37 protein-coding genes are annotated in these 46,586 nt (G+C 49.5%); 27 read left to right on the plus strand and 10 right to left on the minus strand.

Features of this window, described 5'->3' with window-relative positions:
* The 11 genes from AC4GL5_RS10995 to lpxC form a co-directional block, all read left to right on the plus strand.
* On the plus strand, nt 1–1,297 hold a 1,297-nt coding region (locus AC4GL5_RS10995; protein ID WP_490382833.1), incomplete at its 5' end, for a UDP-N-acetylmuramoyl-tripeptide--D-alanyl-D-alanine ligase.
* Between the two features lie 128 nt (nt 1,298–1,425).
* Nucleotides 1,426–2,508 carry a phospho-N-acetylmuramoyl-pentapeptide-transferase gene (mraY, locus tag AC4GL5_RS11000; RefSeq protein WP_490382834.1) on the plus strand — a complete coding sequence of 361 codons (1,083 nt, stop codon included), beginning with the start codon at nt 1,426–1,428 and terminating at the stop codon, nt 2,506–2,508.
* A gap of 99 nt (nt 2,509–2,607) precedes the next feature.
* Complete coding sequence (gene murD / locus AC4GL5_RS11005) at nt 2,608–3,942, plus strand: UDP-N-acetylmuramoyl-L-alanine--D-glutamate ligase (protein WP_490382835.1); 1,335 nt, start codon at nt 2,608–2,610, stop codon at nt 3,940–3,942.
* Nucleotides 3,932–5,224, plus strand: coding sequence for a putative lipid II flippase FtsW (ftsW, locus tag AC4GL5_RS11010; RefSeq protein ID WP_490382836.1), 1,293 nt, complete (start codon nt 3,932–3,934; stop codon nt 5,222–5,224). Before murD ends, ftsW begins: the two co-directional genes overlap by 11 nt.
* The gene (murG, locus tag AC4GL5_RS11015; RefSeq protein ID WP_490382837.1) at nt 5,202–6,365 is read left to right on the plus strand and encodes an undecaprenyldiphospho-muramoylpentapeptide beta-N-acetylglucosaminyltransferase; all 1,164 of its coding nucleotides are present in this window, start codon (nt 5,202–5,204) and stop codon (nt 6,363–6,365) included. The genes ftsW and murG overlap by 23 nt, the downstream gene beginning before the upstream one ends.
* A gap of 28 nt (nt 6,366–6,393) precedes the next feature.
* Nucleotides 6,394–7,797 (plus strand): UDP-N-acetylmuramate--L-alanine ligase, encoded by a 1,404-nt coding sequence (gene murC, locus AC4GL5_RS11020; RefSeq protein WP_490382838.1) that lies wholly within the window; start codon nt 6,394–6,396, stop codon nt 7,795–7,797.
* A complete protein-coding gene (locus AC4GL5_RS11025; RefSeq protein ID WP_490382839.1) occupies nt 7,790–8,737 on the plus strand; it encodes a D-alanine--D-alanine ligase in 948 nt (315 codons plus the stop codon). Before murC ends, AC4GL5_RS11025 begins: the two co-directional genes overlap by 8 nt.
* A 30-nt stretch (nt 8,738–8,767) precedes the next feature.
* Nucleotides 8,768–9,463 (plus strand): cell division protein FtsQ/DivIB, encoded by a 696-nt coding sequence (locus AC4GL5_RS11030; protein WP_490382840.1) that lies wholly within the window; start codon nt 8,768–8,770, stop codon nt 9,461–9,463.
* Nucleotides 9,464–9,547: 84 nt separating this feature from the next.
* Nucleotides 9,548–10,816 (plus strand): cell division protein FtsA, encoded by a 1,269-nt coding sequence (gene ftsA, locus AC4GL5_RS11035; protein WP_490382841.1) that lies wholly within the window; start codon nt 9,548–9,550, stop codon nt 10,814–10,816.
* Nucleotides 10,817–10,851: 35 nt separating this feature from the next.
* On the plus strand, nt 10,852–12,030 hold the full coding sequence (gene ftsZ / locus AC4GL5_RS11040) for a cell division protein FtsZ (protein ID WP_490382842.1): 1,179 nt from the start codon (nt 10,852–10,854) through the stop codon (nt 12,028–12,030).
* 105 nt (nt 12,031–12,135) lie between these two features.
* Nucleotides 12,136–13,047, plus strand: a complete 912-nt coding sequence (gene lpxC / locus AC4GL5_RS11045; protein WP_490382843.1) for a UDP-3-O-acyl-N-acetylglucosamine deacetylase — start codon at nt 12,136–12,138, stop codon at nt 13,045–13,047.
* A gap of 99 nt (nt 13,048–13,146) precedes the next feature.
* On the opposite strand, the gene AC4GL5_RS11050 is transcribed toward lpxC, so the two are convergent.
* Complete coding sequence (locus tag AC4GL5_RS11050; RefSeq protein WP_490382844.1) at nt 13,147–13,611, minus strand: DciA family protein; 465 nt, start codon at nt 13,609–13,611, stop codon at nt 13,147–13,149.
* A gap of 68 nt (nt 13,612–13,679) precedes the next feature.
* Between AC4GL5_RS11050 and AC4GL5_RS11055 the strand changes: the two genes are divergently transcribed.
* The 4 genes from AC4GL5_RS11055 (at nt 13,680) to AC4GL5_RS11070 (ending at nt 19,837) form a co-directional block, all read left to right on the plus strand.
* Nucleotides 13,680–14,609: a peptidoglycan DD-metalloendopeptidase family protein gene (locus AC4GL5_RS11055; protein ID WP_490382845.1), complete on the plus strand. Its 930-nt coding sequence runs from the start codon at nt 13,680–13,682 to the stop codon at nt 14,607–14,609.
* 113 nt (nt 14,610–14,722) lie between these two features.
* Entirely contained in the window at nt 14,723–17,437 is a 2,715-nt protein-coding gene (gene secA / locus AC4GL5_RS11060; RefSeq protein WP_490382846.1) for a preprotein translocase subunit SecA, read from the plus strand.
* Nucleotides 17,438–17,511: 74 nt separating this feature from the next.
* Nucleotides 17,512–18,726 (plus strand): bifunctional glutamate N-acetyltransferase/amino-acid acetyltransferase ArgJ, encoded by a 1,215-nt coding sequence (gene argJ / locus AC4GL5_RS11065; protein WP_490382847.1) that lies wholly within the window; start codon nt 17,512–17,514, stop codon nt 18,724–18,726.
* Between the two features lie 157 nt (nt 18,727–18,883).
* Complete coding sequence (locus AC4GL5_RS11070) at nt 18,884–19,837, plus strand: Nudix family hydrolase (RefSeq protein WP_490382848.1); 954 nt, start codon at nt 18,884–18,886, stop codon at nt 19,835–19,837.
* 94 nt (nt 19,838–19,931) lie between these two features.
* Here the strand turns inward: AC4GL5_RS11070 and yacG are convergent, their stop codons facing one another.
* The 5 genes from yacG to pilB form a co-directional block, all read right to left on the minus strand.
* Nucleotides 19,932–20,138 (minus strand): DNA gyrase inhibitor YacG, encoded by a 207-nt coding sequence (gene yacG, locus AC4GL5_RS11075; RefSeq protein ID WP_490382849.1) that lies wholly within the window; start codon nt 20,136–20,138, stop codon nt 19,932–19,934.
* Between the two features lie 121 nt (nt 20,139–20,259).
* On the minus strand, nt 20,260–20,886 hold the full coding sequence (gene coaE, locus AC4GL5_RS11080; protein WP_490382850.1) for a dephospho-CoA kinase: 627 nt from the start codon (nt 20,884–20,886) through the stop codon (nt 20,260–20,262).
* Nucleotides 20,887–20,926: 40 nt separating this feature from the next.
* Nucleotides 20,927–21,811 (minus strand): prepilin peptidase, encoded by an 885-nt coding sequence (locus AC4GL5_RS11085; RefSeq protein ID WP_490382851.1) that lies wholly within the window; start codon nt 21,809–21,811, stop codon nt 20,927–20,929.
* Nucleotides 21,811–23,046 carry a type II secretion system F family protein gene (locus AC4GL5_RS11090; RefSeq protein ID WP_490382852.1) on the minus strand — a complete coding sequence of 412 codons (1,236 nt, stop codon included), beginning with the start codon at nt 23,044–23,046 and terminating at the stop codon, nt 21,811–21,813. The genes AC4GL5_RS11085 and AC4GL5_RS11090 overlap by 1 nt, the downstream gene beginning before the upstream one ends.
* A gap of 27 nt (nt 23,047–23,073) precedes the next feature.
* Complete coding sequence (gene pilB, locus AC4GL5_RS11095) at nt 23,074–24,765, minus strand: type IV-A pilus assembly ATPase PilB (RefSeq protein WP_490382853.1); 1,692 nt, start codon at nt 24,763–24,765, stop codon at nt 23,074–23,076.
* A gap of 239 nt (nt 24,766–25,004) precedes the next feature.
* Here pilB and AC4GL5_RS11100 point away from each other — a divergent pair, with 239 nt between their 5' ends.
* Together AC4GL5_RS11100 and AC4GL5_RS11105 are read left to right on the plus strand one after the other, a co-directional pair.
* Entirely contained in the window at nt 25,005–25,427 is a 423-nt protein-coding gene (locus AC4GL5_RS11100; RefSeq protein WP_490382854.1) for a pilin, read from the plus strand.
* A gap of 8 nt (nt 25,428–25,435) precedes the next feature.
* Nucleotides 25,436–25,924 carry a DinB family protein gene (locus AC4GL5_RS11105; protein WP_490382855.1) on the plus strand — a complete coding sequence of 163 codons (489 nt, stop codon included), beginning with the start codon at nt 25,436–25,438 and terminating at the stop codon, nt 25,922–25,924.
* Nucleotides 25,925–26,023: 99 nt separating this feature from the next.
* Here the strand turns inward: AC4GL5_RS11105 and AC4GL5_RS11110 are convergent, their stop codons facing one another.
* The 4 genes from AC4GL5_RS11110 to rdgC all read right to left on the minus strand — a co-directional run bounded on the left by AC4GL5_RS11110 (nt 26,024) and on the right by rdgC (nt 30,000).
* Nucleotides 26,024–26,299 (minus strand): hypothetical protein, encoded by a 276-nt coding sequence (locus tag AC4GL5_RS11110; RefSeq protein WP_490382856.1) that lies wholly within the window; start codon nt 26,297–26,299, stop codon nt 26,024–26,026.
* A gap of 191 nt (nt 26,300–26,490) precedes the next feature.
* Nucleotides 26,491–27,621, minus strand: coding sequence for a cation diffusion facilitator family transporter (locus tag AC4GL5_RS11115; RefSeq protein ID WP_490382857.1), 1,131 nt, complete (start codon nt 27,619–27,621; stop codon nt 26,491–26,493).
* A 114-nt stretch (nt 27,622–27,735) separates the two neighbouring features.
* Entirely contained in the window at nt 27,736–28,893 is a 1,158-nt protein-coding gene (locus AC4GL5_RS11120; RefSeq protein WP_490382858.1) for a 1-acyl-sn-glycerol-3-phosphate acyltransferase, read from the minus strand.
* A gap of 186 nt (nt 28,894–29,079) precedes the next feature.
* Nucleotides 29,080–30,000, minus strand: a complete 921-nt coding sequence (gene rdgC / locus AC4GL5_RS11125; RefSeq protein ID WP_490382859.1) for a recombination-associated protein RdgC — start codon at nt 29,998–30,000, stop codon at nt 29,080–29,082.
* A 300-nt stretch (nt 30,001–30,300) separates the two neighbouring features.
* Between rdgC and AC4GL5_RS11130 the strand changes: the two genes are divergently transcribed.
* From AC4GL5_RS11130 to AC4GL5_RS11175, 10 genes are all read left to right on the plus strand, one after another.
* The gene (locus tag AC4GL5_RS11130) at nt 30,301–32,286 is read left to right on the plus strand and encodes a methyl-accepting chemotaxis protein (RefSeq protein WP_490382860.1); all 1,986 of its coding nucleotides are present in this window, start codon (nt 30,301–30,303) and stop codon (nt 32,284–32,286) included.
* Between the two features lie 262 nt (nt 32,287–32,548).
* Nucleotides 32,549–35,326, plus strand: coding sequence for a DNA gyrase subunit A (gene gyrA, locus AC4GL5_RS11135; protein WP_490382861.1), 2,778 nt, complete (start codon nt 32,549–32,551; stop codon nt 35,324–35,326).
* A gap of 174 nt (nt 35,327–35,500) precedes the next feature.
* Complete coding sequence (gene serC, locus AC4GL5_RS11140) at nt 35,501–36,586, plus strand: 3-phosphoserine/phosphohydroxythreonine transaminase (protein ID WP_490382862.1); 1,086 nt, start codon at nt 35,501–35,503, stop codon at nt 36,584–36,586.
* A 6-nt stretch (nt 36,587–36,592) separates the two neighbouring features.
* Nucleotides 36,593–37,699, plus strand: a complete 1,107-nt coding sequence (gene pheA, locus AC4GL5_RS11145; RefSeq protein WP_490382863.1) for a prephenate dehydratase — start codon at nt 36,593–36,595, stop codon at nt 37,697–37,699.
* Between the two features lie 184 nt (nt 37,700–37,883).
* Nucleotides 37,884–39,014, plus strand: a complete 1,131-nt coding sequence (hisC, locus tag AC4GL5_RS11150; protein WP_490382864.1) for a histidinol-phosphate transaminase — start codon at nt 37,884–37,886, stop codon at nt 39,012–39,014.
* 6 nt (nt 39,015–39,020) lie between these two features.
* Nucleotides 39,021–41,228 (plus strand): bifunctional prephenate dehydrogenase/3-phosphoshikimate 1-carboxyvinyltransferase, encoded by a 2,208-nt coding sequence (locus tag AC4GL5_RS11155; protein ID WP_490382865.1) that lies wholly within the window; start codon nt 39,021–39,023, stop codon nt 41,226–41,228.
* 23 nt (nt 41,229–41,251) lie between these two features.
* Nucleotides 41,252–41,938 (plus strand): (d)CMP kinase, encoded by a 687-nt coding sequence (cmk, locus tag AC4GL5_RS11160; protein ID WP_490382866.1) that lies wholly within the window; start codon nt 41,252–41,254, stop codon nt 41,936–41,938.
* 224 nt (nt 41,939–42,162) lie between these two features.
* The gene (gene rpsA, locus AC4GL5_RS11165) at nt 42,163–43,842 is read left to right on the plus strand and encodes a 30S ribosomal protein S1 (RefSeq protein ID WP_490382867.1); all 1,680 of its coding nucleotides are present in this window, start codon (nt 42,163–42,165) and stop codon (nt 43,840–43,842) included.
* Between the two features lie 289 nt (nt 43,843–44,131).
* A complete protein-coding gene (locus AC4GL5_RS11170) occupies nt 44,132–46,210 on the plus strand; it encodes an NHL repeat-containing protein (protein WP_490382868.1) in 2,079 nt (692 codons plus the stop codon).
* Nucleotides 46,207–46,452 carry a hypothetical protein gene (locus AC4GL5_RS11175; RefSeq protein WP_490382869.1) on the plus strand — a complete coding sequence of 82 codons (246 nt, stop codon included), beginning with the start codon at nt 46,207–46,209 and terminating at the stop codon, nt 46,450–46,452. Before AC4GL5_RS11170 ends, AC4GL5_RS11175 begins: the two co-directional genes overlap by 4 nt.
* Nucleotides 46,453–46,586 lie beyond the last annotated feature (134 nt).

The following is a 46,586-nucleotide window of genomic DNA, read 5'->3' on the forward strand; positions in this document are numbered from 1 at the left end:
TAACTTTTCGCAGCTGGAGACAGACTCCCGCGCCGATCTGAGCGGTAAAGTATTCCTCGCGCTGAAGGGCGAACGCTTTGATGGCCATCGCTTCTGCGCTCAGGCTGCAGAACAGGGCGCAGCAGGACTGGTGGTGAGTGAATATCAGCCTGAGGTCGATCTGCCGAAATGGTGTGTAGATGATACCCGTATTGCTCTGGGGCAGGTTGCGTTATACAACCGTGAGTTGTTTCAGGGGCCTGTCGTCGGTATTACAGGCAACAGTGGTAAAACTACTGTTAAAGAGATGCTGGGTTCTGTTCTGGCGCAGGTTTCCGGTGCTGAATCTGTTTTGATCACGGCCGGTAATTTTAATAACGATATCGGTGTACCACTGACACTGTTAAGGCTTTCGCCTGAGCATAAGTTTGCCGTTATTGAGTTGGGTGCGAATCATCTTGGCGAAATTGACTACTGTACCCGTCTGGCAAAACCGGATGTGGGGGTTGTGCTGAATGTGACCGGCGCGCATCTCGGTGAGTTCGGCTCTATGGATAATATTGCTCAGGCTAAAGGCGAGCTGATCTCTGCTCTTGGCCGCGAAGGTCGCGTGGTAATCAATCAGGATGATCATTTTGCACCCTACTGGCGGAAACTGGCCGGTGAACGTGTATTGATGGGGTATGGGCTGGAATCTGCGGATCTGACAGCCCAAAATGTTCGGCCCGGAAATAATAGCGGCAGCTATAGCTTTGATCTCTGTTATGACGAAGCCTTGTTCCCGGTTCATCTTAAGGTTCCGGCCAAGCATAATGTGAGTAACGCGGCCGCGGCTGCGGCAGCCGCCTGTCAGCTTGGTTTGTCATTGGAGGCTATAGCCGACGGCCTGCAGGCTTTTTCAGGTGTGAGTGGGCGTTTGCAAACCGTTACTGGCTTTAAACAGTCACGGATTATTAATGACAGTTACAATGCGAATCCCGGATCGGTTATGGCGGCCATCGATACGTTGATGGATTTTTCCGGGGTACATATTCTGGTACTTGGGGATATTGGTGAGCTGGGGGGTGAATCGGTTTCAGCCCATGCAGCCTTGGGTCATTATGCCCGTGAAAAGCAGGTAGATTACCTGTTTACCATAGGAATTTTGACTGAGCATACGGCGGAAGCCTTTGGGGATGGGGCCCGGCATTTTTCCGATAAGCAAAAGCTGGCTGAAGCCGTTACCGCCTTGCTGACATCGGAAACGACTGTGCTAGTTAAGGGTTCCCGGAGTGCACGGATGGAAGAGGTGGTTCACACCCTCTGCCTGTCTGAGTAAAGGCTGATGTAAACTGATTATTCCGAATTTAACCATGGAACAGCCGGGTTAGGTTACTTTGATTCGGCGAACATAAAACCTATAACGAAAAGCCCCGCAGAGGGCGCAACCAGGGAACTAACCTACAGATGCTTCTGATTCTTGCCGATTGGCTGTCTCACTACTACAGCGCTTTTTCTGTTTTTAACTATCTGACTTTACGGGCTATTTTAGGCGTTCTTACTGCGCTTGCTCTTTCCCTCTTTTTAGGTCCTTGGATGATCCGCAAACTGGTTTCTGCTCAGATCGGTCAGGCGGTACGTGATGACGGTCCTCAAAGTCATCTGAGTAAGAATGGTACACCAACCATGGGTGGAGCTCTGATCATCAGCGCTATCGCGATCAGTACTCTGTTATGGGGAGATCTGATGAACCGATATGTCTGGGTTGTACTGATTGTGACCCTGATATTTGGTGCCGTTGGTTGGGTTGATGATTATCGTAAGGTCGTTGAGAAAAGCTCGCGGGGGTTGCCTGCTAAGTGGAAATATTTCTGGCAGTCGGTTGCTGGTTTGGGGGCTGCGATCTTTTTGTTCCAGACCGCTCCTACAGCGGCTGAGACCTCTCTGATTCTGCCTTTCCTGAAAGACTTTAGCTGGGAGATGGGAATCTTTTTTGTCGTGCTGACGTACTTTGTGATTGTTGGTACGAGTAATGCGGTAAACCTGACTGATGGTCTGGATGGCCTGGCTATTTTGCCGACGGTGATGGTGGCTTCTGCGCTGGGGGTTTTTGCTTATGCCTCGGGTAATATCGAATTTTCGACTTATCTGAAGATTCCCTACATTGCGGGCTCCGGTGAGCTGCTGGTGTTCTGCGCGACAATCGCAGGGGCTGGCCTTGGCTTCCTTTGGTTTAATACCTATCCGGCCCAGGTTTTTATGGGCGATGTTGGTGCTCTGGCGTTAGGAGCTGCTCTGGGTGTTGTTGCTGTTATCGTTCGTCAGGAAATAGTGCTCTTTATCATGGGCGGTGTCTTTGTGATGGAGACGATCTCCGTTATCCTGCAGGTGGCTTCTTTTAAATTGACCGGACGGCGAATTTTCCGGATGGCTCCTATCCATCATCATTTTGAGTTAAAGGGCTGGCCGGAGCCGCGTGTCATTGTCCGTTTCTGGATTATTACTGTGGTTCTGGTGTTAATTGGTCTGGCGACACTTAAGTTGCGTTGACCGTAAAACAGCTGAAAGAGTTCATGTGTATTAACAGGATGTTGATACACCAAGATTAAAACGGCAGTGCCGTAACTAGAGTACTGAGAGGATTGCATTGTGTCCCATAGCGTAGTGATAGGTTTAGGTCAGACTGGCGTTTCCTGCGCCCGTTATCTGGCAAGCAAGGGAGAGCGTTTTGCTATTGCGGATACTCGTTTTAATCCGCCGGGTTTGGCAGAAATCGAACAGGAGTTCCCTGATGTGGAGCTCTGGCTTGGTCCTCTGGATGCGGGGCTTTTACGCGAAGCTTCCCAATTAGTGGTAAGTCCGGGGGTTGCCGTCAGTGAGCCTGCAATTGCTAAAGCGATGGATGCCGGTGTTCCTGTGATTGGTGATGTTGAGCTTTTTGCCCGTGAGGTTTCTGCCCCGGTTATTGCGATCACGGGCTCTAATGCAAAGAGTACGGTAACCAGTCTTGTGGGACATATGGCTGCTAAAGCCGGTATCAATGTAGGTGTGGGCGGTAATATCGGTCTGCCGGTACTGGATCTTCTGGCAGAAGGGGAGAAAGATCTTTATGTGCTTGAGCTTTCCTCTTTTCAGCTGGAAACGACCCAGAATCTGAGAGCTCAGGCGGCAACCATTCTTAATTTATGTGCTGATCATCTGGATCGGTACCCGGATATGTTGGAATACGGCCTGGCGAAGCAGCGCATCTACACCGGTTGCAAACTGGCGGTCGTTAACCGTGATGATGAAGCGACTCAACCGGTGCATGAATTTAAAAGCGACCTGGTGAGCTTTGGTCTGGATCAGCCAGAATCGGGTCAGTTTGGCTTGCAGACCCATGGTGGACGTCAATGGCTGGCTCAGGGCGATGAGTTGTTAATTGCTGCCGATGAGATTGCGTTAACTGGTCGCCATGGTCAGATTAATGCGTTGTCTGCCCTTGCTCTGGGACAGGGCGGCGGTATACCGATGGATGCGATGCTGGAAGCCCTGAAAGATTTTCAGGGGCTGGATCATCGCTGCCAGTTGGTGCTTGAACATGATGGTATTAAGTATATTGATGATTCTAAAGGTACCAATGTGGGCGCTACGGTTGCGGCCCTGAAGGGTTTGGCTTCCGATGGAGCATTGATTCTGATTGCCGGTGGCGATGGAAAAGGGGCTGCCTTTGATGAGTTGGCTGAACCTGTAGCCGAACACTGCAAAGCCGTGGTATTGATCGGACGTGATGCGAATCTTATCGCTGGAGCTCTAAAACCGGAGACGGTCATTTATCGTGCTTCATCCATGGATGATGCTGTTGCTCAGGCGGTTAGACTGGCTGAAAGCGGTGATCAGGTGTTGTTGTCACCGGCGTGTGCAAGCTGGGATATGTTTAAAGGCTACATTGAACGCGGAAGAGTGTACGCTGCCGCAGTAAAGGACCTTTGCCGTGCCGGTTGATCGTAAACAGCAGCTTCGGGATTGGTGGGAGAGAACCAGCGACAGACTTCAGCTGTTTTCGCAAGCCGCTTATCAGTTTCTGAAGCCGCTTTTAGCACTGCTCAATCTGGTTCATGTTAATAAGGAGATGACCCGCCGGATTGATGGTTGGCTGTTGTTTTCTGCACTGTTTCTGCTGTTTCTTGGCTGGCTGATGGTGACCTCTGCTTCTATGGAAATTGCCGGTAGTCGCTACGGAAATCCTTTCTTTTTCAGTATTCGCCATGGGATCTATTTGCTCATGGGGCTGGGCCTTGGTTTATTCATTGCTCTGGTGCCGATTCGCTGGTGGTATGACAATAGTTTTGCTCTGCTTCTGGTCGCTTTTCTATTGCTGATTGCCGTGCTTTTGCCGGGGATTGGCCGGGAAGTTAACGGCAGCTCCCGCTGGATTTCTCTCGGGCTGGTTAACCTGCAGGCTTCTGAGCTGGCTAAACTCTTTATGGTCGTTTACCTGTCGGGCTATCTGGTACGTCGTCTTGATGAGGTCCGTGAGCACTGGTCTGGTTTTATGAAGCCTCTGGCGGTCATGGGGTTTATGGGGCTGCTGCTGATTATGGAGCCGGATTACGGTGCAACCGTGGTGATTCTTGGCAGTATGCTGGGGATGCTGTTCCTGTCCGGTGTTGGCATGAAGCGGTTTATTATCCTGATGACCAGTACCATCGCCATGGCGGGTTTTATTGCCTTGATGCAACCTTACCGAATGAAGCGTCTGACTACCTATTTTGATCCTTGGGCTGCCCAATTTGATTCCGGTTATCAGTTGACTCAGGCATTGATCGCTTTTGGACGCGGAGGCTGGGATGGCCTGGGTCTGGGGAACAGTGTCCAAAAGCTCTTTTATTTACCGGAAGCTCACACAGACTTTGTTTTCGCGATTCTGGCTGAAGAGTTGGGTCTTTTAGGTGCATTGCTGACGCTTTTCATCTATGCCCTTCTGGTTTACCGGATGTTTGTGATCGCCCGGAAAGCGGGTGAACACAAACTGCTGTTCCATTGTTATGTTGCCTTTGGCCTGGCATTGGTCATTGCTGCGCAAACCTTTATCAATATTGGCGTGAATACTGGCCTGCTGCCGACCAAAGGGCTGACTCTGCCCTTTATGAGTTATGGAGGCAGTAGTCTTCTGATCAGCTGTGTGATGGTTGCGATCTGTCTACGGATTGATCAGGAAACACGTCATAAAGCCGAGTTTTATGAGAAAGAAAGAGTGAAGCATGTCCAACGTTATAGCCGGTAAACCAACGTCAAGTGTTGATATGGCTGCGGGCCATAATGCTGAGGGCAAGCCTGAGTTATCTATGGGGCGTTACACCGGAAAAAAAGTGATGCTGATGGCTGGTGGTACCGGTGGTCATGTAATTCCGGCTCTTTCTCTGGCGGAGCGCTTTGCTGCAGAAGGGTTGTCGGTGGAATGGTTAGGCAGCCCGCAAGGCATTGAAAATCGCTTGGTGCCTGCTGCGGGTATCCGGCTGAATCATATTGATGTGATGGGGCTGCGCGGTAAAGGGCTCATGCGTAAGTTAGCAGCGCCTTTTCTGATACTGAAGGCTGTTAAACAAGCTATTGTCATTTTACGTCGTTTTAAACCGGACTTTGTTGTTGGCTTAGGTGGTTTTGCCAGTGGCCCGGGTGGAATAGCTGCCCGTATGCTGGGTATTCCTGTTTATATCCATGAACAAAATGCTGTTGCAGGTATGACTAACCGTTGGTTATCAAAAGTGGCGCGGCAGACCTTTGCTGCTTTTCCTAAAGCTTTTGCTGAGAAAACCGGTGCTGTAGTAACAGGTAATCCGGTGCGCGAAAGTTTGTTGTCGATACCTGATAAACCAGCGATTAAAGCCCCCGTGAAATTGCTGGTTATTGGAGGCAGTCTTGGCGCTCAAGTTTTTAACGAGCGCCTACCGGAAGCGATTTCAAAACTGCCTGATAATATCCGGCCTGAGATCTGGCATCAGTCAGGTAAAGATAAGCTGGACGTTACACAAGATCACTATAAGCAAATGCAGGTCACAGCGCGCACTCAGGAATTTATCGATGATATGACCGGAGCCTTTGATTGGGCCGACCTGGTGATTTGTCGTGCCGGTGCTTTGACGGTTTCAGAATTGGCTGCGGCTGGCCGAGCATCGGTTCTTGTTCCTTTACCGATAGCGGTAGATGATCATCAGACAGCTAATGCGCGCTTTTTAGTTGAGGCAGATGCAGGTATTCTGCTGCCTCAAAAAGAGATGGATGCTGATAAGCTGGCTAAAATGCTGGAATCTTTATTCGGTGATCCAGAGAAAATTTTAGCGATGGGCAAGAATGCCCGTCGTGTTGTACGACCAATGGCTACTGAAGCGGTCGTTCAAGGGTGTTTGGAGAAGAGTTTTGGCTGAAGAAAGAGTGGGTTTTCAAGTCCCAGAAATGCGCCGCATTCGTCGGATTCATTTTGTTGGTATCGGCGGTGTTGGCATGTGTGGTATCGCTGAGGTTCTTCTCAATCAAGGCTATCTGATTTCTGGTTCTGATCTGAAAAAGTCAGCCAGTGTTCAGCGCCTTCTTGATCTTGGTGCTGAAGTCTTTATTGGTCATGACGAGTCCAATGTTTATGGTGCTGATGTTGTTGTTGTGTCCACTGCGATCAATACTGACAACCCTGAAATTGCCTATGCGGTTCAGCGTCGTACTCCGATTGTTCGTCGTGCTGAGATGTTGGCGGAGCTTATGCGCTTCCGCCACGGCATTGCTGTGGCCGGAACGCACGGAAAGACGACGACAACCAGCCTGATGGCTACCGTTTTGGCTGAAGGGGAGCTGGATCCGACCTTTGTTATTGGTGGTCGTTTGAACAGTGCCGGCAGTAATGCGAGACTGGGCGAAAGTCGCTATCTGGTGGCAGAGGCGGATGAGAGTGATGCCTCGTTTTTGCATCTGCAGCCGATGGTGGCCATTGTCACTAATATTGATGCAGACCATATGTCTACCTATGGCGGTGATTTCAGCAAGTTAAAACAGACGTTTATCGACTTTCTGCACAATCTGCCCTTTTATGGTCTTGCGGTGATCTGTGTCGATGATCCTGTTGTACGAGAGCTTATTTCTCAGATTAGTCGTCCAATTCTGACTTATGGCTTTAGTGATGATGCGGATTACCGAATCGCTGATTTCAGTCAGCAAGGGCAGAAAATTCACTTCACTGCTATACGGCCGGATGGTCACGACGATCTTCAGATCACTTTGAATATGCCTGGTCGTCATAATGCACTGAATGCTTTGGCGACGATTGCCGTCGCCACTGACGAAGGCGTAAGTGATGCAGCAATTATTGCCGGTTTGGCCCGTTTTGATGGTGTTGGCCGTCGTTTTCAGGTTCTGGGACAGTTGGAGCACGACCAGGGGCAAGCGATGTTGGTGGATGATTATGGCCATCATCCAACAGAAGTTGATGCGACGATCAAAGCCGTTCGCAGTGGTTGGCCTGATAAGCGTCTGGTGATGGTATATCAACCGCACCGTTTTAGCAGAACACGCGACCTCTACGAAGATTTTGTCCAGGTGCTTTCAGGTGTGGATAAGCTCCTGTTAATGGAGGTTTATGCTGCAGGTGAAGAAGCGATCCCCGGTGCTGATGGACGAGCGCTTAGCCGAAGTATTCGCGAGCGTGGGCAGGTGGAGCCTGTGTTTTTGCCTGAAAAAACTGAACTGAGATCTGTTCTTAAATCCGTACTTCAGGATGGTGATATTCTCCTGATGCAGGGGGCTGGGGATATAGGTGGTCTGGCGATCAACCTGAGTACTGAGGGGCTGGAGGAATCCGGTGATGAGTAAAGTTGAAAAGCTCAGTTCATCTCTGAGAGTTGCAGTTCTTTATGGAGGAACTTCTGCTGAGCGAGAGGTTTCACTTAAAAGCGGCAGTGCTGTAATTGCAGCACTGAAAAGTGTCGATGTGGATGTTATCGGCATCGATATTGATAAAACGGGTGACTGGTTACCGCAGCTGCAACAGGCTGACTTTGATATCGCATTTCTGGCGTTGCATGGTCGCGGCGGGGAAGACGGTACAATTCAGGGACTGCTTGAATGTCTTGAGATTCCATACACCGGCAGTGGTGTGCTGGGTTCTGCTCTGGCAATGGATAAGCTTAAAACCAAGCAGGTTTGGCAGACATTAGGCCTGCCAACCCCTGGCTACTGCTGGATTGATGCATCGACTGACTTGGCAGACGTCTGGCAGAAGCTTGAGGGTAAGCCGCTGATGGTTAAGCCGGCCCACGAGGGATCCAGTATCGGCATGTCTAAGGTTGATCATCTTGAGCAGTTGCAGTCGGCTGTCGCTAAAGCTGCAGACTTGGATAGCTGTGTTTTTGTTGAGCAATGGGTTACTGGTAAAGAGTACACAGTTGCCATTCTTAATGGCGAAGCTCTTCCGGTTATCGGTCTTGAAACGAATCATCAGTTTTATGATTACGAGGCTAAGTATCTGGTTAATGATACTCGTTACCTACTACCCTGCGGCTTATCTCATGAACAGGAGAAAGCGTTACAGGTAATATCCCTTGAAGCCTTTAATGCGGTAGGCTGTCAGGACTGGGGGCGTGTTGATCTTATGGTGAATGAATCAGGTCAGTTACAACTGCTTGAGGTTAACACTCTACCAGGGATGACAGACCACAGCTTGGTGCCTATGGCAGCTAAGGCGAAAGGCTATAGCTTTCCAGAGTTAGTATTGGCTGTCATTGATGCCGCTAGGAAGCGTTATGGCTTTTAATTAAGTTGCTACTAAGCCGGAGGTTGTGAGTTGAGTTTGCTGGAGCGTATCAATTGGTTAAACCCTCTTGTATTAACGGGGATATTTGTTTTACTGGTCGCAGGATTTAAGTTAATTCATCCATTGTTTTTCTGGCCGGTTGACGGCGTCCGTGTTTTGGGTGCGATAGACCATGTGGAAAAAAAGCGTCTGCAATTTGTTCTGGCAGATACTTTAGCCTCCGGTTTTCTGGCGTCTGACATGAATGAAGTGAAAAACGGTGTGGAGGCCCTACCCTGGGTTGCTGAGGCTAAGGTGAGGAGGGTTTGGCCTGAACAGGTTGAGATTGCGGTAGTAGAGAAAAAGCCGATTGCAAATTGGTTGCAAAATGGACTTCTTGACTCTAATCTAGTTGCCTTTTTTCCGGTCAAACGCCCTGATTATAGTGATCTGCCGAAACTTGCTGGGCCTGGGGGGACAGAAAAAGAGGTTTGGGCGTTTTATCTCAAGCTGCGAAAGAGGTTAGAGGTCTCAGGGTTGAGTGTTGATGTTGTTTCGCTGGCACGACACGGTGCTTGGTCTGTTCATATTAAAGAAGGACCTTGGCTCTTGTTAGGAAAAGAGCAAACTCATGAAAGGCTGGAACGGATTCACACCGTTTTATCCAGTCTTCAAGGACGATGGGAAGAGGCTCGCTTGGTAGATCTGCGATATCCCAACGGTTTTTCTGTTGAATGGTTGCAATAGAATTTATAATCTACGGCAGTGCCTTGGATTTCTTTAGATTTATTTTATGGTTTACGTTGACGCGTTGAGGAGAATGCCCGGCTTATGGCTGCAAATATGACGAACAACAATATGGTTGTCGGGCTTGATATCGGAACATCAAAAATCGTTGCCATTGTTGGCCATCTTACTCCAGATGGCGAGGTGGAAATTGTAGGTATAGGTTCTCACCCTTCTCGTGGACTGAAAAAAGGTGTTGTGATTAATATTGAGTCTACAGTCCTTTCTATCCAACGCGCCATTGAAGAGGCAGAGCTGATGGCGGGGTGCAATATCCATTCTGTATATGTAGGTATTGCCGGTAGTCATATTCGAAGCATGAACTCAGATGGCGTTGCCTCAACGTCTAATCGTGAAGTTACTGAGGACGATATTGATCGGGTCGTCAGTTCTGCCCGTGAAAAAGCAACATCGCGAATTACGACCGATCAGGAAATAATTCATGTTATTCCTCAGGAATATACGATTGATCTCCATGAGGGTATCAAAGAGCCACTAGGTATGTCTGGGCGTGAAATTAAAGTTCAGGTTCATTTAGTGACTGCTGCCGTCAATGCGATCCAGAATATTGTGAAGTGTGTTGGGCGCTGTGGCCTTGAAGTTGATGGGGTTATTCTTGAGCAATTGGCATCCAGTTATGCCGTGCTTAATGAGGATGAACGGGAACTGGGTGTTTGCTTGGTTGATATCGGTGGCGGGACAACAGATATTGCTATCTTCACCGAAGGGGCGATCAAGCATACTTCAGTGATTCCGATCGCGGGTGATCAGGTTACGAATGATATTGCGATGGCGTTGCGTACGCCAACGCAGAATGCGGAAGAGATTAAAATAAAATATGCATGCGCATTAACGCAGCTGGCGAGTGAAGATCACGTCTTTCAGGTGCCCAGCGTTGGTGAACGAGCGCCTCAGGAGTTATCTAGGCAGCGTTTGGCGGAGGTGGTAGAGCCTCGTTACGAAGAATTGTTTAATCTGGTTTTGGATGAGATTCGTCGGAGTGGTTATGAGGACCTTATTCCTGCGGGGATTGTGCTGACCGGTGGGACTTCTAAAATGGAAGGTGTTGTTCAGCTTGCTGAAGAGATCTTTCATATGCAGGTGCGTATTGCCTCGCCAAGCAACATAAAAGGATTATCGGATGTTGTAGGTAATCCTATCTATTCGACAGGGGTTGGGCTGTTGGTGTATGGGTTGGAAAATACAGGAACTACAGCTTCCCGGGCGACCTATGTTGAGGAGCCGTCATCTGTGCAAGCTGATGATACAGGCATCGTTGAGAGAATCAGAGGCTGGTTCAAAGGCAACTTCTGATGAGCTGCGTTAAGTGCGTTTGAGGAGACTGAAACATGTTTGAGATTTTAGATAATGCAGCAAACGCCAATGCTGTCATCAAGGTCGTTGGTGTTGGCGGTGGTGGTGGTAACGCAGTAACGCACATGCTTCGACATAATGTTGAGGGTGTGGATTTTATCGTTGCCAATACGGATGCTCAGGCCCTGAAGAAGGTCGAAGCCAAAAGTATTCTCCAGCTTGGTAGTGAACTCACAAAGGGGCTTGGTGCAGGTGCAAACCCTGAAGTAGGTCGTCAGGCTGCTCTTGAAGATCGTGAGCGTATCGCGGAGCTGCTTAATGGTTCTGATATGGTCTTTATCGCTGCTGGTATGGGTGGTGGTACGGGTACTGGCGGTGCTCCTGTGATCGCGGAGGTCGCTCGGGAATTGGGGATTCTCACCGTTGCTGTTGTGACCAAGCCTTTTCCTTTTGAAGGCCGTAAACGAATGGCAATTGCTGATCAGGGTATCCAGGCTCTGTCCGAGCATGTTGATTCGCTGATTACAATTCCCAATGAAAAATTGCTGACTGCGCTGGGTAAAAATACCAGTTTGCTTCAGGCTTTTAGTGAAGCGAATAACGTTCTTTTGGGTGCTGTTCAGGGTATTGCTGATCTGATCACGCGTCCAGGCATGATTAACGTCGACTTTGCGGACGTCCGTACTGTTATGTCTGAAAAAGGCATGGCAATGATGGGTACTGGTACTTCCAGTGGTGAGAATCGTGCGATTGAAGCCACTGAGAAGGCGATTCGTAGCCCTCTTCTGGAAGATATCGATCTACGTGACGCTCGAGGTATTCTGGTTAATATCTCGGCGGGTTCAGACTTCTCCATTGGAGAATTTACTGCCGTAGGTGATTTGTTGGATGAATTCTCATCTGAGCACTCAACCGTTGTGATTGGTACTTCTATTGATCCTGAAATGGATAACAATGATGAAGTCAAAGTTACGGTAGTAGCTGCCGGTTTAGAACAGGACCGCATCGTCGTAGCTGACGATCCGAAGCCTACGGTGGTGGCTGCATCCTCAAAGCCTCAATCCGCTGCACCTGTTGATTATACTAAACTTGATAGACAGCCTGCGATTAACCGGAAAGGGCAGGATGCAGCAGCAGTAAAAAAACAGGCAGAAAATAAGTCTGATATGGATTATCTGGATATTCCAGCTTTTTTACGTCGTCAGGCTGATTGATCGTCATGTATAGATGAACTCTATTGATAGTTGTAAAGGTTGGATAGAAACTGATTTTTTTCTGTTATAATCCATAGGTGTAATCTACTCTTCAAAGAATTAAACATGATAAAACAGCGGACTCTAAAGAATACGATTCGAGCGACAGGTGTTGGTTTGCACTCTGGAGAAAAGGTGTATCTAAGTATGCGGCCTGCCGCAATTGATACCGGAATCGTATTTCGTCGAACGGATCTTGATCCGGTAGTTGAAATCAAAGCTACAGCTACGAATGTATGTGAAACGACGATGTCCACGACCATTTCGAATGGCGACGTAAAAGTGGGAACTGTAGAGCATTTGCTGTCAGCGCTTGCAGGTTTGGGAATTGATAATTTATACGTTGAGGTCAGTGCTCCGGAAGTGCCTATTATGGACGGAAGTTCTGGTCCTTTTGTTTTTCTTGTTCAGTCTGCAGGTATTCAGGAGCAGGAAGCCGCTAAAAGATTTATAAGAATTAAGAAACCGGTTGTTGTGAGCGACGGTGATAAGAGTGCTTCATTTGTTCCTTATGATGGCTTCAAAGTATCCTTCGCAATTGACTTTGATCATCCTGTATTTACCTCCCAGCGCCAAGATATCTCTATCGATTTTTCCAGTACTTCCTTCGTAAAAGAAGTCAGTCGAGCTCGCACCTTTGGCTTTATGCAAGATATTGAGTTTTTGCGTTCAAAGAACTTAGCATTGGGTGGGAGTATGGATAATGCTATCGTTGTAGATGAGTACAGTATTCTGAATGAAGATGGCTTGCGTTATGAAGATGAGTTTGTTCGCCACAAGGTTTTGGATGCGATTGGTGATCTCTACCTGTTGGGTTATGGTTTGGTTGGTGAGTTTAATGGTGTTAAGTCTGGTCACGGTTTAAATAATAAATTGTTACGTGAGCTGCTGTTAAATAAAGATTGCTATGATGTTGTTACTTTTGAAGAAGCAGAAGAGTCTCCAATTTCTTATATGAAGCCTGCAGCAGCAGGTTGATTTGTTTATGTTCTTAAAACCTCCGTTTTAGGAGGTTTTTTTTGCCTGTTTTTACAGCGGCAATATAGAGTGTTACGGTCAGTATAGCGGCGTTTGGCGTTAGTTGATTTCTGAATTCCTGATGTGTTTGGCTAGCTTGGTGAGGCTGTCTTTCAACGCGCTGTTGATGCAGTTGTCAGCGGCATGATCTACTTCCTTAGCGATCCGTTCAGAGCGATGAGGTTTTTCTTTCATTACCGGTTCCGGCTGCCTTTTTTCAGGTCGGACCTTGATCGTTACCTTTTCAATTCTTGCCCACGAGTAGCGTTGGTTTATTTTTTGCATTACTAGCCGTTGTTGGAGTCTGAGTCGTGTCAATAAAGCTGCCGATGCGATGTGGATAACAACTTCAAAGCGGTTGATGTTTGCCACCTTGGCTTTTCCGGCAAATTGTGACGGCAAAAGTGAAGATATCTCTGTGTCTAACTGTTGCAGAATATCAGCTTTGTGAAACAGCTTGCCCAGCAAGGTATTTTCTTTGTTAATAATCTCATTAAGGCGTTTTGTCGCGCGGTATGATCGCATATACTGTGTCTGTTAATGGGTCAAGTAAAAAAGTATCTAAGATACGGAAATTGTAAAAGGTTGGTTTAATGAATATCGTAATTTTTAATGATAGCCATTCAGCGTCGAAAAACCTACACATACCGGGATGGTTGATGGGGTTGTTACTGACGATATTCATTGTTGCACCTCTGACCTTTGGTGGTGTTGGTCTTTACCTGACGATGAATAATGAGTCTCCGCTGCTTACAGAGGAATCTGCACAAGAGTGGCTGGATGACATTCGTCAGCAGAAAAATGATATTGATATTTTGCGTCGTAACTCTCAGGAACAGTTGGATGCTCTGACAGTACGGATTGCAGAGCTTCAGGCTCGGTTAGTACGCCTTGATGCGTTAGGTAAGCGACTGACTCATATTGCAGATCTGGAAGAAGGGGAGTTTGATTTTGATCGTACACCTCCTGTTGGCGGTCCTGAAGTGATGGAGATGGGTGTCAGTGTAGAAGTTGATGATTTCGTTTCTACCATTGATGATCTAGCACGTACCATTGATGATCGCGAGCAGCAGCTTCAGGTTATTGAATCCCTTTTGGGTAGCCGTAAAATTCAAGATGATGTCTTTATCGCGGGGCGCCCTATTAAAAAGGGTTGGTTGTCTTCCAAATATGGTAAGCGTACCGATCCGTTTACCGGCCGTATCGCATGGCATGAAGGTGTCGACTTCGCTGGTAAAGATGGTTCTGATGTGATTGCTGTAGCTGCTGGCGTGGTAACTTGGGCTGGTCCTCGTTATGGCTACGGACTGTTGGTTGAGATTGATCATGGTGATGGCTACACCACTCGATATGCACACAACAAAAAAGCGTTGGTTAAACCTGGTGATATTGTCAGTAAAGGCCAGGTTCTTTCCCTGATGGGGAGTAGTGGACGCTCAACCGGCCCCCATGTTCATTACGAAGTACGGCACAGGGGGCGTTCAATGGATCCCGCCAAGTTTATTTATCGCGCCAGTCGATAAACCCCGCCTAGAATCATTTCTGCCCGCATAAGTACGTGTTACTATGCGGGCAGAATTTTTTTATTTTTCCGTGCCTTAACGCTCAAATGCGTTCTCAAAGCTGAAGAAAGAACATGGTTGCATCACTATTAAAGAAAATTGTTGGCAGTAAGAATGACCGTGAGCTGAAGCGGTTGAGAAAGACCGTTAACGTTATTAACAGTCTAGAAGATCAGATCAAATCCCTTACGGATGAAGAGCTACAGGCTAAAACCTCAGAATTCCGCCAGCGCCTTGCAAAAGGTGAAACGGTCGACAACCTTCTCCCCGAAGCCTTTGCAGTGTGTCGTGAAGCCAGTTCCCGTGTGATGGGGATGCGGCACTTTGATGTACAGCTCATCGGTGGTATGGCTCTGAACTCCGGAAAAATTGCTGAAATGCGGACCGGTGAAGGTAAAACGCTTGTTGCTACTCTTGCCGTCTATTTGAACGCCCTTCCAGGTAAAGGTGTCCACGTTGTTACCGTGAATGACTATCTTGCCCGGCGTGATGCTGAGTGGATGCGCCCTCTGTATGAATACCTTGGGCTGAGTGTGGGCGTTTCGGTTCCTGGGTTGAACTCTGAACAGAAGCGCGAAGCGTACAGCTGTGACATTACCTACGGAACGAATAACGAATTCGGTTTTGATTACCTACGCGATAACATGGCGTTTAGCCTTGAAGATCGTGTGCAGCGTGAACTCCATTTTGCCGTTGTTGATGAGGTTGACTCGATTCTGATCGATGAGGCCCGTACACCTCTGATCATTTCCGGTGCCGTTGAAGATAGTTCGGAGATGTATCGCACAATCAATGAACTGATTCCTAAACTTCAGGAGTGTGCTGAAGAAGGGGCGGAAGGACATTTTACGAAAGATGAAAAACATCGCTCTGTTGAACTGACGGAGGAAGGTCACCAGTTTGTAGAAGACCTGCTGATTGAGAAAGGACTGCTCCCTGAAGGTGAAAGTCTTTACGCTCCTGCTAACTTGGGGCTACTGCATCACATCAATGCAGGCTTACGGGCCCATACACTGTTCCAGCGTGATGTACATTATATCGTTCAGGATAATGAAATTGTTATCGTTGATGAGCACACTGGCCGTACTATGCCGGGACGCCGTTGGTCAGAAGGCTTGCATCAGGCTGTAGAGGCCCGCGAAGGCGTCACAATCCAGAATGAAAGCCAGACGTTAGCCTCGACTACTTTCCAGAATTACTTCCGTCTGTATGACAAACTGTCCGGTATGACAGGTACTGCGGATACAGAAGCTTTTGAGTTCCGACAGATTTACAGCTTGGATGTGGTTGTTATCCCAACGAACAAACAGGTGCAGCGTCGGGATCTTAATGATTTGATCTTCCTGACTATGGAAGAAAAGTTCAACGCTATCATCAAAGATGTGAAATATGAGGTTGAACGTCAGCGTCCGGTTCTTGTGGGTACGGCCTCAATTGAGGCTTCTGAATATCTGAGTCAACTCCTGACAAAAGCAGGAGTGAAACACAATGTACTTAATGCTAAACAGCATGATAAAGAGGCTCATATTATTGCTCAGGCAGGTCGCCCGGGTGCAGTGACCATTGCTACGAATATGGCCGGTCGCGGTACAGATATTGTGCTGGGGGGCAGCTGGGAAAATGAAGTTGAGCAGCTTGATTCCCCGTCTCAGGAACAGATTGACGAAATCAAGGCAGAGTGGAAAAAACGCCATGATGCCGTTCTGGAAGCTGGTGGTTTGCATGTGATTGGTTCTGAACGTCACGAATCCCGTCGTATTGATAACCAGCTTCGAGGTCGTTCCGGGCGTCAGGGTGACCCTGGGTCAACTCGTTTCTTCCTATCTCTGGAAGATGATCTTATGCGCCTGTTTGCGTCTGAGCGCGTTCGCGGCTTTATGCAGGCTCTGGGCATGGAAAATGGCGAAGCCATTGAGCACCGTATGGTGACTGGTGCTATTGAAAAAGCTCAACGTAAGGTTGAAGGCCGTAACTTTGATATTCGTAAGCAGCTACTTGAATATGATGACGTTGCTAACGATCAGCGTACCGTGGTTTATCAACAGCGTGAAGAAGTGCTGAAAAGTGAATCCATTGCGGAGATTGTTGACTCAATTCGTAGTGATGTCATTAACGATGCTATCAGCACTTTTATTCCACCTCAGAGTATGCCGGAGCAATGGGATATCGCAGGGCTTGAGTCTCATCTGGAAGCTGAGTTTGCGCTTCATCTGCCGATTCAGCAGTGGCTGGATGACGATCAGCAGCTATTTGAAGACAGTCTTCGAGAGAAGATTCTTGCAGAACTGACAGAGGTTTATCGCGCCAAAGAAGCTCATGTTGGTGAGAATACAATCCGCCAGTTTGAGAAACAGGTGCTGCTGCAGGTGCTGGATACTCGCTGGAAAGAACACCTGGCTGCGATGGATCATTTGCGTCAGGGGATTCATTTGCGTGGATATGCCCAGAAGAACCCAAAACAGGAATACAAGCGCGAATCCTTCGAGTTATTCCAGGATATGTTGGGCAATATCAAACATGACGCGGTTCGTATCTTAAGTCATGTTCAGGTTCAGCAAGAATCGGATGTGGAAGAGATGGAGCGCCGCCGCCGCGAAGTTCAGGCTGAGCAGGCTTACGAATACCAGCATGCTGATAGTAATGCACTGGAAGCTGAAGAAATGCCTGCTCCTCAGGATGAAAATGCAGCGCAACCCTTTGTGCGTGAAGGCCGTAAAGTGGGTCGAAACGAACCATGTCCATGTGGTTCAGGAAAAAAATTCAAACAGTGTCACGGTAAGCTGAGCTAGAACTGCTGTTTGGATGGTGGTGTGGTTATTAGTTGTCGGAAATAAGTCGACATTTTAAATTGAGGAGTGTGGTCATGGCTGTTGGCCCATCGGAATTGCCGGTTTTTAATATTATCTCTGGTGTGCGCTTAGGCGTGGCCAGTGCTGGGATTAAAAAACCGGGCCGCAAAGATGTTGTGGTAATTGAATGCCCTGCTGGTTCAACTGTGGCCAGCGTTTTCACGAAGAACGCTTTCTGCGCTGCTCCTGTTCAGGTTGCTAAAAAGCATTTGGAAAAAGCCACGCCACGTTATTTTTTGGTAAATACCGGTAATGCTAATGCGGGGACAGGCCCGTCAGGTGTTGAAAATGCAGCGAAGTGTTGTGCATCTCTGGCTGAGAAAGCTGGCGTTGCGGACTTCGAAGTATTGCCATTTTCCACTGGCGTCATTGGTGAGCCTCTACCGGTTGATAAGATTCAGGCAGTGTTGTCCGATGCTATCGCGGATCTTGCAGAAGATAACTGGCTATCTGCAGCTGAAGGTATTTTGACAACTGATACCCGACCAAAGGGTGCTGTTGCTACGGTTGAGATTAACGGTAAGACCGTCAAAATCAGTGGTATCTCTAAAGGTTCTGGCATGATTAAGCCAAATATGGCAACCATGCTGGGCTATATTGCGACTGATGCCAAGATTGATCAGGCTTTGCTGCAGCAGATGCTGACAATCACGACCAATCGTTCTTTTAACCGCATCACGATTGATAGTGATACTTCGACCAATGATGCTTGTATGTTGGTTGCAACGGGCGTTTCCGCAGAGATTAACGCTGATGATGCGGCTGCGGTTGAGGCTTTCCAGAAGGCCTTGGACAGTGTGGCACAGCCACTGGCGCATGCTATTGTTAAAGATGGCGAGGGTGCAACCAAGTTCGTTGAGATTTCAGTGACCCATGCCGGCAGTGATGAGGAAGCGCTTGAGGTTGCTTTCACAGTTGCTCATTCACCACTTGTGAAGACAGCGCTATTTGCCAGTGATGCAAACTGGGGCCGTATTCTTGCTGCCGTAGGTCGTGCGAATGTTGAACAGCTGGATGTTGATCATATTAATATCTGGTTGGGTGACGAGCAGATTGTAGAGAACGGTGGCCGATGTGATGCTTACACAGAGCAGGCTGGCTCAGCTGTGATGGCAAAAGAAAACATTACTATCCGTATCGATTTGGCCCGCGGTAATGCGTCCGAGACGGTTTGGACGACAGACCTATCGCACGATTATGTCAGTATTAATGCTGACTATCGCAGCTGATATTCGCTGTTAAAGGGTCTGCATCCTTTGTCGGGACCAAAAGCGAACGAGAGATGTTAATAGAGGGTGAGGTACAGATTAGTGGGCTTAAAAGCCAAACACACTAATAGGTGCCTCACTTTTTTTGTTTTAGAACTTTACGAAATACAGGTGCCCCATGCCCAAGCATCTTCATGTTGCCGCTGCCGTTGTACGTAACGAAAAAGGTGAAATTCTGATTGCTCGCCGTCCAGCAACCGTAGACCAGGGGGGATTGTGGGAATTCCCCGGCGGTAAGTTAGCCCCCTATGAGACAGGTCGTCAGGCGCTGGATCGGGAACTGTGTGAAGAAGTGGGTATTCGGATTGAAAGCGCATCCCCTTTGATTCGGGTTCATCATCGTTACCCTGAGCGTGTTGTATTACTGGATGTCTGGTGGGTCGAGGCATTTTCAGGGGAGGCATATGGTCGCGAAGGCCAGGCGGTTCGTTGGGTTAAAGAGGAGGATCTGATCCAGTACAGTTTCCCTGAAGCCAACAAACCGATTCTGAAGGCTTTACGTTTGCCGGATCACTACATGATTACGGGTGAAGCCGAAAATGAGAAAGAATGGCTGAAAAAGTTGCAGACAGCACTGAGTACGGGGGTGGAGCTGGTTCAGCTGCGGGCTCATAATCTGTCTGAAGATGAGTTTGCTAAGCGGGCGGCGGCGGCATTAGAGCTGACCAAGGTTGCAGGTGCCCGTTTAATTCTGAATGCGGATCCTTCGATGCTGGATCGTGTTGATGCTGATGGTATCCACCTGTCATCGGATCGTTTGTCCCATTACGCGAGTCGTCCGATACCAGTAACAAAGTGGCTGTCCTGTGCTTGCCATAATGGAGCACAACTTCAAGCGGCTCTTGCTCTGAATGCGGATTTGGCAACTTATAGCCCGGTTCAGGAAACAGAGAGCCATCCTGGAGTAGAGCCAATTGGCTGGCAGGCGTTCCATGACGCGATAGAACCGGTACCTATGCCGGTTTATGCGCTTGGGGGGCTGGGGCGTGCTGATATCCGTCGTACCCGAGGCCTTGGCGGCCAAGGGGTTGCAGGAATACGTGCGTTCTGGCCTCAGGATAAGGCTGATTAATGCTTCGTTGGTATCGAACGGATATAATTAAAAATACCCGCTTAGGCGGGTATTTTTTTGTCTGATATTCGCTGTTGAAAAGCCGATAACAGCTCTAATCTTTAGGATAAAACTCCATCATATCGCTGCTGGCTTCATCAAAGGCGGGTTCCCCGGCAATTTTATGACTTTCACTCGCCCACTCTCCAAGATCAATCAGGCGACAACGATCACTGCAGAAAGGGCGATGCGGACTTTCTTCTCCCCAGATTACATCGGTTTTACAGGTTGGGCATTTTACGGTGAGAGGTTGTTTCGACATCGTCTTTTATCCGTTGATAGTGCAGGGCCGATCTGAATTATCAGCCGTTACAACGGCTGAGTCCTGGGCGTGATTTTAACAGAGCAAAAGCGGAATGTGATATCTGACGCTTTGATTGTCTTTATTCACTCGGAGCAGACTCCTGTGGGCTCAAGGATAGATAGTACTTATGAAGTCTCAGGCATTCGGCATGCAGATAGCTCAGGTCTCGATCATTCACGATAATGTCATCTGCTTTATTACGCCGTTCCTCGCGGGATAGCTGAGCCTTTAAAATAGCGTGGACCTGCTCTTCGCTGTTTTGGTCTCTTTGGCTGGCTCGGGCGATCTGCAGATCTTCCGGTGCATCAATCAGGAGGACTCTATCGGTAAGCTGGTCCTGTCCGCTTTCAAAGAGCAAGGGGGAAACCAGAATGCTGTAGGGGGATTCAGATGCTGCCAGTTTATCCTCAATGCATTGACGGATAGCGGGGTGAGTCACGGATTCCAGCCATATCCTTTCTTCCGGCTGTCTAAAAACTTTTTCCCTTAACCAGGGGCGGTTCAGACTGCCATCGTTATTCAATACTTCCGAGCCAAAGTGCTGCTTAATTTTTTCTAGCGTTTTGGTGCCGGGTTCAACAACTTCCCGTGCCTCAACATCAGCATCAACTACGCAGATATTAAGAGTCTGAAAGAAATCGGAAGCAGCTGTTTTACCTGAACCAATGCCACCGGCAAGACCTATGATCAGTTTTTTGTTTGGCATAATCTCTTTATCTGTCAGAAGAGCTGGTTAGCTTTATGGTTTACAGAAATATCTGGACCATAATCGTGCGCACGGTATCAGGAAAAGCCAGGCAGAACCAGCCGGAAAGTGCCAGCGCAGGTCCAAATGGAATTCCGCCTTCGTGACCTTGATTGAATGCTTTATAAGCAAGCCCAATGATAAGCCCGCTCAGAGCACTCATCAGCAACATAGCCGGTAGCAGGCTGACACCCAGCCAGGCTCCTAAAGCCGCCAGCAGCTTAAAGTCACCATAGCCCATACCTTCTTTGCCCGTGACCAGTTTGAATAGCCAGTAGATTAGCCAAAGTACCAGATATCCGAGAGCAGCTCCCCAAATAGCCTCTGAAATGTTATCCGTTTGGTAGAGGGTCTGATAGATGAGCCCGGCCCAGAGAAGAGGTAGTGTCAGACGGTCAGGCAGAAGAAAGGTTTTGAGATCGATAATGCTCAGGGCCAACAGGACAAGACCTACGCCAAAAAGGGCAACTCCAGTGGCGGAAAAACCGAATAAAGTCCAACTGATAACGGCAAGCAGTGCCGAGGCAATTTCCGTAAGCGGATACTGCAGGGAGATTCGGGCGTTACATTGCTGACAGCGCCCCTTAAGCAGCAGATAGCTGATTAACGGAATATTCTGCCAGGCCTTAATCGGTGCTTTGCAGTGAGGGCAATGAGAGTTCGGCCAGGCAAGGTTGAAACTTTTCTCAGCTGTTGCTGGATCAAATACTGATGATTCCTGAGTGTTCGACAGTAGCTGACATTGCTCTGTAAGCTCATTTTCAATCATCAGAGGAAGCCGATAGATCACCACATTCAGAAAACTACCAACCAATAAACCTGCAACTAGCAGGAAGAGGATGGCTATTCCCGGGGAACTTTGCAGAAGCTGTATCAGTTCATTCATCAGAACAGGCTGCCCATTTTGAAGATTGGAAGATACATTGCCAATACCAGACCACCAACCATAACCCCGAGAATGGCAACGACAATCGGTTCCAGAAGTGTGGTCATACCTTCGACTGCGTCATCAACCTCTTCCTCGTAAAAGCCGGCAACTTTATCAAGCATGGTATCCAGTGAACCGGATTCTTCGCCAATGGAAACCATTTGGGTCACCATTGCAGGGAATACATGAGTGGTTTTTAGCGCGAAGTTAAGCTGCTGTCCGACCGATATATTATCTCGGGCCTGAAAAATGGCCCGCGAATAGACCCGATTACCTGCAGCTCCGGCCGCTGCAGCCATGGACTCTACCAGGGGCACTCCAGAGGTAAAAGAGGTTGAAAGGGTTCTGGAGAAGCGAGCAATAGATGATTTACGAACGATTTGTCCGATAACCGGCAACCGCAGGGTTAACGCATCAATCCGGTAAGCAAAAACCTCTGATGCTTTATAACTTTTAATCAGTAGAACGGGGATCAGTATCAGCGTTCCTATGATGATCCACCACCATTGCCCAACGAACACTGACAGGTCAATGACCACTTGTGTGATCATGGGTAACTCAGCATTAAAGCTGTTGAACAGAGACTCAAACTGAGGCACAACTTTCAAGAGCAAAATAAGCATTACAATGACCCCGATGGCCATAACCGCTATTGGGTAATAGAGTGCTTTTTTGATTTTGGCTTTAATACGGTCAGTTTTCTCTTTATAAATGGCGACGCGGTCAAGCATACGTTCCAGTGAACCTGAACGCTCTCCTGCTTCCACAAGGTTACAGAAGAGCTTATCGAAGTATTTCGGGTGTTTACGCAAGCCCATACTGAGCATATTGCCGTCAGCAACTTCGTTACGGATATTCAGAATAATCTTCTGCATAGCCGGGTTTTCCAGGCCTTCCGCAACCACATTCAGTGATTGAACCAGAGGGACACCTGCTCTGATCATGGTTGAAAGCTGACGGGTGAACAGGGTGATCTCCCTGGAGGTGATTTTCTTTTCTCCAAGGCCGAAAGGGGCGGGCGTTTTTTTGCGGATTTTTTCTGTCGCAATGCCCTGTTTCCGAAGCTGTGCTTTGGCGAGATTCAGGTTGAGTGCCTGCAATTCACCTTTAATTGTATGTCCCTGATTATCTTTGCCTTTCCAGCTGAAGACCTGGTATTGCTGTTGTATGTTCTTTTCTGGTTTCTTCGCCATCTTGTTTTACCTCCAGATCCCTCTGTTCTAATCCTGAGTCACCCGGTTAATCTCTGTCAGACTTGTGGCTCCGGCACGCACCTTGTCCAAGCCTGCTGCTCTTAGACTTGGATAGCCCTCTTGATGGGCCTGTTGACTGATCTCTATAGAGTTCGCTCCAGCCAGAATAAGCCGGGAAATCTCATGGGTAACCGGCATCACTTCATAGATGCCGATCCGACCCTTGTAGCCATTGTTGCAAAGCTCGCAACCTACGGGTTCAAACAGTTTCAGTGACGACAGTTCTTCGGCTTTAAAGCCGGCATCCATTAAAATCTGTTCAGGAACCTCTGTAGGTGCCTTGCAGTTGTTACAGAGTTTACGGGCCAGGCGCTGGGCGATAATCAGGCTGACCGAGGTCGCAATATTAAATGCAGGGATTCCCATATTATTAAGACGGGTCAGGGTTTCTGCAGCGCTGTTGGTATGCAGAGTAGACAAGACCAGGTGACCGGTTTGGGCGGCTTTGATAGATATCTCAGCCGTTTCCAGATCCCGAATCTCACCGACCATAACAATATCCGGATCCTGACGCAGAAAGGCACGAAGTGCAGCAGCAAAATCAAGGCCCACTTTAGGGTTTACGTTGACCTGATTAATGCCTTCCAGGTTGATCTCGACCGGATCTTCCGCGGTGGAAATATTGCGTTCCGGTGTATTCAGTATATTCAGACCCGTATAGAGTGTAACGGTTTTACCGCTGCCGGTAGGGCCGGTGACCAGGATCATTCCCTGAGGTTGAGATAAGGCTTTCTCGTAGGCATTTTTCTGATCTTCGGTAAAGCCCAGTTCGTCGATACCCATACGGGTGGAACCTGAATCAAGCACACGAAGTACGACCTTTTCCCCCCAAAGCGTTGGTAGCGTATTCACACGGAAGTCGATGGTCCGTGTTTTGGATACCTTAAGCTTGATGCTGCCATCCTGAGGAATCCTTCGCTCAGAAATATCCAGATGAGCCATGACCTTCAGTCGGCTGGTGATTCGATGGCGCAGGTTAAACGGAGGTTTCAGAGCTTCGTGCAGGATGCCGTCTGTACGGTAACGGATCCGGAAACTGCGTTCATAGGGTTCAAGATGGATATCTGATGAGCCCATTTTGATCGCATCCAATAGCACCTTGTTAACAAACTTAACAATGGGGGCATCATCGGAGCCGCTGGAGTAATCTTCATTAGCACGGCTGGTGTCTTCGGTGGAGACATCAAGACTTTCGATATCCTCATCTTCCAGGCGGGCCAGGGCCTCCTCATCACCTTCCAGATAAGCATCTACCGCTTTGGCCAATTGATCATAGGGCACTAGGATAGCTTCTGTGTTCAGACCGGTCTGGAACTGAATCTCATCAACTGCGGCAAGGTTGGTGGGGTTGGCAATCGCCAGAAACAGTTTACTGCCACGACGATAGAGAGGGAGCGCCATGTGATGGCGGATCAGCTTTTCACTCACCAGATCCTTTGGAAAGTGCTCACGATCAAAGGCAGACAGATCCAGGAAAGGGACACCAAATTCCCGTGCTGCTGCCAGAGCCAGAGCTTTAGGCGCTACCTTATTATTCGCTGCGGCATACTGGAGAAAGGAGGTTTCCTGTTTTTTGGCCTCATCGGCGATAGCCTGCGCGCGTTCCTCGCTGATTATGCCTTCCATGATCAGTCTTTTGGCTATTCCACCTAATGTCACTGGGCTCTCCTTAATCGATGTTGTTCAGCGGTTTGATCCGGTTGCAACAGGGTATTTGCGATGGGTCAGAAAAGAAATAGAATAAATAAACTTTTGATGCTTACCTATTGTAACAAAAGGGCTCCTTGCCTAAACTGCCTTCTGATATTCTACTGACACAGATGTTTTCCGAACACTGTTCAGGCAGGGTTCAGGTTACCACCTTATGGGCAGGTTTCACTAACTTAAGGATGATGAGAATGAAGACAATTAATAAAGCTGCAGCTAAAGCACAACAGGGTTTTACACTGGTAGAGCTGCTGATTGTGGTTGCCATTATTGGGATTTTGGCGGCTGTTGGTACGCCTATGTATCAGGATTACACAAAGCAGGCGAAGCTCACTGAGCTGGATTCGATAGTTGATGGTTACAAAACGGCGGTTTCCGTTTGTATGCAGATGAATGCTAAAACCGAGTGTGATGCCGGAAAGGAAAATATTCCTGCGGCAGTGTCAACGGGCACTTATGACACTTTGGCTACACTGAGTGTGACAGATAGTGTCATTACCGCGAAAAGTGTTGCGGGACTGGCCTCGGATGGCTCAAAAGCGGTGAAGCGTGTATTTACACCGACTAAGGTGAATGGCGGTCTAAAATGGACCGTGGTTGAAACCGAAGAGTAAGTCTAGCTATGCAACAACATCTGGCGAAACTATCCCGTTATCACCGCTGGGCAACCGAGAAACTGTTTGAGTCTGTTTCTCTGTTAACCGATGAGCAGTATCGTCAGCCGACGGATCTGTTCTTTAGCAGTGTGCATGGGACGTTGAACCATTTGTTGTTGGTGGATCAGTTGTGGTATGCCCGTCTTGAGGGTGTGCCTTATACGGTAAGCAACCTGGGCCATGAAATCGAGCAGGATGCTAAATCTCTTGAAACCGCCCTGTTAGGCCAGTGTGATAACTGGTTTAAAACCTGCGCGACGCTCTCTGAGCGCCGTCTGGCTCAGGATGTTGCTTTCCGTAATCTTTCCGATGAACCCTGTAAGCTCAATATTGGTGATCTGGTGATGCATGTGTTTAATCATGGGACTCATCATCGTGGTCAAATCTCTTCCGCATTGGTCGCTTTTGGTGTCCCTGTGCCTGAAATGGATTATTACTACTTTGTTCGCCGGTAGATAAGTTCGTTGGATTAAGATGCTGATCGGTATCGGCACAAAAAAAACCGAAGGTGATTGCCTTCGGTTTTTTTGTGTTCATCGAACTGGAAGGTGAAATCAGTACATCGCCTGCTCTTCGTCCATTACTTCTTTCAGTACTTCCAGGTACAGACGGTCTGCATCAGAAAAATCTTCCGGATCATCCGGAATTTTTACACTGGTTTTACTGCTGATTTCGTTGGCAATAATCGCTGAGGCATTCTGAGTGCCGTAATGCTTGCGGGCAACCTCCAGAGAGGCCGGGATAATCTCGGGGTCCTGCAGAAGTTTTTTAATGAATTGACGTAGTTCGTTTATGACGCGGGTTTTGTTCATTTCATTTGCGCTGCTCATAAGGGCTCCTTAGATGCCGTTCGCAATCTTATAATCGTTTTGCAGAATGCTTCTGTTGCTTGTTCTGTGGATGCGGCGTGTCACTGACTTTCTGTATCTGAAGCTGCCGATAATCAGAATTATATAAGCTGTCTGCTGGATTAAATAGACGTTTTTTTCTCAGGGTTTCTGGCGGCTGGTTTAAGCCTGCTTTAACTGCGCTGCCAGACCCGAAGTTGTCCAAGCCAGGCTTTATCATCCAGATGCTGCCTCAGTACTGCTTCAGACAGCGTAACCGGCAGGCAATCTGCCAGATAGAGGTCGATATCAATCCGGTTGTTCAGATAATGTAATACCAGCTGATTTGCCTGAAATTCTATGGGCAGGCTGCGCCATGCGTATTGAAGTTGGTCAATAATCTCTTCGCGTAGGGGGAGCAGTTCATCCAGAGGAGGCAGGCTGTTATCAGAGTCATCCTCGGCATCAATATGGAAGGTTACGTCTGCGACTTCCGGATGATGTTCCCGGATCATTTGTGTGACCTGAACACCGATCTGATGGCCTTCAGAGACACTGATACGGGGGTTGACCTCGATGTGAATATCAAGAAATACCTGGGAGCCCATCTTACGGGTTCGCAAGCTATGGATCGCTTTTACGCAGTTGATACTCTCAGCATGGCGCAGCATTTGACGGGTTTCTTCTTCCGGTAACGCGGTATCTACCAGCTCTTTGATGCTATCGGACATCAGTTTCCAGCCGATATGAGCAACCATCAGACCCACAATCAGCGCTGCAGCCTGATCCAGCCACTGAAAGCCGAGCATGGTTCCACCAATACCGATAAAAACGACAACGGACGAGAGGGCATCGCTGCGGCTGTGCCATGCATTTGCAATCAGGAGATCAGACTTAATCTTGCGGGCAACCCGCATGGTGTAATGAAAAATCCACTCTTTTCCTAAAATGGAGAGAGCGGCAACCACCAGAGCCGACCAACCGGGGATGGCAAAATTATCTGCCTGCCAAAGCCTGACCAAACTGTCATAAGAGATAGCACCGGCTACAGCAATCAGCAGGCTACCCAGCACCAGTGTGCCCATGGTTTCAAAGCGTGCATGGCCATAAGGGTGATCTTTATCCGGTTCCTGGCGTCCGTAGTGGGTTACAACCATAACCAGGGCATCTGTTAACAGGTCGGATAGGGAGTGAATGCCGTCAGCAATCAGGGCATGGGAATTGCTGATCCAGCCAATGGCAATTTTGGCGATACCCAGTACTGCATCCAGGGCGGCACCGATCAGGGTTACTTTATGGGCAGCTTTTGCCTGTTCCTGCAACATGGCATTTTCCTGTTAGGCGATCAGATCGTTAAGGTGTCGGAGGTATAAAGACAAAGAATAGCGTTTCCCCCCAGCTGGCTGTCCCTTAGGGCTGCAGCTGGTTGGGGGGGAAGCTTAAGCTTTGATTAAGCCTCGGCTGTTGAGAATCGGATTGGCATACATTTTTAACACGTAGGGACGCAGTGAATCAGGGATCTGCTGCAGGCGCTGATCAAACTTGGCTCGCTCCTGATCTGAGATCATCGGCTTGCCGCTGATGTGGTCGTGCCCGCCCAATTGTTCCAGTGCAAGCCAGTTGGATGGGTAGAAACAATAGTTATCCCAGATCTGGCGATCGATGTGAGCGGCTGCTTCATCGGCATCGGCAAACTCGCCGTTCAAAGGATCAGAGAAGTGTACGTGCACACGGCCTTTATAGCCTGAGATCCCTTTAACAATGCTATCGATATCTTCAAACTCAACCTTGGCGTAACTGCCTTCAGTTGCTACTGCGTTCAGCTCTCGCGCTTTCATCTCATCACATGGATCGTATTCATAGGATATGGTGACCGGCACGATATTCAGTTCATTGATCACTTCGGAAAAGGTCGGGCCTGAACCTTTCTTTTTCCGGCTCATGAAGAACATCTTAATGATGGCTGGGTCCGTGAGATCGATACCGTCTTTGGCTCTTCCCTCTTTCTGGGCGATCCAAATAGACTGATTCTCTTCCAGAAGAGAGAAATTGATATAACCGGAGAGCTGAGTCAGGGCTTTCATCATCTCGCGTACGCCCTTAACAGAGCGTTTTACGATAAAGCTTTTGTTCAGCCGCATCAGATCACTGATATAGGGTTTTTGCAGCAGGTTATCGCCAATAGCGATACGCACCGTATTAAGACCATGCTGATACAGAGCATAGTTGACAAACGCCGGATCCATGGCGATATCTCTGTGGTTTGCCACAAGAAGATAAGCCTTGGAAGGATCCAGTTTGTCTATTCCGGAAACCGTAAAACCATCGGTAGAATTACGAATCATGCGGTTCATATAACCCGCAACCTGACTCTGAAATTCATCAACACGTTTAATATTGGCAAACTGATTTTTCAGTTTGCGACGGATCAGAGGGCGAAGCAGAAAGCCCAAGCTCCGATGTAGTTGGGGAAAACGGAACTGACAGATAGCACTGATCAGCTCGGGATTGTTGATAACGTCCTGCACAACATCCTGTACTTCATGGTCGTAGTAGGGGCGAATCTCTTTAAAGTTATCGTTTTCCGTTGTGTTCATTGTCTCTCTGAGTCCGTCGTTTTCTATCAGGCAGACTGTTGGCCTCTGGCTCTTATTAGTCTTTACCCGTCGGTTCACTTTCGTTTTGATGGAATGCTTTGTATCAGAAGCTTAACCGGAAGTGGGGGCTGTTATCTGTTCTGTTGTGCTGAGTTTATGTTGAGTCTTTTTTGATCGGAGCTTATATCAGTTTGATCTCAGATTGCTCTGACCGCCCAGCCATTCTGCAAGGGTTGGAATAAAGCGTTTCAGTTCAAGAGTCATCAGACTGAAGTCGGTATCGAGCCGGGTCATTGGGTCTTCATCACCGTAGCTGTCTTTGGCCTCATCCAGCAGGTCATCCCCAAAGCGCAGTCGTTTGATAATCAAGTCTTCCTGCAGGATAAACTGGAGGCGCTCCTGCCAGTTGATCGCAAGCTTAACAACCTGCTTACCGGTTTCAATGTGGGCCAGAATCTCTTCGGCATCCAGTTCCTGCTGTTTGCAGCGGATCACACTGCCTTCTTCAAGATCAGAGCGCAGCTCGCACTGGCCATCCAGCTCCAGCCCCTGAGGGCGTTTACTGGCATCCTGCAGCCATTCGGTCATCACAATACTGGGGCTTTGTTCGGTGTTAAAGGGAACCACCGGTAAAGAACCCAGAGTCTGGCGCAGCAGATCGAGAAATTCATCGGCTTTCTTGGCGCTTGAGGCGTCAACGACAACTATCTGATCGGCCGGAGAAATATATCCCCAGGTGAAGCTTGAGCGGACAAAGGCCCGTGGCGTTAATTCGCTGAGAATATCCTCTTTGATTGAGAGTTTCTCTTTGCGGCCAACATGGCGATTTTCTTTGGCTTCCAGCTCTTCTACCCGCTCCTGAAGCGTTTCATTCACTACGGCTGCGGGAATGACTTTTTCCTGGCGACGCAGGCACAGCAGGATTGCCCCGCCGCTGATGTGGTGCAGCTGGCTGGCAGTTGCCGCTGGTAGTGTCCAGCCCAGGCGATAGGTTTCGATGCTCTTACACGGCTCAAAACGGAAAGCCTCCAACTGGGATTCCAGCTTGCTGGTATCCAGTTCGATCTCTTTGTTTAGCTGAAACAGCTGAAGATTTTTAAACCACATGCCGCAGGGCTCCATTGATTCGGGGCGCGACATTATCCAATAAAGGTCATCCCGAGGCCAGAGAATAGGTGATTATGTATAAGGCTTACAGAGTGTAACAAAACTTCAGGGTTGTGGAGGAGAAGTATCCATAAGGCTTTGCTGCGACACGGGTATTGCAGAAATATTACTGTCATTTAAGTGTAAGAAATCTGTCATCTGACTTTGGCAAGGTGTGCGCAATAAATATGAATAAAGGGCGAATGCCCACTACTGCATAATGATGAGCGGGTTTACCCCGCAGACGAAGGCTACTCATCTATGAAAATTGCTACGGTTACTCGGGCTACTTCTGTTGTTCTGGTTTTGATCGCAGTTTCACTGGCGGCAACCCTGTTCTGGGGAATGCAGAGACTGGATAGTGCGTTCTCAGCCACTCAGTCCTATACCGAACTGAAAGAAGAAGTTGCTCTGGACCTTAGACGGACGCTTCAGGAGTATCTGCAAACCGGCAATGCTTTAAAATTGAGTGCGGCAGAGCAGGAGATTGACCGACTGACCTCAGAACGTTTGGCGCTCTTGCCTCCGGCCCTTGCCCGAGATATTGCGGATTCTCTGAATCGCCTGAAGGAGGGGGTGACCGGTGAATTTCGGGGGGCTGGCAAACTGGCGGGCAATCAGAAAGGCTTGCTTTTGCAGGCTGAGAAAGAGATTGCTGATGCGGCTGATGTCATTTACGACTATGCCGATGAAGGTGAGTCCGACAGTCCTCGTGTCGCTTCCGGATATTTTAAACTGTTGCACCGCGTGAATCAGTCTCTTGTTCAGGTGAAGTATCTGCGAGAGCAGTACATGGACACGGCCAATAGCAGCTATCGTGAATCCCTTTTAGAGCAAGTTGCGCAGTTGAAGGCCGATGCTGATGAGCTGAATGCACTGCCTCGTCTGGGTGTCTATGCAGAGGAGGAAGTTGATGAGATGCAGGCCCTGATGGGATGGGGGGATGACGCTGAGTCGGAATCGACCAAAGTGGATCAGGGTGATGAGCTGATTAGCGGTTTACAAGGGCTTGTGCGCCGGTATCCGACAGAGCTGGATAATACCCTGAGTAACATTGAAGCCGGGGTGAAAAGCCGGGCTGCGGTCAATCAGTTAATTGCTGATGCCGAGTCGCAAATTTTGTCTGGGCAGGCTGATGTGATCGCCTATCGCCATGCCCTTGAAAAGCAGGTGAAGCAGATCTTTATCGCTTATGTGGGGTTGATTGTACTGGTAGCCGCCATTCTTCATCTCTTCCAGAGTCGGGTGGTTCTGAAAACCCTTCGGGAGCTATCTGATGGCATTGCCTCTCTGGTGCGCAGTGGTGAGATGCGTCAGATCAAGGTGCATAACCCGGAAAGTGAAACCGGTCAGATCGCGCAAAACTTCAATCACATGATTGAGACTATGCAAAGCCAGCAGCAGGAGAAGCACACACAACTGAATCAGGTTACTGACTCGCTGGAAGTGGTGCTGACCGATATTGATACCATCAGTAAAACGGCTAACGAGACCCGTGATTATATTTCCAAGTCCCACAGTTTTACCGATGAGCTGACCCGTTTGGCCAAGGATGTGGATGCCAGCTCCACTCAGGTAGAGAGTTTTGCCCGCGAAACTGCAAGCTTTATGGAGAACAGTCAGGTCAGTGCCCGTAATGTGGAACGTGCCAGTGAGCAGGCAATTGCCACGCTGTCCAGTGGTCACCAATCACTGGATGAGCTGATCACGGCGGTGGATGAAGTGACCAGTATTCTTGATGTGATCTCCGGTATTTCCGAACAGACCAATCTGTTGGCGCTGAATGCGGCCATTGAATCCGCACGGGCTGGTGAACACGGCCGTGGCTTTGCGGTGGTGGCCGATGAGGTGCGTAATCTCTCCATGGAGACTCAGAACTCGGTTACCAAAATCGGTGGGATTTTGGGGCAACTGAAAAATTCTTCCAGTAACCTGAAAAGCAATATGACCGATATTTCCGATGCCGCTCAGGAGCAGAAAGAGGCATCGACGTATCTTCTGGAGATGTCTAAGACCGTGCAGGAACATTCGGACAAGGCTGCCGATTTTGCTCATCAGGGGGCGAAGGTCGCCCGTAATCAGGTCGATCAGGTTGAAGTCTTTATCGCCAGCATGGAGGAGATGGAGAAACAGGCACAGCAGGCGGAAGATGTGATCCTGTCGGTGCAGACCGAAGTGCATGAGAAGGTACTCTGGATCTCCAATGCGCTGGGTGTTTCCCGCAGCAAGAAAGAGTTTCTGCTCTAACCTGCGTACCCTGGCGATGATGATAAAACCGACCCTTTTCTGAGAGTCGGTTTTTTTATGTTCTCAACAAAAGCCAAGGCTTGCAAAACAGAATCAGCAGAAAGACTTAACAAACTGATTTATCAACTTTTTGCCAAATACGGTGCATAAGTGACCAAATTGCTGCAAGGGGGTAATAAAGAGTATAATCGGCTGAATTTTGAATAAGAGTGTTGCGCACTGGGTTGCAACGCAGTGTTGCCGATAAAGGATTCCGATACTCATGGGTGAATTTGCAAGAGAAATTCTGCCAGTCAACATCGAAGATGAGCTAAAACAGTCCTATCTGGATTACGCCATGAGCGTAATTGTAGGTCGTGCACTTCCCGATGTTCGCGATGGCCTGAAGCCGGTACACCGTCGTGTACTTTTTGCCATGCAGCAGCTTGGTAACGACTGGAACAAACCGTACAAGAAATCGGCCCGTGTGGTCGGTGACGTGATCGGTAAATACCACCCGCACGGTGACAGCGCAGTTTATGACACTATCGTCCGTATGGCGCAGCCGTTCTCCATGCGTCACATGCTGGTTGATGGTCAGGGTAACTTCGGTTCTATCGACGGCGACAGCGCAGCAGCAATGCGTTACACCGAGGTGCGCATGGCGCGCATCTCCCATGAGATGTTGGCGGATCTGGATAAAGAGACCGTTGATTTCGTCGACAACTATGACGGCACCGAGCAGATTCCCGAAGTTCTGCCGACCCGGGTACCTAACCTGCTGGTGAACGGTTCCTCCGGTATTGCGGTGGGTATGGCGACCAATATTCCGCCGCATAACCTGACGGAAGTGGTTAATGGCTGTCTGGCCCTGCTGGATAACAGTGAACTGACCATTGATGACCTGATGGAGTATATCCCGGGTCCTGACTTCCCGACCTCCGCGATTATCAATGGCCGTGCCGGTATTCTGCAGGCTTACCGCACCGGTCGTGGCCGTATCTATGTCCGTGCCCGCCACCATATTGAGCGTGACGACAAAGCGAACAAAGAAACCATCATCATTACCGAGATTCCTTACCAGCTGAACAAAGCCCGTGTGATCGAGAAGATTGCCGAGCTGGTGAAAGAGAAGAAGATCGAAGGTATCTCTGAGCTGCGTGACGAGTCGGACAAAGACGGTCTGCGTGTTGTTATCGAACTGAAGCGTGGCGAATCCGGCGACGTGGTGATTAACAACCTGTTTGCCCAGACTCAGCTGCAGAGCGTTTTCGGTATCAACATTGTTGCGCTGGAAAATGGTCAGCCAAAAGTGCTGAACCTGAAACAGCTGCTGGAAGCCTTCCTGCGTCACCGCCGTGAAGTGGTGACCCGCCGTACTGTTTACGAACTGCGTAAAGCCCGAGAGCGTGGTCATATTCTGGAAGGTCTGGCGATTGCGCTGGCGAATATTGATCCTGTGATTGAGCTGATCCGTCAGTCGCCATCGGCCGCAGAAGCAAAAGAGAAACTGATCAACGGCAGCTGGGCACCGGGCAACGTGATTGCCATGCTGGAGCGTGCCGGTGCTGATTCATGCCGTCCGGATGAGCTTGAAGCTCAGTTTGGTTTGCAGGATGGTGGCGAGTACCGCCTGTCGCCAAATCAAGCCCAGGCGATTCTGGAACTGCGCCTACACCGTCTGACTGGTTTAGAGCATGAAAAACTGCTCAACGAATACAAAGATATTCTGGAAAAAATTGCTGAACTGGCCGGTATTCTGGCGGATTCTGAAAAACTGCTGCAGGTGATTCGCGAAGAACTGGAAGCGATCCGTGATCAGTACGGCGAAGAGCGTCGCACCGAGATCATCAGCAGTCAGCTGGATCTGACCATGGAAGATCTGATCAACGAAGAAGACATGGTAGTAACTATCTCCCGTAGTGGTTATGCCAAGTCCCAGCCGCTGAGCGATTACCGTGCTCAGCGTCGCGGTGGTCGTGGTAAGTCTGCAACCTCCGTGAAAGATGAAGACGTAGTTGAGCACCTGCTGGTTGCCTCAACCCACGATACGATTCTGCTGTTCAGCAACAAGGGTAAGGTTTACTGGCTGAAAGTGTACGAGCTGCCTCAGGCGGGTCGTGGTTCCCGTGGTCGTCCTATGGTGAACCTGCTGCCGCTGGAAGAAGGCGAGCAGATCAGTACTATTCTGCCGGTTCGTGAATACCCGGATGATCACTTTGTCTTTATGGCAACCGCTAAAGGTACGGTTAAGAAAACGGCTCTGAGCCAGTTCTCCCGTCCGCGTAGCAGTGGTCTGATCGCACTGGATATTAAAGAGGGTGACCGTTTGATCGGTGCTGCTATTACCAACGGCAGCAATCATGTGATGCTGTTGAACAGTGCCGGTAAGATGATCCGCTTTGATGAGTCCAATGTCCGTGCTATGGGCCGTACCGCGGGTGGTGTTCGTGGTATGCGTCTGCCGGAAGATGACGATGTTCAGGTAATCTCCCTGATCATTCCTCAGACTAATGAAGTGGCTGCGGAAGACGACGAAAACCCAGATAATGCTGTAACAGCGGAAGCGGTTTCTGCTGAAGAGAACGGCGAACTGTCTGATAACCAGATCTATATTCTGACCGCTTCTGAAAATGGCTACGGTAAACGTACCTGTCTGGAAGCCTTCCCGGTTCGTAACCGTGGTGGTCAGGGTGTGATTGCGATGCAGACCAGCGAGCGTAATGGTCAGCTGGTTTCTGCTATGCAGGTGAGTGATCTGGATGAGATGATGCTGATCACCGACAAAGGTACGCTGGTACGTACCCGTGTTGCTGAGGTGTCGGTCTCCGGTCGTAATACACAGGGTGTGACTCTGATCCGACTGGGTGCTGATGAAAACCTGGTAACCGCTGTTCGCGTTGATGAGCCTGAAGTGACCGAGGATGAGTTGGACGACGAGGCAGAGAATGCCGTTGCTCCAGCCGATCAGACCGATGGTGCTGCAGCATCAGACGGCCCGGCCCCATCTGATGATACGTCAGCAGATGATCGTTCTGCAGAGGATGACTCTGCCGAATAAGCAGAGATATCTCAGAACACCTTTCCGGCGAGGGCTTCCTCGCCGGAACTGTTTTATACCGGATGCGGATAACCCGCGTTGATAAGGCCAGAAGTTCCGGCGGCGGATTAAAACCCTAATTAATCACCGTCAAAGCAGTTGATCTGCAGGAGCTTCGATTTTGAGAAGACCCAAATGACACGTCACTTTAATTTTTGTGCGGGACCTGCGGCGCTGCCTGAAGCTGTACTGAAGAAAGCTCAATACGAAATGCTGGACTGGCAGGGACGTGGCCTGTCGGTGATGGAGATGAGCCACCGCAGCGATGATTATGTTGCGATTGCAGCTCAGGCAGAAAAAGACTTTCGTGATCTGCTGAATATCCCGGATAACTACAAAGTACTCTTTATGCAGGGCGGGGCCAGTAGCCAGTTTGCGATGATTCCTCTGAATCTGCTGGGCAATGGCGGTATCCCTAACTATCTGGAAACCGGTGTTTGGGCGGGTAAGGCGATCAAAGAAGCGTCCCGTTATGCTGATGGCCTGCATATCGCTGGCAGCAGCAAAGACCGCAACTACACCTGTACACCGTCGCAGTCAGAGCTGAATCTGTCTGACAACGCAGCTTATCTGCACTTCACCAGCAATGAGACCATTGGTGGCCTGGCGTTCGATTACCTGCCACAGACGGATGTACCTCTGGTTTGTGATATGTCCTCTGACATTCTGTCCAAGCCGCTGGATGTGACTCAGTACGGTGTGATCTATGCCGGAGCTCAGAAAAATATCGGTCCTGCCGGCCTGACACTGGTGATTATCCGTGATGACCTGCTGGATCAGGCGATGGCGGTAACGCCTTCCATGATGAACTACCGCATTATGGCGGATAACGACTCCATGTATAACACACCACCGACTTACGCCTGGTATCTGGCGGGTCTGGTGTTTGACTGGTTGAAAAATGATGTTGGCGGTCTGGAAAAGATGGCTGAGATCAACACCCGTAAGGCGAACAAGCTGTATCAGGCGATCGACAACAGTGATTTCTATGGCAACCCGATTGCCCTCGCGAACCGCTCTCAGATGAATGTGCCGTTTACGCTGGCGGATGCCTCTCTTGATAAGCTGTTTCTGCAGGAATCCGAAGCCGCTGGTCTGCTGAACCTTGCTGGTCACCGTTCTGTTGGCGGTATGCGTGCCAGTATCTACAACGCGGTATCGGAAGCAGCGGTTGATGCACTGACTACTTTCATGTCTGATTTTGAGAAACGTCACGGGTAAGTTGCCATGTCAGAAGTAAATCTTAGCGAAGCGGAGCAGCTTGGCCTGCTGCGTGACCAGATCGACAATATTGACCAGCAGATCCAGAAGCTGATCAACCAGCGTGCCCGTTGTGCACAGCAGGTTGCTGAGGTGAAGCAGGCTTCCGGTGCCGGTGATATTCAGTTTTATCGCCCAGAGCGTGAAGCCCAGGTGCTGCGCCGTGTGATGGAGCGTAACGAAGGCCCGCTGTCTGATGAAGAGATGGCGCGCCTGTTTCGTGAGATCATGTCAGCCTGTTTGGCCCTTGAAGAGCCGGTTAAGGTGGCCTTCCTGGGCCCTGAAGGTACCTTTACTCAGGAAGCGGCGCTGAAGCACTTCGGTCACTCAGCGGTTAGCCTGCCAATGGCGGCTATCGACGATGTGTTCCGTGAAGTGGAAGCCGGTGCTGTGGCTTATGGTGTGGTTCCGGTTGAGAACTCCACCGAAGGTGTGATCAGCCACACGCTGGACAGCTTTATCGATTCTTCCCTGAAGATCTCCGGTGAAGTGGTGTTGCGTATTCACCAGTATCTGCTGGTGGGTGAGAACACCCGTAAAGATAAGATCTCCCGTATCTACTCCCACGCATCTTCTTTGGCACAGTGCCGTAAGTGGCTGGATCAGCACTACCCGAATGCCGAGCGCATTGCGGTCAGCAGTAACGCTGAAGCGGCTCGTCTGGTGAAAAGTGAGTGGCACTCAGCGGCGATCGCCGGTGATATGGCATCTCAGCTTTATGGTCTTGAGAAGCTGGCGGAGAAGATCGAAGATCAGCCGGATAACTCCACCCGTTTCCTGATCATTGGTAATCAGGAAGTACCGGCTAGTGGTGAAGATAAAACCTCGCTGATGGTGGCGACCCGTAACCAGCCGGGTGCTCTGCATGACCTGCTGGAACCGTTCCACCGTCATGGTATTGACCTGACCCGCGTAGAAACCCGTCCATCCAAAGTGGGTGCGTGGAACTACGTCTTCTTTATCGATTTTGCGGATCATGCAGAAAGTGAGAAGGTTAAGGCGGCACTGGCTGAGGTCAGTCAGCGTGTTTCCGATATCAAAATTCTGGGTTCTTATCCAAAGGGCGTGCTCTGAGTACTCCCTGAGGTTATCGTGTAGAACGAAAAGAACCAGACGGGAGGCTTGGCCTCCCGTTTTGTTGTTTTGAGCCGACACGGATACTTGTCCTGACCCGGTACGGATAAGAACAACAAAACAGAAATAGAAAAACAGAAACAGATAAGTACAGACAAGCACAAACAGCTAAGGCGGAATAATTATGGCGTGTGATTACATTGAATTAGCAAATAAAGGCGTTCAGGGTCTGCAGCCGTATCAGCCGGGTAAACCGGTAGAAGAGCTGGAGCGTGAACTGGGTATCAGCAATATCGTTAAGCTGGCCAGTAACGAAAATCCCTTGGGTCCAAGCCCTAAGGCGCTGGATGCGATCCGTGAGGTCATGCCGGAGCTGACGCGCTATCCCGATGGTAACGCCTTCCGTCTGAAGCAGGCGATTGCTGACAAGCTGGGTGTGGAGATTAACCAGATCACGCTGGGTAACGGTTCCAATGATGTACTGGAACTGATCGCCCGCGCTTATCTGACCGCTCACAGCGCCTCTATGTATTCTCAGCATGCTTTTGCTGTTTATCCGATTGTGACTCAGGCGATTGGCGCACAGCATATTGCGGTTCCTGCTGTTAACTGGGGACATGATCTGGACGCGATGGCTGAGGCGATCACGGATAAGACCCGTGTGATTTTTGTCGCTAACCCGAACAATCCGACGGGCACCTGGCTGAGCGAAAAGGCTGTACGAGCGTTTCTGGACAAGGTGCCGGAGCGCATTATCGTGGTGCTGGATGAAGCCTATACCGAGTATGTGGATCAGCCGGACTTCCCGGATGGCATCAGCCTGCTTAAGGATTATCCGAATCTGGTGGTGACCCGTACCTTCTCCAAGGCGTATGGTCTTGCGGGCCTGCGCATCGGTTACAGCGTCAGCCATCCTCAGGTTGCTGATATTCTGAACCGTATCCGTCAGCCGTTTAACGCCAATATGCTGGCGCAGGAAGCGGCGATTGCAGCCCTGTCCGATGATGAATATCTGGCCAAAAGTGTTCAGGTGAACGCCGAAGGTATGGCGTATCTGGAAGCGGAATTTAAACGGTTGGGGCTGGACTATATACCATCCGTGGGTAACTTTATCAGCGTCGATGTGGGTCAGCCGGCAGGTCCCGTTGATCAGGCGCTGCTGCAGGAAGGTGTGATTGTGCGCCCTGTGGCGCCGTACCAGATGCCAAACCATCTACGTGTTTCTATCGGCACGATGGAAGAGAACCGTCGATTTATCGAGGCACTGGAAAAGGTATTGTCCGCTTCCGGTGCGCTGTCTGGACAGGGAGAATAATCCCGGGTGAAATCGATAAAGAAAACACTCGTAATCGGTCTGGGTCTTATTGGTGGCTCGCTGGCGCTGGCGCTTCGTAAAGCAGGGCTGGCTGGCACTATTATCGGCTGTGACCGGGATCTGGAAGAGGTCGATCTGGCGATTCAGATCGGCATGATCGATCAGGGTTCGACTCAGGCTGAGGACTGGATCGCTGAGGCGGATCTGATCATCGTATCGGTTCCTGTGATCGCCATGGAATCGGTCATGGAGCAGCTGAAGCCTCTTTTGCGCCCTGATACCATCGTTACGGATGTCGGCAGCAGCAAGGGTTCTGTTCTGCAGTCAGCTGTTAAGATCTGGGGGGCGCTCCCGGCAAACTTTATTCTCGGTCACCCGATTGCCGGTTCGGAAAAAAGTGGTGTCAGCGCCGCTCTGGTGGATCTGTATCAGAACCATAAGGTGATTCTGACCCCGGCACCGGAAAACAATCCACAGGCTGTTTCTGTTGTGTCTCAGATGTGGCAGGCCGCCGGTGCTGAAGTGCTGACCATGGATATCGAACGCCATGATGAAGTGCTGGCTGCCACGAGTCATCTGCCGCACATGCTAGCGTTTTCTCTGGTCGACACGCTGGCTTCTCAGGATGAAAGCCTGGAAATTTTTCGTTATGCCGCTGGCGGTTTCCGCGATTTTACCCGAATCGCTGCCAGCGACCCTGTGATGTGGCGAGATATCTACATCGCAAACAAACCCGCAGTATTACAAGCGCTTACGGAATTTGAGCAAGGCTTGTCACGTTTAAGAACCGCCATCGAAGAGTCGGATAGTGACGCCATGCTGGGTATTTTTACCCGGGCAAAAGCAGCCCGTGAGCATTTCTCAAGAATTTTGGAAAATTCGGCGTATATCCCTATGCAAAACAAGCTAATCAACTATCGTACAGCGCCGGGCACGGCCCTGAGTGGTCGTATTCGTGTTCCCGGTGACAAGTCTGTCTCTCACCGCTCTATCATGCTGGGCTCTCTGGCGGAGGGCGTGACCCATGTAAAAGGCTTTCTGGAAGGGGAAGACAGTCTGGCAACGCTGCAGGCGTTCCGCGACATGGGTGTGGTGATTGAAGGCCCTCATCAGGGTGAAGTGACGATTCATGGTGTTGGCCTGAATGGTCTGAAAAAGCCAGCAGGCGCGCTGTATCTGGGTAACTCCGGCACCTCTATGCGACTGCTGGCAGGTCTGCTGGCGGGTCAGGCATTTGATGTGGAACTGACCGGTGATGCCTCTCTGACCAAGCGCCCGATGGAGCGTGTTGCTAAGCCGCTGCGTGAAATGGGCGCTGTGGTGGAAACCGCTGAAGGTGGTCGTCCTCCGATGATGATCCGTGGTGGTCAGCCTCTGAAAGGTATAGATTATAAAATGCCGATGGCCAGTGCTCAGGTGAAATCCTGTGTGCTGCTGGCGGGTCTTTATGCTGAGGGTGAAACCAAAACCACAGAGCCTGCGCCAACCCGCGATCATACCGAACGCATGCTGTCGGGTTTCGGTTATGAAGTTGTGCGTGATGGCGCGACCGCTTCGCTGCAGGGTGGCGGTAAGCTGAAAGCGAGTGATATCGACGTACCATCCGATATCTCCTCTGCGGCCTTCTTTATGGTCGCAGGTTCGATTGCAGATCGTTCCGAAATCCTGATTGAGCACGTAGGTATGAACCCGACCCGTATCGGTATCGTGAATATCCTGCGCGAGATGGGGGCTGACATTACTTTGGAAAATGAATCCGAAGTGGGTGGCGAGCCGGTTGCTGATGTTCGTGTACGTTCTGCTGACCTGAAGGGCATTGATATTCCTCAGGATCAGGTGCCGCTGGCCATTGATGAATTCCCGGTACTGTTTGTCGCAGCAGCCTGTGCTGAAGGTGTTACCCGCCTGCGTGGCGCTGAAGAACTGCGAGTGAAAGAGAGTGACCGTATTCAGGTGATGGCTGATGGCCTGCTGGCGCTGGGTATCGAGTGTACCGTTTATGAAGACGGTATCGATATTGTTGGTGGCAAACTGGGTGGCGGTCGTGTTCACAGTCATGATGATCACCGTATTGCGATGTCATTTGCGGTTGCCTCGCTGCGTGCTGAAGGCGAAATCTTTATTGAAGACTGTGCCAATGTGGCGACCTCTTTCCCGGGCTTTGTAGAGCTGGCGAATGGGGTGGGTATGAATATTAGTGTTGAAGAAGCCTGATTCATCAGGCAAGAGGGAAGAAGATGAGTGCATCTGCACCTGTAATTACGCTTGATGGACCGGGTGGTGCCGGTAAAGGCACCATCAGTCAGATTATTGCCGGTAAACTCGGCTGGCATCTGCTGGATAGCGGGGCTCTGTATCGCCTGACGGCTCTTGCGGCAGAGCGTAAAGGCGTTGCTTTCGATGATGAAGCTGCGCTGGCTGAAGTGGCCCGTAATCTGGATATCGCTTTCCTGCCCGGTGCAGAGAATGAGCCGGTCAGTGTGATGCTGGATGGCGAAGAAGTTTCCAAAGAGATCCGTACCGAGGCAACCGGTAACAACGCCTCTATCGTGGCGGCTCTGACTCCTGTGCGTGATGCACTGCTGCAGCGTCAGCGGGACTTCCGTCAGGCGCCAGGTGTTGTTGGCGATGGTCGTGATATGGGAACGGTGGTTTTTACCGATGCTCCGCTGAAGATTTACCTGACCGCCAGTGCCGACGAACGGGCGCGCAGAAGGGTAAAACAGTTGCAAGAAAAGGGCATTGATGCTAAATTCCAAGCCATTTTAAGCGAGATACAAACTCGCGACGAGCGTGATATGAACCGTGAAGTGGCGCCACTAAAGCCTGCTGACGACGCTATCACACTCGATACAACTGAAATGTCGATTCCGGAAGTGGTTACACAGATTATCGATCTGGCTAAAGCTCGCGCTTTGGTCTGATTTTCTGTTTTCTATTTTCGGGGGGTGCCCAGAAAAGTGTCATAGGGAATATCTGTCCTTTAACTGATAAACGGATATTAACCTCAACCGGCGTTAACACTTCTGGGTGCAGATAAAATGAAGCCCGTATTTGCTGGTGATACGGAGACTGTGGTGACGCAAGCCAAACCCTTTTAAAGGTGGCCTTGTGAAGCCCTTAACTTGTAGATCACGTAGGAAAAATAATGAGCGAATTAAGCTTTGCTGAACTGTTTGAACAGAGCCTTCAGGAAGTCAACATGGAGCCAGGCTCCATTGTTACAGCAACTGTTGTTGACATCGATGGCGACTGGGTAACTGTACACGCTGGCCTGAAATCTGAAGGCGTTATCCCACGCTCTCAGTTCTTTAACGAAGGCGAAGAGTTTGCCCTGTCTGTAGGCGACGAAGTTCAGGTAGCTCTGGAAGCAGTAGAAGATGGTTTCGGTGAAACCCGTCTGTCTCGTGAAAAAGCGAAACGTGCTGAAGCATGGAAAGGTCTGGAAGCGGCCTTCGAGAAGAACGAAATCGTTAAAGGTGTGATCAACGGTAAAGTTAAGGGCGGCTTCACTGTAGACGTTCATAACATCCGTGCGTTCCTGCCTGGTTCTCTGGTTGACGTACGTCCGGTACGTGACACGACTCACCTGGAAGGCAAAGAGCTGGACTTCCGCGTAATCAAGCTGGATCCTAAGCGTAACAACGTTGTTGTATCCCGTCGCGCGGTTCTGGAAGCTGAAAACTCCGCAGAACGCGAGCAGCTGCTGGCTAACCTGCAGGAAGGTCAAGAAGTTAAAGGTATCGTTAAGAACCTGACTGACTACGGTGCATTCGTAGATCTGGGTGGTGTTGACGGCCTGCTGCACATCACTGATATGGCTTGGAAGCGCATCAAGCATCCTAGCGAAATCGTTAACGTTGGTGACGAAATCAACGTTAAAGTTCTTAAGTTCGATCGCGAGCGTAACCGTGTATCCCTTGGCCTGAAACAGCTGGGCGAAGATCCATGGGTGAACATCATTTCCCGTTACCCAGAAAACACCAAAGTAACGGCACGCGTTACTAACCTGACTGACTACGGCTGCTTCGCTGAGCTGGAAGAAGGTGTTGAAGGTCTGGTTCACGTTTCTGAAATGGATTGGACTAACAAAAACATCCACCCATCTAAAGTTGTTAACGTGGGTGATGACGTTGAAGTTATGGTACTGGACATCGACGAAGAGCGTCGTCGTATTTCTCTGGGTATTAAGCAGTGCACTCCAAACCCATGGGAAGAGTTCTCTGGTAAGTTCAACAAGAACGACAAAGTGACTGGCTCTATCAAGTCTATCACTGACTTCGGTATCTTCATCGGTCTGGATGGCGGCATCGACGGTCTGGTCCACCTGTCTGACATTTCTTGGAACGAAGCTGGCGAAGAAGCTGTTCGCAAGTACAAGAAAGGCGACGAGATCGAAACGATCATCCTGTCTATCGATCCAGAGCGTGAGCGTATCTCCCTGGGTATCAAGCAGCTGGATAGCGATCCGTTCCAGGAATACGTAGCTGAGAACGACAAAGGCGCTCTGGTAACGGGTAAAGTTATCGCTGTAGACGCTAAAGAAGCAACTATCGAGCTGGCAACTGACGTTACTGCTACTCTGAAAGCTTCTGAAATCAGCCGTGATAAGGTTGAAGATGCTCGCAACGTACTGAACGAAGGTGATGACGTTGAAGCTAAGATCGTTAGCATCGACCGTAAGAACCGCGTAATCAACCTGTCTGTTAAAGCGAAAGACGCAGCTGACGAAAAAGCAGCTCTGCAGAAAGTTCGCAGCCAGGAAGTTGAAACTGCTGGTCCTACCACCATTGGTGATCTGATCAAGCAGCAGATGGAAAACAACTAATCATTCCTGATTAGCTGAGATCCATAAAACCACCGCGAAAGCGGTGGTTTTTTTTGTCTGGGCATTTGCTATGAGCTTATCCGTAATCATGGGTGCAGTTTGTATATTAGCTGTAGGTCACGTGCTGCGTGGGTTGTAGTCATTTCAGTAACTGAATCACATTTATATTATTCAGATTAATAAAGTTGTTGGCATACCTGTTTTGGGGGGGCTACATTTACATCTGTTGCACTGCGGTAGCAGCGAAGGATCAAAACATTTCGGACGTTACGGACAAGGAGGGTGGCCTGTGGGGATTCGGTATAAGACGCACTTAGGAAGTGTGAACCATTCGTTACCTTCGTTGCCGGCAAAGGTCTCTGGCAACCTGTCTCTGAATACGCCGGTTGGTAGCTGTGTCGATCATTTTGGCAGGATTTGGTTAGCCGATACCGCTCATAACCGATTGCTGGTTATGGATGCTTCTCTTGAAACGGTTTTAATGACTTTTGGCACTGTAGGTTGTGGTGAAGGTCAGTTCAATATGCCTTTCCGGCTATTATCCCATCCCGAAAAACATCATATCTACGTCACCGATATTGGTAATTACCGCATTCACATCCTCTCCTACGATAAGGATAGCATTACACCTCTCTCTACTTTTGGTGATACGTCAGATGCTGATCTGAAAGGTCCCAATGGCATTGTTTATCATCAGGGTAAACTTTGTGTTGCTGATGAGTTTTATGAAGGCGCGGATGGTGTCAGTCGACTGGTGGTATTCAGCGATGAGGGTAATTATCTCTACGAGATCCATCAGATCACAGGCTATAAGAATCCTGTGGAGCTTCTTTGGCCTCAGGGCTTGAGTGTTGATCGTCAGGGGCGAATTTACATCGCCAATACCGGGTTTAATACGGTTGTCCGTTGTGATTGGCAGGGTAAAGGGGTGCCCTTTTCTTCCTCAGGTAAACCCTATATTGATGGTCTGGAGTTGGCCCGTGATGTCGCCATCATTCAAGGCAAGGTACTGATACCCGGTGGCAAAAGTAATGCCATCTCAGTTTATAGTCAGAACGGTGTTTCCCAGGGAACCTTGGCTGGTTATTTCTCGCCAATTCAACTGACAGAATATCCCCAGGAAAATACCTTTCTGGTAACTGAACCCATTCTTGCTTCTTTACAGTTACACCGGGTTAATCTTAAACGGGTACAGCGTGGGCGTGACATTTACCCTGAGGTTTTGGCGCAGGTTGGTGATGAACGTGATGGTAAAGGTCAGCTTCATTTTGCAACGTCTGCTGCTGGTGATATAAGCCCCGAAGTAGTCAGTGCTTCTGTGGTTCAGTCTCCAGGCTCGCTGCATTGGTTGGTTCAGCAGCAGATGGGCCAGCTGCAGAAACAACAGGAAAAGCTCCTGAAGTTCTCCGAAATATCAGGTATGCCGACTTGGCTCAATATGGGGCTGAACTGGCAGATGGAGTGGATGCAGCGTTGGCAAAGAAGCTGGCTTTCTCTGTTTATGCCGTCTCAGAATGCAAATAGTGATGAAAGTCTTTGGGTGGTAGATGCCGGGAACTATCAACTGCAATCCACAGGCAATTTAACGCCCAATAGCTTGCGTTCCGCCAGTATGCCGCTGTTGCCGGGCTCTTTGGGGATTAGCTCTCTGACACCGCTTAACCCTTTACCGGGGCAGTTTGACCCCGATACTCCCTTGCTGGTTGTCAGTAACTTCCTCAGCGGAATTGTCACAATTTATCAATACCATCCATTCTACCAGGAGCTGATTCCTTATACGGCTTTCGGTTCACAGGGCGGCGCACCCTGGCAGTTGAATAAGCCTCAGGGAGTGGCTGTAGATCCTGTCAGTCGGGATATTTTTATTGCCGATTCCGGTAATAACCGTATTGCCCGCTGGCGTCTTAATAGACTGGGTATTGCCGGTTTAGTGGATACTTTTGGCACTCAGGGGGATGGGGACAATGAGTTCCATACGCCATCAGATATTGCAGTCTCTGATGACGGTCTTTGTTATATCTCTGATCAGTTTAATCATCGGATACAGATAACGGATCTGGATGGACAGGCAGTTCGCCGTTTTGGTCAGCCGGGCTATGGCACAGATGATGACCATTTCCTTCTTCCTACCAGTGTTGAATTTGAGCAGGGATATCTGTTCGTCTCTGATCTGGTCAATCGCGCAGTGAAGGTTTTTGACCGGAATGATCAATGCGTGTCTTCTTTTGCCGCCTTTGGTGCGGATAGTTCTAAAGGTCAGCTATGGATGCCGTACCTGATGCATGTTCGTAATCGACGAATCTACCTGCCGGATTGTGCTTTGAACCGGGTTAATGTTTACCATTTTGATGCAGGAGATCAGGTGTGAGTGTTTTTACCAGGGCCTCGGCCAAGCGAAGAAAGGATCAACAGCAGCTTGAGCAACTGGGGGGCAGCATGGGCGCTGTTTCCGAAGCAGATTCGGAAGAGCTGCTTGAAACCATCAGGGATGTCATCCGGAAAACAGCGACTGAACCGAATGTGGATCGGAATGTTGCCGTTGAACAACTGAACCGGTTACGGGAAAAGCATCATAAGCTTCTGGCCGGAAAGTGCATTACAGGGCCTTAGGTAAGCGCCTCGGGCAAAGATTAGAGGGAATGTCATGGAAACCAGTTTATCAAAAATATCCATTGCGAGCCGCGCGTGGATGATACTGGGGTTGTTTGCTGTCGGGCTGGTGATTAACACCTTGCTGGATGCTT

This window comes from Oceanospirillum sp., from assembly GCF_982874595.1.

What these genes read in the sequence shown, in the direction of transcription:
- mraY (WP_490382834.1), top strand. Translation starts at nt 1,426, where the DNA reads ATGCTTCTGATTCTTGCCGATTGGCTGTCTCACTACTACAGCGCTTTT.
- murG (WP_490382837.1), top strand. Translation starts at nt 5,202, where the DNA reads ATGTCCAACGTTATAGCCGGTAAACCAACGTCAAGTGTTGATATGGCT.
- murC (WP_490382838.1), top strand. Translation starts at nt 6,394, where the DNA reads ATGCGCCGCATTCGTCGGATTCATTTTGTTGGTATCGGCGGTGTTGGC.
- AC4GL5_RS11025 (WP_490382839.1), top strand. Translation starts at nt 7,790, where the DNA reads ATGAGTAAAGTTGAAAAGCTCAGTTCATCTCTGAGAGTTGCAGTTCTT.
- ftsA (WP_490382841.1), top strand. Translation starts at nt 9,548, where the DNA reads ATGGCTGCAAATATGACGAACAACAATATGGTTGTCGGGCTTGATATC.
- ftsZ (WP_490382842.1), top strand. Translation starts at nt 10,852, where the DNA reads ATGTTTGAGATTTTAGATAATGCAGCAAACGCCAATGCTGTCATCAAG.
- lpxC (WP_490382843.1), top strand. Translation starts at nt 12,136, where the DNA reads ATGATAAAACAGCGGACTCTAAAGAATACGATTCGAGCGACAGGTGTT.
- AC4GL5_RS11050 (WP_490382844.1), bottom strand. Translation starts at nt 13,611, where the DNA reads ATGCGATCATACCGCGCGACAAAACGCCTTAATGAGATTATTAACAAA.
- AC4GL5_RS11055 (WP_490382845.1), top strand. Translation starts at nt 13,680, where the DNA reads ATGAATATCGTAATTTTTAATGATAGCCATTCAGCGTCGAAAAACCTA.
- secA (WP_490382846.1), top strand. Translation starts at nt 14,723, where the DNA reads ATGGTTGCATCACTATTAAAGAAAATTGTTGGCAGTAAGAATGACCGT.
- argJ (WP_490382847.1), top strand. Translation starts at nt 17,512, where the DNA reads ATGGCTGTTGGCCCATCGGAATTGCCGGTTTTTAATATTATCTCTGGT.
- AC4GL5_RS11070 (WP_490382848.1), top strand. Translation starts at nt 18,884, where the DNA reads ATGCCCAAGCATCTTCATGTTGCCGCTGCCGTTGTACGTAACGAAAAA.
- yacG (WP_490382849.1), bottom strand. Translation starts at nt 20,138, where the DNA reads ATGTCGAAACAACCTCTCACCGTAAAATGCCCAACCTGTAAAACCGAT.
- coaE (WP_490382850.1), bottom strand. Translation starts at nt 20,886, where the DNA reads ATGCCAAACAAAAAACTGATCATAGGTCTTGCCGGTGGCATTGGTTCA.
- AC4GL5_RS11085 (WP_490382851.1), bottom strand. Translation starts at nt 21,811, where the DNA reads ATGAATGAACTGATACAGCTTCTGCAAAGTTCCCCGGGAATAGCCATC.
- AC4GL5_RS11090 (WP_490382852.1), bottom strand. Translation starts at nt 23,046, where the DNA reads ATGGCGAAGAAACCAGAAAAGAACATACAACAGCAATACCAGGTCTTC.
- AC4GL5_RS11100 (WP_490382854.1), top strand. Translation starts at nt 25,005, where the DNA reads ATGAAGACAATTAATAAAGCTGCAGCTAAAGCACAACAGGGTTTTACA.
- AC4GL5_RS11105 (WP_490382855.1), top strand. Translation starts at nt 25,436, where the DNA reads ATGCAACAACATCTGGCGAAACTATCCCGTTATCACCGCTGGGCAACC.
- AC4GL5_RS11110 (WP_490382856.1), bottom strand. Translation starts at nt 26,299, where the DNA reads ATGAGCAGCGCAAATGAAATGAACAAAACCCGCGTCATAAACGAACTA.
- AC4GL5_RS11115 (WP_490382857.1), bottom strand. Translation starts at nt 27,621, where the DNA reads ATGTTGCAGGAACAGGCAAAAGCTGCCCATAAAGTAACCCTGATCGGT.
- AC4GL5_RS11120 (WP_490382858.1), bottom strand. Translation starts at nt 28,893, where the DNA reads ATGAACACAACGGAAAACGATAACTTTAAAGAGATTCGCCCCTACTAC.
- rdgC (WP_490382859.1), bottom strand. Translation starts at nt 30,000, where the DNA reads ATGTGGTTTAAAAATCTTCAGCTGTTTCAGCTAAACAAAGAGATCGAA.
- AC4GL5_RS11130 (WP_490382860.1), top strand. Translation starts at nt 30,301, where the DNA reads ATGAAAATTGCTACGGTTACTCGGGCTACTTCTGTTGTTCTGGTTTTG.
- gyrA (WP_490382861.1), top strand. Translation starts at nt 32,549, where the DNA reads ATGGGTGAATTTGCAAGAGAAATTCTGCCAGTCAACATCGAAGATGAG.
- serC (WP_490382862.1), top strand. Translation starts at nt 35,501, where the DNA reads ATGACACGTCACTTTAATTTTTGTGCGGGACCTGCGGCGCTGCCTGAA.
- pheA (WP_490382863.1), top strand. Translation starts at nt 36,593, where the DNA reads ATGTCAGAAGTAAATCTTAGCGAAGCGGAGCAGCTTGGCCTGCTGCGT.
- hisC (WP_490382864.1), top strand. Translation starts at nt 37,884, where the DNA reads ATGGCGTGTGATTACATTGAATTAGCAAATAAAGGCGTTCAGGGTCTG.
- cmk (WP_490382866.1), top strand. Translation starts at nt 41,252, where the DNA reads ATGAGTGCATCTGCACCTGTAATTACGCTTGATGGACCGGGTGGTGCC.
- rpsA (WP_490382867.1), top strand. Translation starts at nt 42,163, where the DNA reads ATGAGCGAATTAAGCTTTGCTGAACTGTTTGAACAGAGCCTTCAGGAA.